Annotated in this window: 47 protein-coding genes; 24 read left to right on the forward strand and 23 right to left on the reverse strand. The window is 60.3% G+C overall.

Annotation, left to right across the window (positions count from 1 at the left end; all coding sequences use genetic code 11):
- Positions 1–71: hypothetical protein (locus ACW9JC_RS05515; protein WP_371915692.1), on the forward strand; the 71-nt coding region annotated here is incomplete at its 5' end.
- A 98-nt stretch (positions 72–169) separates the two neighbouring features.
- Here the strand turns inward: ACW9JC_RS05515 and ACW9JC_RS05520 are convergent.
- From ACW9JC_RS05520 to ACW9JC_RS05540, 5 genes are all read right to left on the reverse strand, one after another.
- The gene (locus ACW9JC_RS05520) at positions 170–1,162 is read right to left on the reverse strand and encodes a 3-hydroxybutyryl-CoA dehydrogenase (protein ID WP_457454051.1); all 993 of its coding nucleotides are present in this window, start codon (positions 1,160–1,162) and stop codon (positions 170–172) included.
- Positions 1,162–2,268, reverse strand: a complete 1,107-nt coding sequence (locus tag ACW9JC_RS05525) for an NAD/NADP octopine/nopaline dehydrogenase family protein (RefSeq protein ID WP_457454053.1) — start codon at positions 2,266–2,268, stop codon at positions 1,162–1,164. The genes ACW9JC_RS05520 and ACW9JC_RS05525 overlap by 1 nt, the downstream gene beginning before the upstream one ends.
- Before the next feature lie 95 nt (positions 2,269–2,363).
- Positions 2,364–3,338, reverse strand: a complete 975-nt coding sequence (locus ACW9JC_RS05530) for an AraC family transcriptional regulator (RefSeq protein ID WP_457454054.1) — start codon at positions 3,336–3,338, stop codon at positions 2,364–2,366.
- Between the two features lie 86 nt (positions 3,339–3,424).
- Positions 3,425–4,780, reverse strand: a complete 1,356-nt coding sequence (locus tag ACW9JC_RS05535) for a spinster family MFS transporter (RefSeq protein WP_416126768.1) — start codon at positions 4,778–4,780, stop codon at positions 3,425–3,427.
- Between the two features lie 160 nt (positions 4,781–4,940).
- A complete protein-coding gene (locus ACW9JC_RS05540; protein ID WP_338581386.1) occupies positions 4,941–6,191 on the reverse strand; it encodes an OprD family outer membrane porin in 1,251 nt (416 codons plus the stop codon).
- A gap of 622 nt (positions 6,192–6,813) precedes the next feature.
- Between ACW9JC_RS05540 and ACW9JC_RS05545 the strand changes: the two genes are divergently transcribed.
- The gene (locus ACW9JC_RS05545; protein ID WP_457454055.1) at positions 6,814–7,521 is read left to right on the forward strand and encodes an SDR family NAD(P)-dependent oxidoreductase; all 708 of its coding nucleotides are present in this window, start codon (positions 6,814–6,816) and stop codon (positions 7,519–7,521) included.
- A 92-nt stretch (positions 7,522–7,613) separates the two neighbouring features.
- Here ACW9JC_RS05545 and ACW9JC_RS05550 read toward each other — a convergent pair whose 3' ends face one another.
- From ACW9JC_RS05550 to ACW9JC_RS05565, 4 genes are all read right to left on the reverse strand, one after another.
- Positions 7,614–8,411, reverse strand: a complete 798-nt coding sequence (locus tag ACW9JC_RS05550) for a transporter substrate-binding domain-containing protein (RefSeq protein ID WP_338581387.1) — start codon at positions 8,409–8,411, stop codon at positions 7,614–7,616.
- A 72-nt stretch (positions 8,412–8,483) separates the two neighbouring features.
- The gene (locus ACW9JC_RS05555; protein WP_457454057.1) at positions 8,484–9,653 is read right to left on the reverse strand and encodes an NAD(P)/FAD-dependent oxidoreductase; all 1,170 of its coding nucleotides are present in this window, start codon (positions 9,651–9,653) and stop codon (positions 8,484–8,486) included.
- Between the two features lie 4 nt (positions 9,654–9,657).
- A complete protein-coding gene (locus tag ACW9JC_RS05560) occupies positions 9,658–11,304 on the reverse strand; it encodes an FAD-dependent oxidoreductase (RefSeq protein ID WP_457454059.1) in 1,647 nt (548 codons plus the stop codon).
- A gap of 35 nt (positions 11,305–11,339) precedes the next feature.
- A complete protein-coding gene (locus ACW9JC_RS05565) occupies positions 11,340–12,686 on the reverse strand; it encodes an NAD(P)/FAD-dependent oxidoreductase (protein ID WP_457454061.1) in 1,347 nt (448 codons plus the stop codon).
- Between the two features lie 126 nt (positions 12,687–12,812).
- On the opposite strand from ACW9JC_RS05565, the gene ACW9JC_RS05570 reads away from it, so the two are divergent.
- The gene (locus ACW9JC_RS05570; RefSeq protein WP_419710149.1) at positions 12,813–13,703 is read left to right on the forward strand and encodes a LysR substrate-binding domain-containing protein; all 891 of its coding nucleotides are present in this window, start codon (positions 12,813–12,815) and stop codon (positions 13,701–13,703) included.
- A gap of 12 nt (positions 13,704–13,715) precedes the next feature.
- On the opposite strand, the gene ACW9JC_RS05575 is transcribed toward ACW9JC_RS05570, so the two are convergent.
- On the reverse strand, positions 13,716–14,633 hold the full coding sequence (locus tag ACW9JC_RS05575; protein WP_457454062.1) for an alpha/beta hydrolase: 918 nt from the start codon (positions 14,631–14,633) through the stop codon (positions 13,716–13,718).
- A 103-nt stretch (positions 14,634–14,736) separates the two neighbouring features.
- Positions 14,737–15,819: an alkene reductase gene (locus tag ACW9JC_RS05580; RefSeq protein WP_457454063.1), complete on the reverse strand. Its 1,083-nt coding sequence runs from the start codon at positions 15,817–15,819 to the stop codon at positions 14,737–14,739.
- Positions 15,820–15,962: 143 nt separating this feature from the next.
- Here ACW9JC_RS05580 and ACW9JC_RS05585 point away from each other — a divergent pair, with 143 nt between their 5' ends.
- The 4 genes from ACW9JC_RS05585 (at position 15,963) to ACW9JC_RS05600 (ending at position 19,884) form a co-directional block, all read left to right on the forward strand.
- Positions 15,963–16,865, forward strand: coding sequence for a LysR family transcriptional regulator (locus ACW9JC_RS05585; protein ID WP_338581397.1), 903 nt, complete (start codon positions 15,963–15,965; stop codon positions 16,863–16,865).
- Positions 16,866–16,984: 119 nt separating this feature from the next.
- Complete coding sequence (locus ACW9JC_RS05590) at positions 16,985–17,836, forward strand: VOC family protein (RefSeq protein ID WP_457454065.1); 852 nt, start codon at positions 16,985–16,987, stop codon at positions 17,834–17,836.
- Between the two features lie 28 nt (positions 17,837–17,864).
- The gene (locus ACW9JC_RS05595; RefSeq protein WP_457454066.1) at positions 17,865–18,731 is read left to right on the forward strand and encodes a glycine betaine ABC transporter substrate-binding protein; all 867 of its coding nucleotides are present in this window, start codon (positions 17,865–17,867) and stop codon (positions 18,729–18,731) included.
- Positions 18,732–18,774: 43 nt separating this feature from the next.
- A complete protein-coding gene (locus tag ACW9JC_RS05600) occupies positions 18,775–19,884 on the forward strand; it encodes an L-dopachrome tautomerase-related protein (RefSeq protein ID WP_448108234.1) in 1,110 nt (369 codons plus the stop codon).
- On the opposite strand, the gene ACW9JC_RS05605 is transcribed toward ACW9JC_RS05600, so the two are convergent.
- From ACW9JC_RS05605 to ACW9JC_RS05625, 5 genes are all read right to left on the reverse strand, one after another.
- Entirely contained in the window at positions 19,869–22,664 is a 2,796-nt protein-coding gene (locus ACW9JC_RS05605) for a winged helix-turn-helix domain-containing protein (RefSeq protein ID WP_457454068.1), read from the reverse strand. The two genes, ACW9JC_RS05600 and ACW9JC_RS05605, sit on opposite strands and share 16 nt — an antisense overlap.
- A gap of 182 nt (positions 22,665–22,846) precedes the next feature.
- Positions 22,847–23,752: a LysR family transcriptional regulator gene (locus ACW9JC_RS05610; RefSeq protein WP_457454069.1), complete on the reverse strand. Its 906-nt coding sequence runs from the start codon at positions 23,750–23,752 to the stop codon at positions 22,847–22,849.
- Positions 23,753–23,840: 88 nt separating this feature from the next.
- On the reverse strand, positions 23,841–24,377 hold the full coding sequence (locus ACW9JC_RS05615; protein ID WP_457454070.1) for a 2,4'-dihydroxyacetophenone dioxygenase family protein: 537 nt from the start codon (positions 24,375–24,377) through the stop codon (positions 23,841–23,843).
- Between the two features lie 250 nt (positions 24,378–24,627).
- Positions 24,628–25,464, reverse strand: coding sequence for an alpha/beta fold hydrolase (locus tag ACW9JC_RS05620; protein ID WP_457454071.1), 837 nt, complete (start codon positions 25,462–25,464; stop codon positions 24,628–24,630).
- Between the two features lie 82 nt (positions 25,465–25,546).
- Positions 25,547–26,935 carry an MFS transporter gene (locus ACW9JC_RS05625; protein WP_457454072.1) on the reverse strand — a complete coding sequence of 463 codons (1,389 nt, stop codon included), beginning with the start codon at positions 26,933–26,935 and terminating at the stop codon, positions 25,547–25,549.
- Positions 26,936–27,226: 291 nt separating this feature from the next.
- Between ACW9JC_RS05625 and ACW9JC_RS05630 the strand changes: the two genes are divergently transcribed.
- The 5 genes from ACW9JC_RS05630 (at position 27,227) to ACW9JC_RS05650 (ending at position 34,399) form a co-directional block, all read left to right on the forward strand.
- Positions 27,227–28,399: a GGDEF domain-containing protein gene (locus ACW9JC_RS05630; protein ID WP_457454073.1), complete on the forward strand. Its 1,173-nt coding sequence runs from the start codon at positions 27,227–27,229 to the stop codon at positions 28,397–28,399.
- A gap of 358 nt (positions 28,400–28,757) precedes the next feature.
- Positions 28,758–30,131 (forward strand): glutamine synthetase family protein, encoded by a 1,374-nt coding sequence (locus ACW9JC_RS05635; RefSeq protein WP_338581408.1) that lies wholly within the window; start codon positions 28,758–28,760, stop codon positions 30,129–30,131.
- Between the two features lie 7 nt (positions 30,132–30,138).
- A complete protein-coding gene (locus ACW9JC_RS05640; protein WP_457454075.1) occupies positions 30,139–31,530 on the forward strand; it encodes an aldehyde dehydrogenase family protein in 1,392 nt (463 codons plus the stop codon).
- A gap of 3 nt (positions 31,531–31,533) precedes the next feature.
- Positions 31,534–32,694 (forward strand): iron-containing alcohol dehydrogenase, encoded by a 1,161-nt coding sequence (locus ACW9JC_RS05645; protein WP_457454077.1) that lies wholly within the window; start codon positions 31,534–31,536, stop codon positions 32,692–32,694.
- Positions 32,695–32,836: 142 nt separating this feature from the next.
- Complete coding sequence (locus ACW9JC_RS05650; protein WP_457454079.1) at positions 32,837–34,399, forward strand: amino acid permease; 1,563 nt, start codon at positions 32,837–32,839, stop codon at positions 34,397–34,399.
- A 45-nt stretch (positions 34,400–34,444) separates the two neighbouring features.
- On the opposite strand, the gene ACW9JC_RS05655 is transcribed toward ACW9JC_RS05650, so the two are convergent.
- The 3 genes from ACW9JC_RS05655 to ACW9JC_RS05665 are packed head-to-tail and all read right to left on the reverse strand — an operon-like array spanning position 34,445 to position 37,820.
- The gene (locus tag ACW9JC_RS05655) at positions 34,445–36,235 is read right to left on the reverse strand and encodes a SulP family inorganic anion transporter (RefSeq protein WP_457454081.1); all 1,791 of its coding nucleotides are present in this window, start codon (positions 36,233–36,235) and stop codon (positions 34,445–34,447) included.
- Positions 36,236–36,283: 48 nt separating this feature from the next.
- Entirely contained in the window at positions 36,284–37,105 is an 822-nt protein-coding gene (gene ppk2 / locus ACW9JC_RS05660) for a polyphosphate kinase 2 (RefSeq protein WP_457454082.1), read from the reverse strand.
- 55 nt (positions 37,106–37,160) lie between these two features.
- Positions 37,161–37,820: a hypothetical protein gene (locus ACW9JC_RS05665; protein ID WP_457454084.1), complete on the reverse strand. Its 660-nt coding sequence runs from the start codon at positions 37,818–37,820 to the stop codon at positions 37,161–37,163.
- Positions 37,821–38,049: 229 nt separating this feature from the next.
- Here ACW9JC_RS05665 and ACW9JC_RS05670 point away from each other — a divergent pair, with 229 nt between their 5' ends.
- Genes ACW9JC_RS05670 through phnE (ACW9JC_RS05685) form a run of 4 tightly spaced genes read left to right on the forward strand, consistent with a single transcriptional unit; the run spans position 38,050 to position 41,280 of the window.
- The gene (locus ACW9JC_RS05670) at positions 38,050–38,901 is read left to right on the forward strand and encodes a putative selenate ABC transporter substrate-binding protein (protein ID WP_457454086.1); all 852 of its coding nucleotides are present in this window, start codon (positions 38,050–38,052) and stop codon (positions 38,899–38,901) included.
- Positions 38,898–39,695, forward strand: a complete 798-nt coding sequence (locus tag ACW9JC_RS05675; protein ID WP_457454088.1) for a phosphonate ABC transporter ATP-binding protein — start codon at positions 38,898–38,900, stop codon at positions 39,693–39,695. The genes ACW9JC_RS05670 and ACW9JC_RS05675 overlap by 4 nt, the downstream gene beginning before the upstream one ends.
- Positions 39,689–40,516, forward strand: a complete 828-nt coding sequence (gene phnE, locus ACW9JC_RS05680) for a phosphonate ABC transporter, permease protein PhnE (protein ID WP_448108249.1) — start codon at positions 39,689–39,691, stop codon at positions 40,514–40,516. The genes ACW9JC_RS05675 and phnE (ACW9JC_RS05680) overlap by 7 nt, the downstream gene beginning before the upstream one ends.
- Positions 40,513–41,280: a phosphonate ABC transporter, permease protein PhnE gene (gene phnE, locus ACW9JC_RS05685; protein WP_419710137.1), complete on the forward strand. Its 768-nt coding sequence runs from the start codon at positions 40,513–40,515 to the stop codon at positions 41,278–41,280. The genes phnE (ACW9JC_RS05680) and phnE (ACW9JC_RS05685) overlap by 4 nt, the downstream gene beginning before the upstream one ends.
- 3 nt (positions 41,281–41,283) lie before the next feature.
- Here phnE (ACW9JC_RS05685) and ACW9JC_RS05690 read toward each other — a convergent pair whose 3' ends face one another.
- Together ACW9JC_RS05690 and ACW9JC_RS05695 are read right to left on the reverse strand one after the other, a co-directional pair.
- Positions 41,284–41,976 (reverse strand): RES family NAD+ phosphorylase, encoded by a 693-nt coding sequence (locus tag ACW9JC_RS05690; RefSeq protein WP_457454091.1) that lies wholly within the window; start codon positions 41,974–41,976, stop codon positions 41,284–41,286.
- Positions 41,970–42,374, reverse strand: coding sequence for an antitoxin Xre-like helix-turn-helix domain-containing protein (locus tag ACW9JC_RS05695; RefSeq protein WP_338581420.1), 405 nt, complete (start codon positions 42,372–42,374; stop codon positions 41,970–41,972). Before ACW9JC_RS05695 ends, ACW9JC_RS05690 begins: the two co-directional genes overlap by 7 nt.
- A 150-nt stretch (positions 42,375–42,524) precedes the next feature.
- On the opposite strand from ACW9JC_RS05695, the gene ACW9JC_RS05700 reads away from it, so the two are divergent.
- Entirely contained in the window at positions 42,525–43,793 is a 1,269-nt protein-coding gene (locus ACW9JC_RS05700; RefSeq protein ID WP_457454093.1) for an epoxide hydrolase family protein, read from the forward strand.
- A gap of 4 nt (positions 43,794–43,797) precedes the next feature.
- Here ACW9JC_RS05700 and ACW9JC_RS05705 read toward each other — a convergent pair whose 3' ends face one another.
- The gene (locus tag ACW9JC_RS05705; RefSeq protein ID WP_457454095.1) at positions 43,798–44,925 is read right to left on the reverse strand and encodes a diguanylate cyclase; all 1,128 of its coding nucleotides are present in this window, start codon (positions 44,923–44,925) and stop codon (positions 43,798–43,800) included.
- Positions 44,926–45,314: 389 nt separating this feature from the next.
- Between ACW9JC_RS05705 and katG the strand changes: the two genes are divergently transcribed.
- The 4 genes from katG to ACW9JC_RS05725 all read left to right on the forward strand — a co-directional run bounded on the left by katG (position 45,315) and on the right by ACW9JC_RS05725 (position 51,714).
- Positions 45,315–47,570: a catalase/peroxidase HPI gene (gene katG / locus ACW9JC_RS05710; protein WP_457454097.1), complete on the forward strand. Its 2,256-nt coding sequence runs from the start codon at positions 45,315–45,317 to the stop codon at positions 47,568–47,570.
- A 149-nt stretch (positions 47,571–47,719) separates the two neighbouring features.
- Positions 47,720–48,241, forward strand: a complete 522-nt coding sequence (locus ACW9JC_RS05715; protein WP_457454099.1) for a sigma-70 family RNA polymerase sigma factor — start codon at positions 47,720–47,722, stop codon at positions 48,239–48,241.
- Positions 48,238–49,206: a FecR domain-containing protein gene (locus tag ACW9JC_RS05720; protein ID WP_457454101.1), complete on the forward strand. Its 969-nt coding sequence runs from the start codon at positions 48,238–48,240 to the stop codon at positions 49,204–49,206. Before ACW9JC_RS05715 ends, ACW9JC_RS05720 begins: the two co-directional genes overlap by 4 nt.
- A 102-nt stretch (positions 49,207–49,308) precedes the next feature.
- On the forward strand, positions 49,309–51,714 hold the full coding sequence (locus ACW9JC_RS05725) for a TonB-dependent siderophore receptor (RefSeq protein ID WP_457454103.1): 2,406 nt from the start codon (positions 49,309–49,311) through the stop codon (positions 51,712–51,714).
- Positions 51,715–51,936: 222 nt separating this feature from the next.
- Here ACW9JC_RS05725 and gstA read toward each other — a convergent pair whose 3' ends face one another.
- Entirely contained in the window at positions 51,937–52,566 is a 630-nt protein-coding gene (gene gstA / locus ACW9JC_RS05730) for a glutathione transferase GstA (protein ID WP_457454104.1), read from the reverse strand.
- Positions 52,567–52,714: 148 nt separating this feature from the next.
- Here gstA and ACW9JC_RS05735 point away from each other — a divergent pair, with 148 nt between their 5' ends.
- The 3 genes from ACW9JC_RS05735 to ACW9JC_RS05745 all read left to right on the forward strand — a co-directional run bounded on the left by ACW9JC_RS05735 (position 52,715) and on the right by ACW9JC_RS05745 (position 54,500).
- Positions 52,715–53,068 (forward strand): winged helix-turn-helix transcriptional regulator, encoded by a 354-nt coding sequence (locus tag ACW9JC_RS05735; protein ID WP_338581428.1) that lies wholly within the window; start codon positions 52,715–52,717, stop codon positions 53,066–53,068.
- A gap of 228 nt (positions 53,069–53,296) precedes the next feature.
- Positions 53,297–53,701: a DUF6632 domain-containing protein gene (locus tag ACW9JC_RS05740; protein WP_457454106.1), complete on the forward strand. Its 405-nt coding sequence runs from the start codon at positions 53,297–53,299 to the stop codon at positions 53,699–53,701.
- Positions 53,702–53,825: 124 nt separating this feature from the next.
- Positions 53,826–54,500: an NADPH-dependent F420 reductase gene (locus ACW9JC_RS05745; RefSeq protein WP_457454108.1), complete on the forward strand. Its 675-nt coding sequence runs from the start codon at positions 53,826–53,828 to the stop codon at positions 54,498–54,500.
- The last annotated feature ends 346 nt before the right edge of the window (positions 54,501–54,846 follow it).

Here is a 54,846-nt window from a genome sequence, read left to right on the forward strand (position 1 = left end):
TGCTCGATCACTACCAGCAGACCAAAAACCTGCTGGTGAGCTACGACATCAATCCATTGGGGTTCTTCTAATACCTGGACTGTGGGCGACTAGTCGAAAGCCAGGACGTGCTCTTTATTTGGAAACCTCGCATAGTCAGGGCCCGGCATCCGGGCCCTGATGCTCAAGCCTATTTCAACGCACCATCAAACGCCGGCGTCAGCCCCGACAACTCCAGCTTGCGGACAAAGTCGCCGAGGCGTTGCTGCTTGTAGGCGTCCACGTCCAGATCGCGGTAATCGTAGAAACCCTGGCCATCGCGCAAGCCATTGCGGCCGTTTTGCATGTTGTCGGCAATCACCTGTGGCGACTCGAAACGCGGTGCCAGCGCGCCACTCAGGTAACGCGAGGCGTAGTAGAGAATGTCGCCGCCACCCCAATCGATGAACTCCAGCAAGCCCAGCACCGAAAAGCGCAAACCAAAGCCGACGCGTACTGCGGTGTCGATGTCTTCTGCGCTGGCCACGCCCTCTTCCACCATGCGTGCGGCTTCGTTCATCGCCAGTGCCTGGATGCGCGGCACGATGTAGCCGGCCACCGGATTGCACACCACCGGCACCTTGCCGATGCGCTTGAGCAATTGCAGCAGGCGCTCGACCACTTCCGGGCAGGTCGCGTCGCTACGGCTGACTTCCACCAGTGGCATCAGGTGGGCGGGATTGAGCCAGTGCGCGTTCACGAAGCGTTGCGGCTCACTGACCATTTCGCTCAATTCGGTGACCAGAAAAGTTGAGGTGGTCGAGGCGATGATGGTCGCCGCCGGGACGTGCTTGCTGATCCATGCAAAAGTCTCCTGCTTGACCTCGATGACTTCCGGCACGGCTTCGAACACCAGATCGCACAAGCGCATTGCCTCTGCGGACTGCGATCTGGATTGCAGGTTCAATCGGGATAGCGCGATGTCCGCCTGCTCCAGATTCAATACGCCGAGGCGCACCAGCATTTGCAATTCGCGGCGGATGTTGCTTCGCACACGTTCGAAGTAACCGTGCCGCTCATCTTCGGCGCGGTCCTTGATGTCGATGAGGGTCACCGGCAGACCGGCGTGGATGAACGCCAGGGCAATGCCCTCGCCCATCCGGCCGGCGCCGACCACGCTGACTTGGGGCAGCGCGACGTTCATCAGTTGTAACCCTTGGTCAGAAGCTCGGTCATCTGCGCCCGACTCAGTTTGGCCAGACCGAGGTTTTCCAGGGTACGGCCTTCGGCGTATAAATCCCGCTCAGCAACGACCGAAGCAATGCTCAGCAAACCCTGCGCAACCGGCGTCGGCACACCGGCCCAGCGGCCGACGGACACCAGGAAGGACAGCCCCAAGCGCGTGTCTTCGAGCATGTAGCGATGCTTTTGCAGGTCGATGTCTTCGCGCCAGTCGCCGCTGTCGGTCAACTTGCCATGGGCACCGCGACCATACATCCACTCCTCGCCTTCGATTGTGTTGTAGTGGTCGGCCAGGGGAAAGTGCGGTGCGCCGTAGGTCAGTGCTTCGCGCACGGCCATGCGCTCGGCATCGAGCTGGTTGGTCACACGACGGATCGACGGTTGGGTGCCTTCGTTATGAATGTCCCAGGATTCGAAATGCTCCAGGGGACCAGCGTTCATCATGATCAGCGGCGGGTGAATGATGGGGCCGGCGTTCATCAACGCACCGCTGAGGGCATCTTCAATCGGCTCGACACTTGGGTAGGCTTCGCGCAATACCGCGAAAGCGTGCTCGGACAGGTTGCTCGGGAACACGCCGGTCGGCAGGCGGGTGGCGTAGCAACTGATCACCAGGTCACTGGCGCCGCGCTTGCGCACCAGATACGGCAGCGTGCCGGTTTCAGCGAAGGCGACTTTGCTCTTGTTGCCCGCATCGGCCATGGCCTTGGCGAACACATAGCTGCCGAAAGTGCCCGGTGGCAGGAACACCACCTGACCGTCGTGCAGGTGCGGCGCAACCTGTTTGGCCAGGTCTTCGTGGGAGGTCGACGGCAGCGGGATGATCACCAATTGCGCGTCGGCCAGTGCTTCGGCCAGGTTGTCGGTGAACGATAGCTTGTCGCCCTGCTGACCGACGGACAACTGCCGTGTGCCTTGATAGTCCTTGATGGTCAGGCTACCGATCGCCAGCAGCTCCTTGAGCGCCGCGCCGTCGCGACGCCACAGGCGAGTTTGATGCCCCTTTTCAGCCATTTCCACAGCAGCGGCGTAACAGCCGTGTCCACCACCCAGCACTGTAATCTTCATGGAGCCACTCCTCTTGTAAGTGACTCGATGCTAGCGAGGCGTACCGCCGCAGGCTCATCCGATTGCGCAACCGTGTTACGGATTACGCAGAAGTCTTAGTGCTTCTGTCGCCGCAGGGTGTCCGACGGCAGGCAGCCATAGCGCTGCCGATAGGCGCTGGAAAAATGCCCGAAGCTGTTGATGCCGTGACGCAAAAGGATGTCGGTGACGGTTTCACCGGCCATGCCCTGCTTCAGCGACTCGTGGATCATCGCCAGACGACGGTCACGGATGTACTCGACCGGCGCCTGTTGGAGGAACTGCTTGAAGCCGTTCTGCAAGGTGCGCACCGAGACATCGCACAGTTCGCTCAGAGTGGTCAGGCTGATCGGTTGGTCGAGGTGTTCTTCGATGTAGTCACGGGCCTTCTTCACGTGGTGCGGCAGCGGCGCGCGCGCGTCGATCAACAGGTCCGCCGAGTAGTTATGCGGTAACTGCGTGAGCAGCAGTTGCATCAAGTATTCGGACAAGCCGCTGGCGAGGCGCGAACCGTCCACGCCACTGCCGTACAGCCGACAGATGTAGTCCAGGGTGTGATAGAGACTGACGACGCCTGCGCCCAAATGGTCGACGCTGACATCAAAGATCACCGACTGTCGCAGGCTGCGGCCGAGCAGGCGTTGCAGCTGCGTTTCCAGGGCATCCCGGTCGACGCGCAGGATCAGATTGCGACACTCGCCATCGGTGACGATGCGGCTTTGCGCGAACGGCGAGGAAACGCTCAGGCAGCCCGACTGCATCGCCGCGCTTCGTCGCCCGTGGGCCACTTCGCAGTGCCCCTGCAAGGTAATGCGAAACAGATACTGGTCGGCAATGTCGCCGATGGTGATTTCCACCGGCGCGCCATAGCGCAAGTCGAGCAGCGCCGAATCGCCGAAAAATACGCCGTTGAGCCGGGTGTGAATCGGCTCGTCACGCAGTACGTTGAAACTGTGCGGGCACAGGTAATGGCTGACCTTGTCCTGGATCTCACGGTAATCGGCCGAGCTGAGCAGGCTATGCCGTTCCAGCAGGTGTACGTCATTCAACATCGAGGGTTCTCCCGATCTGAAGCGGCTCAGCCCCGCTCCCTTAAAAAAGGAGCGAGGCCGAGGCGCCGATCATGAACTATGCCCCATCAAGCCCGGGTCGGGTACTCACGGGCATAACTTTCGCGGAAATGACGGCAACCGCGCCACAGCAGAAGTACGGTCAAGGCCGATGCGCCGGCGATCACCAGCGACATCGACGAACCCACCGCCGCCGGCGAGCCGAAGTAACGGTCGGTCAACAGCGCCACCAGCGTGGTGCCCAGGCCCAATCCCAGCAGATTGCTGATCAGCAGGAAAACCGCCGAGACCTGTGCGCGCACCTGATTCGGCGCGAGGATCTGCATGGCTGCCGTGGACGCCGGCATCGGGAACGAAGCGAAGAACATCGCCGGCACCAACAGTGTCACCGACAGCCACAGTTGATCGACTTGCGAGAACAGCACGGCCGGTACCGCCATGCCGAGGGCACCGATGACGCCAGTGCGCATGGCAGCGTCCTGATGACCTTTCTTGGCCAGATAGTCAGTGAGCCATCCACCGAACAGCACGCCGGCGGTGTTGGCCACCAACAGCACGGTGCCGAGCATGTAGCCCGCCTCCATCGGCGACAGGCCGAACTTGCGGATGTACAGCGCCGGGCTCCAGCTCATCAGGCAGAACAGGGCCATGGCATAGAACGAAAAGCCCAGGTAATGACAGGTGAAGGTGGCACGGTGGCGCCCCAGGAAGCGCAAGCCATCGCTCATCGCGACCTTCTTCGCCTTGCCCTGCGCATCGACTTGCAGGCCTTTGCGCGCCGGGTCACGCACGGTGAGCCAGATCAGCAGGCCGACGACGATACCGGGCAAACCGACAATGAAGAACGCCAGCTGCCAGGCCTTCATCGCACCGAGAAAGGCCACCTCGATGGTGTTCATGTCCTTGAGCATCGCGATCACATAGCCGCCCACCAGAAAGGCCAGGCCACCACCGACGAACGAACCGATTGAGTAGATGCCTACGGCGCGACCGAGTTTTTCCTTGGGGAACATGTCGCTGAACATCGAGTACGCCGAAGGCGACAGCGCCGCTTCACCGACGCCGACGCCAATGCGTGCGAGGAACATGTGCAGGAAGTTTTTGCTCAGGCCACAAGCGGCGGTCGCGAGACTCCAGAACACCACGCCGACGGCAATGATTTTCGGTCGGGAGAAGCGGTCCGCCAGATAGGCGATGGGCATGCCCATAAAGGCGTAGAACAACGAAAACGCCAAGCCGTGCAGCAAGCTGAACTGGGTGTCGCTGATCTGCAGGTCGGCTTTGATCGGCTCGATCATCAGCGCCAGGATCTGCCGATCCACGAATGAAAAGATGTAGGCGATCATGCACAGACCGACCACATACCACTCGTAGATGTAGGTTTTCTTCTTCTGCAGGACCGCTTCGTTGACCTGAATATTCACTAGGGTTTGCTCCTCTTGGAATCCGCTCATGCGCGCAGCGCGCCGGGTGACGGTGCACAACACACCGACTGGGAAGTTGCGGGGCAGATGTAAAGGACAAGGGGTTGGAACATGGTCAGGCCTCTTATTGTTATGGGGTCAATCGCCGGATGGACCGGGCTTACCAGAACTTCCAGGTGTAGGTCGTGGCGACACGGAATTCGTTGTAGTCGTAGCCGTACTTTTGTTTCACATCGATGTTGCGCACATCCAGCCCGAGGCCTTGCAGCGCCCCGCTCTGCACCACGTAGCTGAGCCCCAGAAAGCGTTCGCTTTCCTGGTTGTCGCTCAGGTTACCGCCACGGTTCCAGTTGGTCCCCTTGATGTAGCGGGTGTAGAGCTTCAGCCCCGGCATGCCCATCCCGGCAAAGTCATAGCTGTAGCGCGCGCCCCAGGACTTTTCACCCGGGCGGACAAACCCCAGGGACGACCAGTGCACCAGATAAGGCTGTGGGATGTAACCGTTCATGGTCGGGAACACGCTGTCACCGAGCATGCGCTGGTAACTGAGGCCAAACATGTGAGCGCCCTTGAGCAAGCTGAACAAGCCGCCATAGGAACGGTTGTCGATTTCACCATTTAGCGCATTGCCGTCTTCATTGTTATTGAAGTAGCGCAAGTCGGTTTTAAGTTTGTAGCCATTGCCCAGATCAGCCATATGCATCAGGCCGAAATAGTGTTGCTGGTAAATATCGTGCAGCACGCCATAGAAATAACTGGCTTGCAGGTTTTTGCTGATGTCGTATGTGACGCCACCGAAGTCCAGGCCATCGCTGTCGAGATTATCGGTGGAGCCGTATTTGTAGAGCTTCTCGTGGTTGGAAGACTCCCGTGTCACGGCCGACCAGAAACGGCCACCGGTCATCGTCAGCCCATCGATTTCCTTGGATTCGACCACGGCCCCTTGGTAGATGGTATCCAGTTGCCGACTGGTGTCATCGAACGCTACGGGCAATTGCGGGCGCAGATCACCGACCTTCAACTCGGTCTTGCTGTAGCGCATCTTGAAGGTTGCGCCGGCGCGGCTGTAGTCATCGGCCGTCTGCCGATCGCTGACGCTATACGGCAGCGAACCGTCGTTGCCCGACGAATCCAGGCGCACGGCGTATTGCGCGTCCACATCAAGGCCGATGGCCAGGGCTGTATCGGTGTAACCGGAAGTGAACTGCGCATCGAAACCCTGGGACCAACTATGCACTTCAGAATCGACTGCATTGGTATTGGTGTAGTTACGGTGCAAGTAGAAGTTACGCGTATCCACTTTGAAGTGGCTGTCATCAATTACATCGGCCTGCGCTGCCAAGGGTGAACACATCATTCCCAACGCGCCGGCAATACCGAGCCCACGGCAAGACTGTTTTACTTGAAACATCCGACATCTCCACATCTGTATGTGCTTGGGCACTGTATTTATAGGAGCAGGAGCAGAATCAAACTAAAAACAAAGGCGGATGGCCTGAGGGATATAAATGACGATGGGTTCGAGCATTGTCAGGCCTCTTATTGTTATGGGGTAAAACGCCTGACGAGCTCAATCGAGCAGTCCGTCAAGGCGACACGCCTCTTGTCCATGCAAGGTAAGTCAGTAGGCGCGCCGCGGGTATTAAGACGAACAGCATCCGCAGGGGGGAAAACTCCAACCCGGCTAAAGGTTTCCCTTAGATGATTCAGAAGCGGAGTGCGGCGAGAGGAATGGCGAGTCCATACACCCGAATCGCGAATTCCAGGAGCAATTTCGGGTTAACGTCTGCTTTGACAGCGCCGCATATACATGGGTACCAAGTCGCTCATACGTATGTATCTACAGCCTCTACCAACGCATGACAGACGCCAACGGCCGGTTCTTTAAACTTGCGACATGGCCAAGCTTCGTCAGTGGGTCTGTATCGCTTCGAGGTCGCCTGCGCGACAACTTGCAGTGCAACCGAGTGCTGCAGAGTCGTCGGCTTGATCGGCGTCAAAGCTAAACGAGTACATGTCTGGAGAAAAAAAACATGAGTGCACCGCAAAAGGTAGTCATCGTTACCGGCGCGTCACAAGGCATTGGGGCTGAAGTCGTGAAGGCGTTCCGAGGGCTCAACTACCGGATAGTCGCGACGTCCCGCAAGATCAAGCCGTCAGAAGACCCGGACATCCTGACGGTAGCGGGAGACATCGGTAATCCGGCGACTGCGCAGCGTGTCATCAACGAAGCTGTCGCGCGATTTGGCCGAATCGACACGCTGGTAAATAACGCTGGCATCTACATCGGCAAGCCTTTCACTGAGCACACGCTCGAAGACTACAACGCCGTCATGAATGTAAACATGTCTGGTTTTTTTCACATTACCCAACTGGCCATCGCCGAAATGCAAAAGCTTGGGAGCGGTCATGTGGTTACCGTTACCGGCAGCGTAGAAAACGGCATCAGCGGCGCGCATACGGCCTTGGCGGCGCTGACCAAGGGTGGCTTGAGCGCCGTGACCAGGTCGCTGGCGATTGAGTACGCGAAGCAAGGCATTCGCGTTAATGCCGTTGCACCAGGCGTCACCAAGACGCCTATGCATACAGAGGAATACTACGAAATGCTGGCTTCTCTCCATCCGCTGGGACGTATGGGCGAAGCGAGCGAGATCGCCAGCGCAATTGTGTTCCTGGATTCGGCAGCGTTCGTCACGGGAGAAATCCTGCACGTCGACGGTGGCCAAAGCGCCGGTCGATAACGGACGGGGCAGAATCCTTTGCGGCTATCGCGAAGGATTCTGCAGGACACACCCGGCTAATGAGAATGGACAATCCAACTGCCCCCCGACTTTCAACGTGGCCATAGATCCACTGGAAAGTACTTTTGCGAGATCTGCGTGTACTTGCCCGATTCATGCAATTGGGTGAGTGCCTGATCGATTCGCGCCTTGAGTGCGGTGTCGCTCTTGCGCAAGCCCGCCCCTACTCCCAGCCCATACTGCAATGGGTCCATTTTCACGCTGCCGGTGCCTTTCTCTTCGTAGTCAGCGCCGTCGGCGGAACTCAGGAAAGCGATGTCGCCGAGCTTGTCGAGGAACATGACGTCGATACGGCCGGACAGCAAATCGGCATTGCAGTCGTCCTGCGTGTTGTAGATCCGGATGTCGGAGGTTTTGCCGTACGCGGTACGGATGAATTCGGCGTTGGTGGTCGAGCCCTGAACACCTATGGATTTACCGGCCAGGCCTTCCGGTGTCAGTGTCAGGTTCGCGCCCTTCTGGGCGACGAAAATCCCGGTCGTCTCATAGTAAGGACGCGAGAAGGCTATGACTTTCTGACGTTCAGGACTGATGCCCATCGAGTTGAACAGCACGTCGAACTTGTTGGCGAGCAGGGCCGGAATGATGCCGTCCCACGACACTTCCTTGATCTCGCACTCGGCTTTCAACTGCTCGCAGAGCGCCCGGATCAGGTCAGGTTCGAAGCCGGTGAATTGCCCGGTCGGGGTCTTGACCAGGAACGGCGGATAAGGCTCCGCGGCAACACCAAAACGCAGCGTTTCCGCCGCGGCGTTGGCGGGCGCCGTGAAGGAACACAACGTCATGCCGATAGAGGCGAGCAACGTGAAATTGCGGAACATTCGTTTCATGGTCGATCCTTATTTTTATGAGGATGGTTGCACATAGAACGGTTCAATTGCGTACTGCGATTCAACAGGTTTTTACGCCGCAGGCGCGGGCAACGGCAGCCATCCCTGGATGGCTTGCCAATCAGACTCAAGAGCCGAAAAGCGAGAGAGCGAAAAGGTAGACAAATCGGCGAAACTGCACGCCCCGTCAACCACCAGATCGCGAATGGCATGACCGCTTGCCGGAGAGAGCCCGAAACCGACACCGGACATCGTTGCCACCGTGACGTTATCCAGCGTGGCGGGACGATCGATCACGGGGCGACCATCCGGCGTGTTTTCGATGAACCCTGCCCAACTGCGGATCACCCGTTTGTGAGCGACCTTGGGGAACAGTTCGGCGAGTCGTTTGGCGATGTTGCATTGCAGCGGGGTCGATTGCGGACGTGTACCGCGCAGATCGGCGAGATCGACCCATTCGTGCGGGCCGCCCCCATACGCCAGGTTGCCACGCAGGGTTTGCCGGCCATACAAACCATTGCCATCTACACCGCCGACTTCCAACAACGGAAGCGGCTCGGTCACGATCATCTCGGCGCGCGCAGTGACCAGCGGAATATCTACGCCGAGTTGGGCCGCCAATTCGCCGGTATGCGGACCCGCGGCAATCACAAGGTGATCGCAGGTGATCAGGCCTTTGGCCGTGCGCACGCCTGTCACGCGATCGCCCTGGCGCTCGATTTCGACGACGGGCGTGTTTTCGAGGACGCGACCGCCGAGGTTTTTCAGCGCCCACGCATAGGCTTGCAGGGTGCGGTGCGGATTGGCATGGCCGCCAAAATGGTAGTAGTAGCCCGCCAGCACGTTGTCACCGGCAAAGGGAACGAGTTCGCGCACCTGCTGAGGGTCCAGGAGGTCGACGCGCAACCCGTACCAGGCAGCTTCATCCACGACTTTCTGATCGAGGGAAATCTGGTGTTCGGTCAGGTCGATACTGATGCGATCCGGGCGGTACTCGGTCGGATAACCGAGCAGTTCGTCCATCATCGGCCACAGCCGCTGCTCTTCGACAAACAACGGACTGTGGTGATGCGAGCACCCGCCGCCGTTACGTCCCGATGCGCCCCAGCCAATCAGGCTTGCGTCAAGGACCAGCACATCGACGCCATCGCGCGCCAGCCACCACGCGGCGCTCAATCCTGTCACGCCGCCACCGATGATGACGACGGAGGCGCTGGTGGTTGATTTCGTAACTGCCTGCATGGTCTCAGCCCTCGTGATGCGACGGATTGATAGGTCGGGCGGCGTCCAGCGGATGCCTGGCGACAGTCTGTTGCCCGGTGCACAACCAGAAAGGGGTCCACTGCGATGGCATGTCAAACCAGGCATCCCATCGACTTTGCATCTGCGGCACCTCTTCGACCTGCCCGGCCTGTTGCAGCGACAATGGGCGCACCGGCGGACGAAACGAGGCGAGCGCGATGTCCTCGACACTCATACCGGCGCCGATGCCGATCAAGGTCGCCACCTGTTCGCGGCAACGACGACCCTGGCATGGGCCCATGCAGGCCCGGGTCAGACGCTTGGTCACATCCGGATTGGGCGAAGGGTTTGGCATGGCGTTTTTCAACGCTGCATCGGCGGGTGTCCAGTCGAGATAACGCGGCGGCTGTTGCCCGAGGATTTCGCTGGCCGTCACCTCTTCGCACAAGCACACGAAGGGTTGGTTCTGCGCGTGGAAAGTGGACGCACGCACCCAAGCCGCGCGATGGGTTGCGATGTCGAAAACAGGCAGGTCAGGAATCGGCGCCGTGTCGACCTCATTGATGTGGACACCGAGAGCGGCCAGTGCGGTTTGCGCGGCGACCCGACCTTCGCGCCGGGAAATGTTGTCGTCCAGGCTTTTTGAGGCCCATACGCCAGCGCAATCACCCGCCACCAGGACGAAGGGCAGCGACGTGCGCAGCAAAAGATCGGTGTCAGGTACGTGACCGCCACGGTCGCCCTGAAATGTCGTGCTGCACCCCGCCGCCTCGACCAGTTCAATCGCGGGAATGGCAGCCACGCCGAGCAGCACCGTGTCGCAGTCGATTTCATGCAGAGAACCGGCAACGGGACGTCCCTCCCTGTCGACGGCGATGGCGGCAATCCGCTGGACGCCGAACGCATCCCCGCTCGCCTCGCGAACCACATGCCCGGTTAACACCTGAGCGCCGTGCTCGACCAGCAAACCGAGCAGTGCCGCATCGCCGCTCACGTGTCCGGCCTGCTCAATGATTGCGACAATCCGCACGCCTTTGCTGGTCAGCGCATGGGCCGTCGCCAGCGCTTGTGTGTCGCTGCCGACCAGCACGGCGCGCTTGCAATCCAGCGCCTCGTAAACGGTCGCAAGCCGATGAGCCGCGCTGGCGCCCATGACGCCGGGGCGATGCCAGCCATCAAAGGCAAGGCCCATGTCGCGCCTGCCGGCCGCGATGATCACTTGTTTGAAGCGCAGCAGCCAGGCGTTTTCCTCATCGGCCAGACCGGCAACGGCGCCCTCGATCCACGCAGTGGTGGGTTGTTGCGGGAACAGTCCCCAGACCGCCGTGCCGAGACGCACATCGACCCCCGCGTCGAGCGCTTCGGCAATCTCCGGACGCGCATCGAGCAGGGTCTGCAGCACGCTGTTGCGGTTGGCCACCGCCGCGCCCATTCTGCCGCCGAAATGCAGCGGCACCTCTTCGCCCATGGTTTCGAGGGGGACCGGATTTTCATCCACCAGCGTAACGCGCAGGCCGTGCCCGGCGGCGGTCAATGCGGCGGCGAGCCCTGCTGGGCCGGCGCCGACGATGAGAATATCGGTTTCGTCGCTGATCGGCGGCGCTTTGCCTGCCACCGAGGCGGGATCGTAATAGATGTTTTGTTTGCTCACCGTATTTCTCCCGAGAAATGACGCATTGGCAACGACTAGAACAGCGACGACGGTGGCTTGACGTCGCCCTCGGCGAATCGCGACAGACGCAACTGGCGCATATCCAGTCCCGGGTCGCCGGAGTCGATCCAGCTGGCCAGGGTCTTGCCGACGATGGGGCCCATGGCAAAACCGTGGCCGCAGAATCCGGTGGCAACGGCCAGGCCACGCGGCGAGGTCTGCGCGTCGATGACGGGAATGCCGTCTGGCAACACATCAATCGCGCCCGCCCAGCGGTCGGCGATCTGCGTATTCAACTGCCCGGGGAACGCGGCCTTGAGCGCGCTCATGGCGGTGCCTAGGCCTTTTTCATTCGGTGGGATAAGCGGATTGCGGACGTGAATCCCCTCCCCTAGCCGCGCCGATTCCGACCACGGCATGCGCTGGTGCAGATCGGTCAGGCAGGCACCGTTGAGATTGAAGCGAAACGATTTGCGGTGCGCCCACAGCGAAGGCGCATACCAATGCAGAGCGCGCAGATGGCCGAGGGTCATGTCGACATCGACATGGGCGTCGTCGGCGATGTTGAAGCTGCCGTCGAGCCTTTGCCGGAAACCCACGCCGTTGGCGATCGTCGAGATGCCGCTCAGCGTCGGCCCGGACGTGGTTCGCGCCACGGTTCCCCTGACCAGTTGCTGTGGCAGTTCGATGCCGAGCATCTTCAGCAGGCGGAACGTCGTGACGCCCGCAGCGCACACCACCGTTTTCGCCTTCACGTAACCGCGCTCGGTCTCAACGCCCACCACCTGGCCGGCGGCAACGTCGATACCTTTGGCACCACAATGCTCAACGATGTGTGCGCCCAGTTCACGGGCACGCATCGCGAAGGCGCGGGCCACGAGCGTGGGCTCTGCCTGGCCGTCGCTGGCGGTGAACAAACCGCCCAGTTGCGGGACGGCGTAACCCGGCAGTTTCTTTTCCACCTCACGCGGCGACAGCATCACGGTGTCGACCGAGAAGCTGCGTGCGACCGACAGCCACGATTCATATCCATCACGCTCAGCTTCATTGCCCGCGACAAAAAGGCAGCCGTCGTTGCGCCATCCCAGGTCGGTCTGCAGTTCACGTTCCAGCGAACGCCAGATTTCGATGCTGGCCTGCATCAGCGGCACCTCGGCTTCGTCACGCGATTGCTGGCGAACAAAGCCCCAGGCGCGTGACGACTGCTGGCCCGCCAGCGTGCTTTTTTCAAGGAGAAGAACCTTGGCGCCCGCTTTGCTAAGGTAATACGCGCACGCACACCCCATCAGACCGGCGCCTATGATCGCCACGTCGACTTCACGAGGCAGGAGCTCACCCTGGGGCGTCGACACGCTGGCAAATGCTGCTTCTGGAATGTTCATAGGGGAACCGTCAGGTTGAAAATGACGCGTAGCGCCGCGTCGCTGTTTCGGCTAAGAATGTGCCCCGACCCGCTGAAATTACAGTGATGTATCCGCATTAATCCCATGCGAGGAGCGCATAGAACGATGAGCCGCCAACTTCCATCCATCGAGCTTTTGCAGGCCTTCCTGACGGTTGCGAAGACAGGCAATTTTGGCCAGGCCGGTGAACAGCTTCACCTGAGCCAGAGCGCGGTGAGTCGGCAGGTTGCGCAACTGGAGGCGCGCCTCGAGAGCCGCCTGTTCGAGCGGCACACGCGCAAGATCGTGCTCACCGCCGAAGGCCGCTCGCTGGTGCCGGTTGCGGAGCAGGTCATCGGCCTGCTGTCGGACGCATCGCACATGCTCGCCACGGTCGGTAAAAGTGTCAGCCTGCGCGCGCACCCGACCATGGCGGCGCGCTGGCTGATTCCACGGCTCACCGCGTTTTATCGCTTGCACCCGCAAGTGACCGTCAGTATCGACACGGTGTATCACCGCTTTCCCGATTTTGCGTTTGAATCGGTCGACGCGATGATCGCCTACGGAACCGCCACATGGCCGGACTTCGAAGCGCTGGATCTGTGGGAAGAGGAATTGATTCCGGTGTGCTCGCCGACATTGCTCGCCGGAACCACCGCCGAAGAGGTACTCAAGACCGCACGGCTCGTGGACTCCAGCATGGATCGCCTCGACTGGCGTCGCTGGGATGAGTACTACCCGGATTCAACCGGCGCCGATAACGCGCATCTGACCTTCGATACGCTGGAGTCGGCGATCGTCGCCGTGAAATGCGGTCAGGGCATCGCACTCGTCGACGCCGTGCTGACGCAAGATGAATTGCTCAACCAGCAACTGACGCGCGTGCATTCAGGCAGCATCGTTACGGGCGCGCGCTACACGCTGGTCTATCCGAAGCGGGTGAAACGGTCGAGCGGTTTTTCCGAGTTCATCGAGTGGCTTGAGCAAGATGTAATCGGGAGCGAAAGCGTCAAGTAACCTTGGCCGCGGTTATGCCTTCCACGCACCTTCGAGGAATGCAGCCGCGTTCTCCAGCGCATGCCTTCCCTCGGGCAAAATCGCGGCGAACAAGTGCCAGACATGGAACATGCCAGGCCAGACTTCCAGTGTCACCCGGACACGATTCTGAGCCAGGTGCGTGGCCAGGCGCATTGCGTCACTGAGCATGACTTCGCTTTCGCCGATATGGATGGCGATGGGTGGCAGACCGCGCACGTCCGCAAACACCGGAGAGGCGCCGGGGTCATTGCGCAAAGTGCCTTGCAGGAAGGTCTTGGCCATCAGGTTGAGGCCCACCGGATTGACAGTTGGGTCAATGCCGTCGCGGGTCATCATCGATGAACCACTGTGTTCCAGATTGGCCCACGGCGAGAGCGCTACGCCTGCCGCAGGGAGTGGCAGGCCGGCGTTTCGCGCAGCGACCATCACCGACACCACCATCGCGCCACCGGCGGAATCACCCGAGAAGACGATGGATCGAGCGGGTATTCCCTGATCCAGAAGCCACTTGTACGAGGCCAGCGTGTCGTCGATGGCGGCCGGAAAAGGATGCTCGGGCGCCAAGCGGTAGTCAGGCATGTAGACTTTTGCCTTCAACAGTTTCGCGTAGTTTCCCGCGATGCCGTGGTAACCCGAAGGGCTTCCTGCGACATAGCCGCCACCGTGTATGTAGAGCATGACCCGGCCGTCTTCGACCTGTTCGGGCGTGACTACGGTGGCGGGCACGCCGCCCATTTCGATCTCCTCGATCGTCACACCTTCGGGCGTGGGATGAACCGTCAGCGCCTCCAGATATTTCGCCCGAGCGTTTGGCCAGGATCCGGGCGTGCCCAGCATGAGCGGGCCAAAGTCGACCGTTGCTGCATTCCAGGCGTCGATACGATCCTGGACAAGGGGAGTAATAGGCATGTTGGAACCTCAAGACGTTCGCTCCAGATCACCGATCCACCGCTAAAGGCGGGGATCGGGCTGGTCGGGAATTAATGTTGTGTTGGCCGGCGTGGCCGCTGACTCAGGCGCGCGAGAATTGGGTGTAACCCTCGGCACCGCCGCCGAAGTAGGTTTCCATCGGTGCTTCGAACAACGGCGTTTGCGATTGCAGCCGCTCGACCAGGTCGGGGTTGCCAATGAACGGTTTGCCGAAGGCGATCATGTCCGCGTGGTTGGAGGCCGTAGCATCCACTGCCCGCTGGCGGTCGTAGCCGTTGTTGGCCATGTAGGCACCACCGAAGGCTTCGCGAAGCGCCTGCACGTCAAACAGCTCGGCGCCGTTGCCGCCGTGCAGCTGTCCTTCGACGACATGCAGATAGGCGAGTCCCATTGCACCGAGACGACGGACCAGATAGCTGTGCGTTTCCATGGTGTTGCTGTCCAGCGGCGTATCACCAATCGCGGTGGACAGTGGCGACAAGCGCAGGCCCACTCGATCTGCACCCCATATTTCGGCAACGGCTTCTACGACTTCCAATGGGAACCGCGCGCGGTTTTCGAGGGAACCGCCGTACTGGTCGTCACGATGATTGGTGCTGTCGCGCAGAAATTGCTCCAGCAGATAACCATTGGCTGCGTGGACTTCTACGCCATCGAACCCGGCCTCTTTCGCCAGACGTGCAGCATGGCGATAGTCTTCCAGGATGCCGGCGATTTCCTCGGTGGACAGCGCACGTGGCATCGAAGGAGGCATGTTGCCGGCTTCCGTGAAGACGTTGCCGCCAGCCTGTATCGCGGACGGCGCCACGGGTGCAACACCGTCTTCCTGCAAGCTGACGTGGGACATGCGGCCCACGTGCCAGAGCTGAACCACGATCCGACCACCAGCCGCATGAACCGCTTCGGTCACAGGTTTCCAGGCCTTCACATGAGCATCGGTGTAGATGCCCGGGGTGTACGCATAGCCTCGGCCCTGACGGGAAATGTTGGTGGCCTCGGTGATGATCAAGCCTGCCGAAGCGCGCTGTCCGTAGTAGTCGATTGCCAGGGGCGTCTGCACGCCGTCCATGTCGGCACGGGAACGCGTCAGCGGCGCCATGGCGATGCGGTTGCTTACTTCGATTGCACCAATTCGGGTTGGGGAAAAAAGAGTTTCAGTAGTCATGGCAGCTCCAGTTGCAGTGCAGATTCAGGGACGAGCCGGCAGCTCGTCAGTGAGGCCAAGGATGCGCGCCGCCATTCCATTCATGAAATTTATTTATTGAATTTAAACTATATGGCTAGCAGTATGACTGGATGAGATACGACATGAATCTGCTCCCGGTTTTCCTGGCCCTGATGGAAGAGCGCAACGTCACGCGCGCGGCGGAACGGCTGGGCATCACCCAGCCTTCCCTGTCCAATGCCTTGTCGCGGTTGCGCGACATGCTTCAGGACCCGTTGTTCATTCGTGAGCGATACGGGATGCAGCCGACCGAAAAGGCCGAAGCGCTGGCACCCGGTATCGCCGCCGCCGTTGCACATCTGGACGAATTGGTGCTTGGACAGCAGGGTTTCGACCCGGCGAAAGCGCAGCGTCAGTTCACACTGGCACCGACCAGTTACGTTGAGTTCGTGTTGATACCGCGCATCGTCGTACGCCTGCGTGAACAGGCGCCGGGCATCAGTCTGCGGCTGGTGCCGTTTGGTGCCGACCTGACAGAGACCGGCGTAACCTCCGGCGCAACGGCAATGGTGTTGGGACGGATCGTCGACCCACCTGACAACCTCGTGGTGCAGTCGCTGATGGAAGATGGCCTTGCCTGCGTCGTTCGCGCCGATCATCCGCAGATCAACAAACGGATTTCAAAACAACAATACGAACAACTGCGGCACGTCACCGTACTGCCGCCCGGCCGTTTGCGCGCGGGTCTGTTTCAGGCGCTCCAGCGTCAGGGCTTGCGGCGCGACGTGGCTGTTTCGGTAACGCACTTCCTGGCCATCCCGGAACTGATCGCGGCGACGGATTATTGCGCGACGCTGCCCAAGCTGATCTGTCAGCATCTGGCCCGCGACCCGCGCTTGAAAGTGCTGGCCACCCCGCTCGACCTGGGCACATTTCCAGTGGAAATGGCCTGGCATGTTCGCTACCGCCACGACCCTGCGCACCAGTGGTTGCGCGGGCTCGTCGAAGAAGTTGCTCGCGAAACCGTGCTTGGCCTGGCGATGTAAGGCTGCGGCTGCGGCGACCGAAATTTACGACAATTAACAACTCCTAACACCAGACCTCGCAAGGGTCGCTCTAACATGGAGGCTTACTCAAAACGCATTCACCGAATCGTGGAGCCGACATGAGAAACCATGAATTTGAGAAATCGAGCGAACCCGACGATCCCGCGCGGCGAGAGCTGATACGCGCCACCGGTGTTGTAGCGATCGGAGGCCTTGTGGGCTCTTCCCTCGGCCTGACCCTGCCATCCCAGGCCCAGGCTGCCAGCAGCCCGGACGCAAAAAACCTGGGCTCGCGTCTTCGTGGTGTGCAGCATTTCGGTATCACGGTGCAAAACATGGATCGTGCATTCCAGTTTTACACCGAGGTCCTGGGCGGCACGGAAGTGATGCGTGACGGCGACTTTTTCGGTGATCGCATCCAGAACACCCTGCTACTGAGTGAAGAGGTCCAGGCGGTGGAGGACGGCGTCAACCCGCTCACGCTCGGTGTGCCCGACCTTCGCAGCGGCGCACAACGTCTGGATGTCAGGTTCATTCAGTTCGACAACGTGGTGATTGAACTGCTGCAGTACCGCAACAAGGAGCAACCTGCCGGCGGCGCCGACAACTTCGCGCCGGCACGGGAACTCACCAGCCCTGCATTCCCCCGCTCGATGCATGTGTGCTTCTACATCCGCGACGACGTCGATTTCAACCAGTTCGTCCGCGACCTCGAAGCGGAGTCGGCCCGACGTGGCATGACCAATGTGAAGGCTAACCGGATCGTCAGGGCGACCACCAATGCACAGCGCCTTGGTGCACCCATCGACAGCAACACCAACGCTATCACCGAGGGACCTTCTGCCGGCTGGTCCTTGATCTACTGCAAGGGTCCGGAGGGCGAACAGCTGGAGTTTGTCCAGGTGCGCGGGCATGCGAAACAAGTGTTCGATGGGGCCTACGAGGCTCGGCGCAAGGCTCTCGGCAACTGACTTTCCCATTCTGCGACCGGGGACTTCGATGAAAATTTTCGCGTCGTCAGTTCTGCTTGCGCTTTCGCTGACGTGTATTTCGCCGAGTCATGCCGAACCCCAGACACTGGTGGTCGGGCAGATAAATCTCGGTTTCTACACGGCCAGTGCGGCGGTGGTGAAAGAGGTACTAGGTCGGCTCGGCCATCATCTGCAAGTAGTCGAGGGCAATCACCCCGATATGTACGGCCGCTTGGGACAAGGCGAAGTTGATCTGTTGATCGCCTCCTGGCTCCCTCATGCCCACGGCCAATTGCAGGCACCGATCGCCGATCGACTGGTGGAGGCTTCCACGCTCTACGAGGATGCGCGCCTGTACTGGGCGGTCCCGGTTCACGTGCCGGTCGAGACGGTGCGCTCGATCGATGACCTGAAAAAACCTGAAGTGCTCGCACGCATGGATCCGCTCATCGTCGGCGTGGGGCCGGGTTCAGGCTTGATGAATGGTTCCGAGCGGGTCATGCGCAGCTACAGCTTGCAAGCGGCGGGATACAACCTGAAGGTTGCGCCCGCCCCCGAGTGGTCGCAGCGGTTGGCCGACGCCTCTGCCAATGGCCGCTGGATGGTGATGCCCTTGTGGCAGCCGCAATACCTGAATGCGCTGTATCCGGTCCGGATACTGGAAGACCCGCAGCAGATCTTCGGAGTGGATCGAGCCGTGGTGGTGGTCCGCAAAGAGGTTTGGCAACAACTGCCCGAGCGCTCGCGGGTGGTGATCGCAAGGATTCATCTGGGGATTGCACTGGCCACCGAGCTGGAGCGCCAGATGATGGTCGACGGCACTCCCGCCGGGCAGGTAGCCCGCAACTGGATGGCCGCGAATCCAGCAACCGTCGAGGCCTGGTTCCAGGAGTGAGGATGGCGCTCGAATGTGCCCTGTTCAAGCAGGAGAAATTGCGATGAAAAAATTCAGCCCCAACGTCCTGGCCTCCACCCTGGCGGCTTTGATCTTCGTCACGATGGCCCATGCCGAGCAACCCAAGGTCGGTCAGGTGGAGGTGGTCGCGGAACTCGACATCACCCCTGGCAATGTCACCGCCTCGAAGGATGGACGCGTGTTCGCCAGCGTTCACGGGATGCGCCGTGGTCCGGTTCAGTTGGTGGAGATTACCGGACTCAACAGCTATGTGGCTTTTCCCAATGACAGCTGGAATGCCAAGCCGGGTAGCGGGCCGAATGTGATGAATACGCCCCACGGCGTCGTCATCGACAGCCGCGATCGTCTGTGGGTGATCGATCACGGCAATTGGCTGGATAAGCCGCAACCTCCCAAACTGGTGGCCTTCGACATCAACACCCGTGAACTGGTCAACCGTTACGACTTCAGTCCCCAGGTTGCGCCCAAAGGCCAGATCCTCCAGGACCTGGCCGTCGATGGCGAACGAGGATTCGTCTATATCGCGGACTGCGGCCCGGACCCGGCCATCGTCAGCGTTGATATCAACAAGGGCACTGCCCGTCGCTTCAGCGGCCATCCCTCACTGGCCGCAGAGGACGTTGAATTGGTGGTGGAAGGCAAGCCGCTGCTGTTCCCCGGTGAGGGTGGAAAAATGGCCCCCGCCCGCGTCGGGATAAACCCGATCACCCTGTCGGCCGATGGCGAGACTATTTACTTCGGATCAATGAATGGCACCAGTTGGTACGCCGTGCCGGCGCGGCTGTTCCGAGAAGGCGCTGCGGATGCGCAGATCGCCTCCGCCATCACCCGCGTGGGCTCGAAACCGATTTCCGATGGCGCCGCGACAGATGCCGAAGGCAACCATTTCATTACCAACCTGCCGGACAACGGAATCGACGTTCTGACCCGCACCGGCGAACTCAAGCCTCTGGTTCGGGACGAGCGTTTCTTGTGGCCCGACAATGCCCACTTTGGCCCGGACTCCTGGCTGTACGTCGCCGTCAACCAGCTCCATCGCAACCCGATCTTCACCGATGCGGCTGATGCCGGCAAACCGCCGTACCTGATCGTGCGAATCTGGACAGGGACAGAAGGTCAGCCTGGGCGCTGAGGGTGTTCGTCCATGACTTTCTCTTCGACGCTCGCTTGCGAAATGACGTGCGTAACCCTCAACTCCCATGTCAACGCGGACTGCTGTTTCGCGCACGCCAATGCGCGCAACAGCAGATCATCAACGTTCTTCTTGTCGATCGATGGCAGGCTCATCATCACCTCAGCCTTGGTTCTCATCAGATCCGGCAGATTGAAGTTACCACCCGTCGCTTCTGCCAGATCGATCGCCTCCTTGATGGAGGCTAAAGCGTCCATGCCCTCCCCGCATTTCAGTTGCGCCTGGGCAAGCGCCTGAAGCGCATCCGTCCTCACGACACTCATCTTGGGGGGCGGCAGCAGCGCCAGACATTGCTGGAGGTAGACGACTGCAACCTGATAGCGCCCCTGCTGAAGCATCAATAGACCATTAAGGAAAAAGATGACCTGCTTGCGTACCGCCACTTTGTAGTCTTGGGCGACATTCTCCATTTCCTGGATCAGCTCCGCGGCCCTGTCCAGCAGACCATTGCTGAGCAGTATCGGAAAACACAGCGTCGCGCAGAGATAGAACGAGTCGGGATTACGTCGGCTCTCGGCAATGGCACTGGTTGCAAGCTCAAGCGCCTGCACCGGCATCCCCCGAATCCACTTCACGCGCGCCTTGCCAAGCTTGGCTACCACTTGTTCCTTGGTTTCGAAGTAGTGCAATGGATGCACTTCGTGACGTGCGAAAAGCTCAAAACTGGCCGCATAGCTTTCGTCGGCTTCCATCTGCCGTCCCAGGAAATGCAGCGAAGAGCCCTCCATCCATCGCGCGAGAATGGCCTCGGTGCCGCCGCCTTGAGTCGTCGCGATGCTCGCGTACCGTTCACTCACGGACAGTGACTCCTTGAACCTGCCGTTCGCCATCATTGCCAGATGCAAACCCGCAAGAAAATGGAACATGGATCGGACATCGCCCATTTGCACCGAAAGCTCCAACCCACGTTCAACCACGGCTGTCATCGCGCCGTCATAGTCGCCGCCGGAGTAGTAAGTAATGGCTGTTGAGTCGAGCAATTCCAGTTCGGTCTTCGTCGCGCGCAAGTTCTCCGGCAACATTTTCAAAGCACGTTCGCAACAGCGCTTGCACTCCCTGAGCAATCCGAGTTCCAGCAAAAGGGGGGCGGCCATGCAACTGATTTCAACCGCCAGTGATAGGTCCCCGCCTTCGGAGAACGCCCATTCGATAGCCGCGCGTACGTTGCCCATTTCCAGTGGGCGCAGACGCTCGCTCACAACACCGGGCATGACATTCGCTTTGTGTTGCCTGAGTTCATCTGCGTAAAAGAGCGCATGCAGACGCGCGTAATCGTTGCGGTTTTCGAGCCTGGCGAAGCGGGAGGCGGCGTAGGCGCGGGTAGTCTCGAATAATATGAAATGAAGCTCTTCGGCGACTGGCGCGATGGCGACAAGCGATTTGTCCACCAGGTTGCTGACCGCCTCTGCAACCTGATGGGCCTCGATTTCAGCGTCCATCGCCACCGCTACCGCAGCGTCAAGCGGGAACCGCCCCCAGAATACGGAGAGCCGGTAAAGCACTTTTCGATCCTGCTCGCCAAGAAGATTGTGGCTCCAATCGATCATGGTTTCGACAGTCTGTTGGCGCAGGCAGACGTCACGGCGTCCTTGCCAATGCAAGGTGAACTGATGGGCGAGCATGTCGGCGATACCTTTTACGCCATAGGTTGCGACCCGGCTCGCAACCAGGCCAATGGCATGCGGATTTCCATCCAGTTGCCGACACAGGGCCGCTACGGTGGGCGCATCATCGTCACTTAACGCGTTCCTCGCGCCGCCCTCTCTTGCGCGCTCCATGAATAGCTGGATGGCCGGCCAGAGCAGAGCTTCTCTTGCGCTCAGATGTTTCGAGTCGGGAGGTGAAACCAGCGGTCGCAGGAGGTAAACGGACTCCGCGTTGATTCGAAGTGCTTCCCGACTGGTGTTCAAGAATGACACGCTCGTGGTCCCGTCGACGATTTGCTGGCAGAGAACCGAAACTCCGGCAATCAGATGCTCGCAATTATCGAAAATGATCAGCGCCTTTTGCGTCGAAAGAACGTCCAGAAGTCCAGGGAACAGTTCAGTACCCGAAGGGCTGTAGCCGATGGCGGCAGCCAACGCTTCAGCGGCCATTTCACCCTGCTCGAGAGTGCTAAGGTCGACGAAGTAGACCGCGTCATCGAATACCGCGAGAAGTTCATGGGCGACCAGCACGGCCAGGGTCGTCTTTCCTGCGCCGGCAGCCCCGACTACGCTGACCAGCCGCTTGTCCAGGACCACTTGGGACAGTTCGCTCACACACTCTTCCCGCCCCACTGCGGACATCAGGGGTGCCGGCAGATTCGGGAGCACGCGCGTTGCCGTAGCTACGCGCAATGGTTGCAGGATCGCTGAGTCCAGATTGTTCCCCGATATCACCGGCCGGGGCCGATCCAGGGATTCAATCCGCTCCACAGCAGAGACAAAGCAGTACCCACGTCTGGCGACGCTGGCGATGTATCGCGTGGAGTCCTGATCACATTCCAGGGCGCGACGGATGTTCGCGACCTGCACACGTACATTGGTGTCTTCAACAACCAACCCCGGCCAGGCGAGCGCCATCAGTTGCTGGTTTGTCAGCACCTTGCCGTCGCTTTCAACCAGAGCGGTGAGGATATCGAAGGCCCGACTACCCAAGGAAACTTCCACGCCACTTTTCTGCAGGACACGCCTGCCCGGGTAAAGGCAGAACGGTCCGAAAGAGAACGCATCGTTCATAGTCTGTGCTCCTCGGGACGGGAACGAGAAAATGCTTGCCAACGACCTGGCCAGACGGATGTTTCAGCTCCATGCCGGTTTACTGCAGTACCTCTGGCTGCACCAGCCAGTAGAAGTAACAGCATGTAAAAGGCCAGATGAAAAATGGCGGATTTACAGGCGATTCCAGACGAATATTTCTTTCAAGTTACCTTCCATGGGTGCTGACGCCACTTCTCCTGGAAGAACTCGATGAACACCCGAATCCGCGGGCTGAGGTGTTTTCGGTCCGAATACAACAGATAAACCGGCTCAATGATTCCGGATTTGAACTCTTCCAGCAGCGGCACCAGGGTTCCGGCCTTTACGTCCAGGCCGATGTGAAAATCGGCCAACTTGACCACACCGGCGCCGGACAGCGCCATGTCCCGTAGAAGATCACCCTGAGTGAATGACGCACTGGGCGTTACGGGCACGGAAACACCCTCGCCTTCCTGAACAAACGACCATTTGTTCCACGGGCTGACAAAGCTGAAATGGAAGCAACGGTGGTTCAGGAGGTCAGCCGGAACCGTGGGGACACCGTGCTCGGTCAAGTAGTCGGGCGAAGCCACGACCAGCCACTCACATTCCCCGATTCGCTTGGCAATACGTGAAGAACTGGGCAGCACGCCGCTGTGAATAGCGATATCGAGCCCCTGTTCAAAATGGTCGACAAACTGCGCGCCCAATTGCAGCTCCACATCCAGGGACGGATACAAGTCCAGGAATTCATGCAGCCAGGGCACGATCTGGTGCTTGGCAAACGTGGTCATGGTGTGGATTCGAAGGGTTCCACTGACCCTTGAAGGTAAAGCCTCAGCCAGCGAGTCAGCCTCATTCATGGCTTCAACGACTGCCTTGGCACTGCGCAGGTAGGCCGCGCCCTCCTCGGTCAGCGTGAGAACCCGCGAGCCTCTTTGAAAGAGCCGGACTTGCAGCCTGTTCTCCAGACGCGTGATCAGTTTGCTCACTGCCGAGGGCGTAATGTTGTGGACGCGAGCCGCCGCCGAGAAGCTTCCGCACTCGGTTGACCAGATAAATGCGAGCAGCTGTGTGTAGTTGTCCATTTCCGGTCCTGGCGTAAGGGGTTGAGTATCCCGCGTCCGGGTCGATTACAGGAAAACGCGCCGAAGCGCGTTTTCCTGATCGTGTCGGTTACCTGATGAACTGTTCAATATAGTCGTCCGGCAAGCCCAGAGACTTGTAATGCGCCCGGGCGCTTTCCAGTTTGGTGAAGACATCTTCATAGCCGACCGCTACTCCCTGAGGATCGACGTAGGTGTAGCCGCCCTGAACATGGAACCAGGTGATCATTTCCTCGACGTCTTCCGGCACGAACAGAGTGTGGGTCTCTCCCGGAGGCTCATACGCAAATGAGCCTTCCTCGGCAATCCAGTCATGCTCCAGATAGAACCAGCGCCCCTTGAGCACGATCGCATGCACGCCACCGGTGTGGCGGTGACGGGAAAGCACACCGGACTGCCGCACCCGCAAAAGATTGATGTAGTAGCCGCCCGAGGTATTGAGCAGCAGCGGCTTGAACGACACGGTTTTGGTGACCGGCACCCACAACTCATCATCTTCCAGCCATTGCGTCATGACACCGGGGTGAACCATATCCGGGGTCATGAACGGGACTTGCGGCAACTGGTAGGCAATCGCTAATTCATCAGGTTTGACGGGAGTATTCATGTGTAGGCCTCTCAGTTTTTTTATGCATTCACAGGGCGAGAACTGCGCCCGGACTTCGACTGAGAGAAAGGTTATGAGAGTGCTGATTCGATGAAAATAGCTACATTTGCACATCAGGTGTGACGCTGGGGCATAGCGAAAATCAGTGCCTGCCGGGGCGGTTACGGGGGCACGCCGACCAATGAAAATGCCCGCAAAAGCGGGCATTTTCGGCTGGGTTCTCGCGGCTACGCGGCCGCCAATCGGCTACTCACACACGAGGGTTGGAGTAGAAGCCGATGATCGCCGGCAGCACCAGCTCAGGCGCCTCCAATGTCGGGCTATGCCCTATCTTGCTCAGCCGCATCAGTTTCGAATTCGGCAGCTCTCGTTTCATCTCATCGGACCACGCGGGAGGTCGCGGCATGTCTTCCTCACCATTGATGATCAGCACCGGGATCTTGATCGATGACAGCAGTTCTACCGAGCTTTCACGATGCATGACGCCTTTCATCGCCGGGCGCAGCGATTTCGGCAACGCCTCGATCCGATCGCGCCAGTAAGCCACCAGTTCCTGTTTATCGGGGTTGTTGCGCGTGGTCTTGCCGAACATCACTTCCATGGTCATGTCGAGAATATCTCCGACGAAACCTCGCTCCCCCGCGTCGACTACCCATTGCGCGAATCGGGCGCCTTGCTCGGGCGGCTCACCGCACGCCGAAGAGCCCGCGACGACCAATGAACGGAAAAGCTCCTGGCGCCTGGCAATCAGCCGGAACGCAACATCGCCGCCCATGGACTGGGCCATGACGTTGATCGAATCGAGCTCCATTCTTTCGATCAACGCCTCGATGTCGTCGGCACACTTGTCCATGGTGATGATGTCGACATCATCCAGGGCGCTTTTGCCCTGCCCTCTGAAATCGGGCCGGATGACCCGAAACTTGCCGGCTGCGGCCTGGACCAGCCCCTCAAACATTGTCCCGTCGAGAAAACAGGAGTGCAGGCACAGAACGATTGGCAGATTGGCTTCACCCGTGTCTTCAACCCACAGTGTCGTGCCATTGACCTGAATGTGTTTACCGTGCGAATTGGCGACTTCTAGCATGTTGATTCTCCTGACATTGGACATCCCCGCGAGGGAATTTTTTATAGGTTGCAGGTGCGGCGTTCCAGCCGGATTGGCGACCTCAATGGGCCATGTTGCAGGACGCTTTGGACACCAGCGCCCGATCGTGTTTGAGGAACCACCCTGTGGTTTCGCGCGTAAAGAACGCCGTGACGAATGCAGCGACGATCATCAGGCCGGAAATGAAATACAGAGCGTAGTTGTAGCCAGCCACCTGATCGAAACCGCCGCCGGCACCAATGAACATGCCGATTACGAACGGCCCGAAACCGCCGGCGTAGATACCCACATTGACAATCGAACCAGCGATCCCGGAGGTGCCGGGCTTGGCCGAATCGAAAGCAATCGCGTACAGCAACGTGTAGGGCGCGTTCATCGCAAACCCGGCAAACAACTGGATGCAGACCAACCAGGTCAAACTCAATGAGGTGAACTGGAAGAGGTACATGCCAACCGCCAGCCAGGCGAAAACGATCATCAGGCAAAGCTTGCGACCCATCCGGTCGGAGATCCAACCCCAGACGATTTGCCCGATGCCACCGGTGATGGTGAACAGTACGGAGTAAGCCGCCGCCTCGGCGAAGTTGTAATGCGCGACGAAGGCCAGGTACTGGGGCAGCCAGAAACTGATGCCGAAGTAGCCAACGATGGCCAGCATCGAGACGAGTGCGATGGTGCTGATGTTCGGATTGCGCATCGCCGACCGAAAGGCGCCCTCAGGTGCAACCACCGTCCCGTGTGCCGCGCTCAACGCTGGAACGGTTTCGCCGACGTCACGCACATGCTCGACGAACGAGTCATATCTTTTCTTGGTGCAAAACCACCAGTAAATAGAAAAGATAATGATCATGGGCACCGGGAACAGCAGAAACGCCAGACGCCAGTTTTCCGGACCGTAGGCGTTCAACAAGGCACTGATCGCCAGACCGCCGATCAACGTGCCCCACGGATAGCCCGTGTGGTGCAGCCCCAACGCAAACCCGCGCCGCTCACGGGACCACCACTCGGATAATGACGTGACTTCGATCGCCTCCCCCGCACCGCCGAACGCATGGGAAATCACCTGCAATGCCACGAGCATGCCCAGTGAGGCGGTGAGGAAATTGAACCCTGTCAAAAAGGTAAACAGCGTGTAGGCGATGACGATCGGCAGATGGCGATACTTCCTCATCCAGCCTTGCCCGCCCTTGTCCGCCCAGATCATGCAAGGCACAGCGATCAACGACGTGGCAATCGTGATGAACGCCGCGAGCAAACCCGTCAGCTCCGCGCTGGTTTTGAATTCGCTGGTGATCGAGGGCAACACCATGAAGAACATCTGGCGTGAATTCGCGTCCATGGCGTAGACCAGCCACAGCAACGCCATGGCGCCCCACGAAGCGGTTCCGGCTCCCTTGGAAACCCGCGTGAACGAGGGAATAACACCAGCTTTATCTTGAGCGAGTCCCATAGGATCATCTCCCGCCGAGTTTTATTTTTATTTTCCCCGGCAGTTGAGCAACACAGAGTTGTTTCAACGTCGGGTTTGCGGGTGGCGCTTGATGCTGGAGGCCACCGTTTGAAGATTAAAAGCTCGACGGGATTTGATTGATATAGCTGGAAAATCACACCTGCTTTGCCTTTCAGGCACAGGAGAAATGGCATTCGGGATATGCCCGGCCATTAACGCCAGACGATGCTGTCGATCACTGAACCGCTTACAATCACGCCTTTCCACCGTATTCAGAAAGGCAACAAGGCTATGGCGCTCGACCCTCCCACGATGTTGACCCTCTCGATCGCCCTCGCAGCGGCGGCTGCGCTGTACCTGGCGATCGAGTGGCGCAGTATTCGTGAACCCTCGCTGCTGTTCTGGAGCGCGGGTTTTGCGACGATTACCGTGGGTTCGACGCTCGCCCTGTTGCGCGGGATCGGTCTGTTGCTGGTGGGTATCTGGTTCGCCAACGGCCTGCTGGTGTTGGCCCACTGGTTCTTCCTGCTGGGTGTCGCGCGTTTTACCCAGGCGCGCCTGTCCCGCGCCTGGTATCTGATCTTCGTCGCCTGGCTGGCATTGCTGTTGCTGCCGGACGAGCCTTCGTGGTCAAAGATCATGCTGCTGGCCAACTCGCTGCTGGTCGCCCTGTTGTCGCTGCGGGCCAGTTTCCTGCTGCGGCCCCACGGCAAGTCGCTGAGCGTGGGGGCGGTTCAGCTGCGTTACGTGCTGCTGGTCCATGGGCTTTTCTATCTCGCCAAATCGATAACGGCTGTGGTTCCAGGAACGCTGATCGACCTCGCGGCCTTTCGTGGCGAGATCATTCAGATCTCCCTGGTCGAAGGCGTGATGGCGATCATGCTGATCGCGCTGTCGATGACCGGGACCGAGCGCTATCGACGGGAGAAACAGATCGCCCGGCTGGCCGAACGCGATCCATTGACCGCCCTGTACAACCGCCGCGCCCTCGAAGTGCGGGCACCGCGGTTGTTACGTGACGTCTCGAGCACTCAACCGGGCGCGCTGCTGCTGATCGATATCGACAACTTCAAACCAGTCAACGACCTGTACGGCCATACCGCAGGCGACAGGTTGCTGGTGTCGCTGAGCGAGATGATCCGCTCGGTATTGCCCGAAGATGCGCTTGCCGCGCGGTTGGGCGGCGACGAGTTCGTCATCCTGCTGAGCAACGCGTCGAAGGAGCGAATCGTGCAAATGGGCGACGCATTGCGTGATCAGTTCCACAGCGCCGCCGCGCAGACATTCACCACGCCTGAAGCGGTAACCCTGAGCATCGGCGCCAACTTGTTCGACCATCCGCCGGCCAGCCTGGCGACATTGATCGAGCAAGGCGACGCCGCGCTCTATGAATCCAAGCGTGGCGGGCGAAACAGTATCCGTCTGGTCGACCGTACCGTGGCGAGCGGCGAGCCCGCACGCTAATTCAGGATGCTGCCCCTTCCCCCATCACATCCTCAGCCCAACTGATCGCCGCCACGACGGTGGGGAAACCGATCGTACTGGTGCTTGAGATTTTCGTAGGTCGAGTGCGTTCTCTTCTTTGCCATTTTCATTCCTCCTCGAACCGGATGTGGGCCGGCGCCGACGGGCGCATTCCCAGCGATGTTTACCCCGCTTCACAAGGCTTCGCTCCGTGAAAACTTGCGAAAACCGACAGTAGGCTAAGCTTAGTGCAGCTTATTGCCCACGATGCTCGCGGCGGCAGTTGTTGGATTTTTCTGGAGAGCGTCTGCAACAGCTATCTCAGACAGACCCAAACAATTTGCGCAGGATTGCCGTAATGACCGAGCCTTTTCTCAGTTTTGACCAACTCAAGCGTGCTGCCACCTCTGGCGAAATCGACACCGTGCTGGTGTGCATGGTCGACATGCAGGGACGGCTGGTGGGCAAGCGATTCCAGGTCGAGTTTTTCATCGACAGCGGTCATGAAGAAACCCACTGCTGCAATTACCTGCTGGCCGACGACATCGACATGGAGCCGGTGCCAGGTTACGCCGCGGCCAGTTGGAGCAAGGGCTACGGCGATTTTGTACTCAAGCCCGACATGAGCACCCTGCGCAAGGTGCCGTGGCTGGAATGCACGGCGCTGGTGCTGTGCGATGTGCTCGATCATCACCACCGGCAAGACTTGCCTCACAGCCCCCGGGCGATCCTGAAAAGACAGGTCGAGCGCCTGCGTCAGCGCGGCTACACCGGCATGTTCGCCTCGGAACTGGAATTCTACCTGTTCGACGAAAGCTACGAGGCCATCCACAGGCGCAACTACCACAAGCCGAAAACCGCCGGGCACTACATCGAGGATTACAACATCCTGCAGACCACCCGCGAAGAACCAGTGCTGCGGGCGATTCGCAAGCATCTGCAGGCCTGCGGGATTCCGGTGGAAAACTCCAAGGGCGAATGGGGGCCGGGGCAGGAAGAAATCAACATCCGCTACGCCGACGCCATGACCATGGCCGACCATCACGTCATCATCAAGCACGCCTGCAAAGAGATCGCGCAACTACAGGGCAAGGCGATCACGTTCATGGCCAAGTGGCGCTACGACGCCGCCGGGTCCAGCAGCCATATTCACAATTCGCTGTGGGACAAGAACGCCAAAAAGCCGCTGTTCTACGATGCCAAGGCCGAGTTCGGCATGTCCAAGCTGATGCGTGCCTGGGTCGCCGGACAGCTCAAATACGCCAACGACATCACCTGCTTTCTCGCGCCCTACATCAACTCCTACAAACGTTTTCAGGCCGGCACCTTCGCACCGACCCGTGCGGTGTGGAGCCGCGACAACCGCACAGCCGGTTTCCGTTTGTGCGCCGAGAGCAGCAAATCCATCCGCATCGAATGCCGCATAGGCGGTGCCGATCTCAACCCCTACCTGGCCTTCGCCGCGCTGATCGCGGCAGGGCTGGCCGGCGTCGACGAAAAACTCGAGCTCACCCCGCCCTTCGAAGGCGATGCCTATCTCGACGAGCAATTGCCGGAAGTCTCCAAGACCCTGCGCGATGCCAGTGCCGCGCTCCAGGGGTCGAGCATGTTGCGCGAGGCGTTCGGTGATGAAGTGATCGATCACTACGTGCACACCGCCGAGTGGGAACAGAAAGAGTACGACCGGCGGATCACTGACTGGGAATTGCAACGCGGCTTCGAGCGCTATTGAGGCGATCATGACAGCAACGATTCAACTCATCTCGCCGGTCGATGGCCGGATTTATGCCGAACGTCAGTGCGCCGATGCGGCACAAATCGAACAGGCTCTGACGGCATCCGCCACCGCCCAAGCGCAATGGAGGCGCCGGCCACTGAGCGAACGCGCGGCTTTTTGCAGCGCCGCCGTGGACGCGATGCTGGCCATGAAAGCTGAAATCGTCCCGGAACTGGCCTGGCAAATGGGCCGCCCGGTGCGCTATGGCGCGGGCGAGTTGCGCGGTTTCGAAGAGCGGGCGCGGTACATGATCGGTATTGCGCATGACGCGCTGACCGCACTTGAACCCACGCCCATCGCCGGCTTTCGACGGCAGATCAAACGTGAACCGCTGGGCACGGTGCTGGTAGTCGCGCCGTGGAATTACCCCTACCTGACCGCGGTCAACACGATCATCCCGGCGCTGATGGCCGGCAACAGCGTGATCCTCAAACATGCTTCGCAAACGCTGCTGGTGGGCGAGCGTTTCGCCGAAGCCATGCGCCGCGCCAATTTGCCCGAAGGGTTGTTCCAGAATCTGCTGCTCGACCATGTGTCGACCGGGGCGGTCATTGCCTCCGGGCGGGTGCAGCAAGTGAACTTCACCGGCTCCGTGGAGGCAGGCAAAGTCATGGAAAACGCTGCCAGCGCAAGATTTCTCGGCATGGGTCTGGAGCTTGGCGGCAAAGACCCGGCTTACGTGCGCGCAGATGCAAACCTTGAGCATGCGGTAGAGAATCTGGTGGACGGTAGTTTTTTCAATTCCGGCCAGAGCTGCTGCGCCGTCGAACGCATCTACGTCGACCGGAAAATCTATCCGGAGTTTGTCGAGCGTTTCGCCGAATTGACCCGCCAGTACGTGCTGGGCAATCCGCTGGACGACGCCACCACACTCGGTCCATTGGTGACGCCGGGCGCGGCGTTTTTCGTCCGTGCGCAGATCGCCGAAGCCGTGGCCCAAGGCGCGACGGCGCTGATCGATCCGCAGGCCTTTGCCGCCGACGTACCGGGCAGCGCCTATCTCGCGCCGCAGGTGTTGGTCGACGTCACCCATCAAATGTCGGTCATGCGCGATGAAAGCTTTGGTCCGGTGGTCGGCATCATGCCGGTGAACAGCGACGACGAAGCCATCGCCTTGATGAACGACAGTGAATTCGGGCTCAGCGCATCGATCTGGACCCACGATCTCGCCGCCGCCGAATACCTTGGCAACGAGATCGAAACCGGCACCGTGTTCATGAACCGATGCGATTACCTCGACCCGGCGCTGGCCTGGACCGGGGTGAAAAACAGCGGCCGCGGCGTCACGCTGTCGCGCCTGGGCTACGACAACCTGACCCGCGCCAAATCCTTTCATCTGCGCCACGAGATCTGAGCCATGAGCCTGACTGGAAACTGGAACTACCCCACCAGCATTCGCTTCGGTGTCGGCCGCATCAGCGAACTGGCCGAGGTCTGTCGCGACCAGGGTATCCAGCGACCGCTGCTGGTCACCGACAGTGGCCTGGGACGGGCGCCGATCACCACGGCAGCGCTGGACTCCTTACGCGACGCAGGTTTGGCCGCTGCGCTGTTTTGCGACCTCAAGCCCAACCCGGTCGAAGCCAACCTGGCCGGCGGGCTCGATGCCTGGCGCGCAGGCAACCACGATGGCGTGGTGGCCTTCGGCGGCGGCAGTGGCCTGGACATGGGCAAGCTGATTGCGTTCATGAGCGGCCAGAATCGCCCGGTCTGGGATTTCGAAGACATCGGTGATTACTGGACCCGCGCCGATGAAAGCCGCATCGCCCCGATCATCGCCGTGCCGACCACAGCGGGTACGGGCTCTGAAGTGGGCCGTGCGGCGGTGATCATCGACGATCGAACCCACACCAAACGGATTATTTTCCACCCGAAAATGATGCCGCGGGTGGTCATCAGCGACCCGGCCCTGACCGTCGGCATGCCCGCCAAAGTCACTGCCGGCACGGGCATGGATGCGTTGTCGCACTGCCTGGAATCGTATTGTGCCCCCGGCTTCCACCCCATGGCCGATGGTATCGCGGTGGAAGGCATGCGCCTGGTGAGTAGTGCCTTGGTGCGCGCCGTGCACACGCCTTCGGACCTCGACGCACGCGGGCAAATGCTCGCGGCGGCGGCGATGGGCGCCACCGCTTTTCAGAAAGGCCTGGGCGGCATGCATGCCCTCGCGCATCCGATCGGCGCGCTGTATGACACCCATCACGGCATGACCAACGCGACCCTGATGCCCTACGTCCTGAAATTCAATCGCCCGGCCATCGAAGAACGCATCACGCGCCTGGCGGCCTACTTGCACCTGCCCTCCCCGGGCTTCGACAGTTTCATGGCCTTCGTCCTCAAATTGCGCAAGGACGTCGCCGTGCCGCACACGCTGTTCGAGCTGGGCGTGGACGACAAACAAGCCGACCTGATTGCGGACATGGCGGTTGTCGACCCCTCGGCGGGTGGCAATCCGTTGCCGTTGACCAAGGCTGGCGTGGCGGAAATTTTCGACGCGGCTTTCCACGGCCGGCTCTAGAGCAGTCGACGGTCCATGGTCGAAACAGCAAGCATGGACGTGTTTTACCGGTGGCAAACGGAGCAGTACGACAAGGGGTTGAAGGCCAGCCCATCCGGAGATCCGGATGGATGCGTATCAAAACCTGAAGGGGCACACAACAATGAACCCAGCAAGCCAGCCCGGCACCGACGCGCCGCATGACGATGACGTCAAGGTGCTGCACAGCATGGGCTATGCCCAGCAGCTCTCGCGACGAATGGGCGTTTTCTCCAACTTTGCGATTTCCTTTTCGATCATCTGCATCCTTTCCGGTGGCATCAACTCACTGGCCCAGGGCACTTCGGGTGCAGGCGGTGCCGCGATCGGCATCGGCTGGCCGATCGGTTGCCTGATTTCTGGGGTGTTCGCCCTGGCCATGGCGCAGATTTCGTCGGCCTATCCCACCGCTGGCGGTCTGTATCACTGGGGCTCGATTCTCGGCAACCGCTTCACTGGTTGGCTCACGGCCTGGTTCAACCTGCTGGGGCTGGTGACAGTGCTCGGTGCGATCAACGTCGGCACCTATTACTTTTTCTTCGGCGCTTTCGGTCCGGCACTGGGCATGGAGGACACCACCACGACCCGGGTGATTTTCCTGGCCATCCTCACCGGGCTCCAGGCCTTGTGTAATCACCTGGGCATCGGCCTGACCGCCAAACTCACCGACTTCTCCGGCTACCTGATTTTCGCCACCGCACTGGCGCTGACCGTCGTCTGTCTGATCTCGGCACCCAGTTATGAGTTCTCGCGGCTGGTGACCTTCGGCAACTATTCCGGCGAAGCTGGCGGCAGCGTCTGGCCACAGGTGTCCAACGGCTGGATCTTCATGCTTGGCCTGCTGCTGCCGATCTACACCATCACCGGCTACGACGCCTCCGCGCACACCTCCGAAGAAACCCGCAACGCGGCGATGTCGGTACCCCGGGGTATGGTGATGTCGGTGATCTGGTCGTTGCTGTTCGGCTGGGTGATGCTCAGTGCCTTCGTGCTGATGCTGCCGAGCATGGACGAGGCGGCCACCCATGGCTGGAGTGTATTTTTCTGGGCCATGGATACGCAGGTGAACCCGACGCTCAAACTCGCGCTTTACGTGGCGATCTTCATCTCGCAAGTGCTCTGCGGACTGGCCACGGTGACTTCGGTGTCCCGCATGATCTTCGCATTCTCCCGCGATGGCGGCCTGCCGTGCTCCAAGGCACTGGCCTCGGTTTCGCCGACCTTTCGCAGCCCGGTGGCGGCCATCTGGACCGGTGCCACGCTAGCGGTGCTGTTCGTCTGGGGATCGTCGGTGATCTCGATCGGCGAGACGCCGGTCTACACCATCGTGGTCTCCTGCACGGTGATCTTCCTGTTCTTCTCCTTCGTCATTCCCATCGTGCTGGGCCTGTTTGCCTACGGCACCTCGAAGTGGCCGACCATGGGCCCATGGAACATGGGACGCTTCTGGTACACGGTGTTCGCCCTGCTCTCGGTACTGTCGATGGTGATCATCTTCATCATCGGCATCCAGCCGCCGAACGATTGGGCGCTGTACATCACCATCGGTTTCCTGGTGCTGACGGCCATCGTCTGGTTCGGTTTTGAAGCGCGACGCTTCCAGGGGCCGCCGGTGGGCGACATGATCGTCAAGCGTCAGGCTGCCATTGCGGCGGCTGAAGCGGCCTTGAACAAACCCGGAAATTGACCCGGACAACCTTGAAGGTCGATCACTGAGCCTGTGCGACACGGCTCAGTGATCGACGTCCTCCGAGTCAGCCCAATCCACCGGATGCAACGTGAGGTAGCTGCTGACCGCCGCGCCCAGTGTCGGAAAAAAAGCGCCCTCGCCCAATCGCGTGAACAGCCCGAATCGCTTCAGCTTGTCCTTGACCGGGTCTTTCATCTCGGCCAGGCACAATTCGATACCCGCCGCCTGCAAGGTTTCATCCAGCTCGGCCAACATGTCGGCAGATGTCACGTCCACACTGGTGATGGGTTCTGCCGCAACCACCAGCCAGCGCACGGGCGTTGGTGATGCCGCCACGGCGTCCAGCACGCGGTCATGGAACAGTTCGGCGTTGGCAAAAAACAGCGAAGCATCCCAGCGAAACAGAACCAGGCCCGGGATAAGACGCGCATCGGGATAACGCTGGATGTCATGGTAGCCCTGCACACCCGCGGCACGCCCCAAGACCGCCGAGTAAGGCCGCCAGCCATCCCAGAGGAATTCGATGACCGCAATCAGGATGGCCAGGCCGATACCCTCGATCGCGCCAAACACGGCCACCCCGACGGTGCAGACAATCGACAGCCAGAACTCCCAGCGCTGAATGCGATAAATGCGTCGTAGGTCACTGATCTCAATCAGGCCGATGGCGGAGGCGATCACCACCGCCGCCAGGGCGCTGTTGGGCAGGTCCTGCAGCAAGTCCGGCGCCACCAACAACAGCAAGGCGACGGCAATCGCGCCGACGATGCCGGTCAATTGGGTTTTGGCGCCTGCCGCCTCGGCCACGGGGGTGCGTGATGAGCTGCTGCTGATGGGAAACCCCTGAAAAAAACCGGCCGCGAGGTTTGCTACGCCGAGCCCGACCATTTCCTGGTTCGGGTCGACATAAGTGCGGGTTCGCGCGGCATAGACACGCGACAGCACGCTGGTGTCGGCAAACGACACCAGTGCGACGGCACAACCGCCGATGACTACCGGAACGATATCGGCCGTGGTGATCCAGGGAATGTCGAGCGCAGGCAAACCTTGAGGCAGCGAGCCAAGCACCTTCACCCCGGCGCGCGCCGCCAGATCCAGCAGCCCCACGGCGACCGTCGCACCCGCCACGGCGATCAGGATGCCCGGTATGCGTTTGTGGGGTTTGAGCAACAGAATCACGACCAACGTGGCGGCGCCGACCATGAACGCCGTCCAGTTGGTTTTGCCTTCCATCACCGCCGTGGCGATGGCCCACAGGTTTCTCAGCGGCCCCTCGGACTCGATGGAAAAACCGAAGAATTTCGGCAACTGGCTGATCAATACCGTCAGCGCAATGCCGTTCATATAGCCATAGCGGATCGGTTTTGACAGCAGTTCGGTGATAAAGCCCAGCCGCGCAATGCCGGCCAAAATGCACACCGCTCCCGAGACAATCGCCATCATGCCCGCGAGGGCGACGGCGCGTTGCGGATCGCCACCCGAGAGTGGCAGGACGACTGCGAGAATCACCGCTGCCAGCGAGGAATCCGGCCCCAACACCAGAATCCGGCTGGGCCCGAATAACGCATAGGCGAGTAGCGGCACGATGGTCGCGTAGAGGCCATAGATGCCGGGCACACCCGATGCCACCGCATAGGCAATACCGACCGGCACCAGCATGGTGGTCAGCACCAGCCCGGCCACGAGGTCGTGTCGCAACCAGGCGATCTGGTACTCGCGCAGCGTGCGCAGCCCCGGCAGCCAGCGGCTCCAGCGCTTGCGATCCTCGCCGCTATCGCGACGTGCAATCCGCCCCGGCTCCGGGACGGGAGGCGAAGCATCCGACTGGCTCATAGGACCATGACCCTTTGCTGTGCAGGGCAGCTGCGCGTGAGCGTGCCGTCAGAATTTTTCCGGAATGCGCCTGAGCGGATAATCCGGCTCGCGATAGCCGCCGGGCTTCTGCCGCTTGGGCAGCACTACCTTTTCACGCGGCACATCTTTGTACGGAATGCGGCTGAGCAAATCGGAAATGATGTTGAGACGGGCCCGTCGTTTATCGTTGGAGTTGGCCACCAGCCACGGTCCGTGATCGGTGTCGGTCGCCTCGAACATGTCGTCGCGGGCGCGGGAATAGTCGTACCAGCGGCTGTATGACTTGAGGTCCATGGGCGTCAGCTTCCAGATTTTGCGTCCATCCTTGATCCGCGCCTCCAGTCGACGAGTCTGCTCATCAGGGCTGACTTCCAGCCAGTACTTGAGCAGGATCACGCCCGAGTCAACGATTGCGCGCTCCACATGGGGCACAGACTTGAGGAACGTGACCACCTGCTCTTTGCTGCAGAACCCCATCACGCGCTCGACACCGGCGCGGTTGTACCAACTGCGGTCGAAGATCACCACTTCGCCGGCGGCAGGCAAGTGCGGCAGGTAACGCTGCACGTACATCTGGCTCTTCTCGCGTTCAGTCGGTGCTGGCAACGCCACTACCCGAAACACACGCGGGCTGACGCGTTCGGTGATCGCCTTGATCGTCCCGCCCTTGCCGGCGCCATCGCGACCCTCGAAGACGATACAGATCTTGATGCCTTCCTTTTTCACCCACTCCTGCAACTTGACCAGCTCGACGTGCAGTCGGCGCAACTGTTCAAGGTAGTCTTTGTTCGACAGCTTCAAGCTGCCAGCGGGATTAACTTTGGAGGCGCTCTTTTTATCCTTTGCCATGGCCCATTCCTCACCGATTGGCACCGACGATTAACTGGATGAGTCTAGTCCATCCTTACCCGCCAAGAGCGATGATCGCGGTGATCAATACCGCACCGGTCACCGCCAGCGCGACCCCGCCTTGCCACGGTTTTCCGCCGGCGTAGCGCGCCAATATCCAGCCGGAAATGAACAACACCCCAAGCCCGACCAGGTTCGACAGACGCACGGCCAACCCTGTGTCGTCGAGCAACAGGAATGGCACCACGAGCGGGAATGTCGAGAGCACGACCAACAGGAAAACCCCGAGCGCGCCGATGAAATCGTCCCAACCCAGGCGCGGCTGTACCGAAGTGCCGGCAAACGCGACCAGGCGTCGACGCAGCGCCTCCAGTTCCTCGGCACCGGCGGCTGCCGAGAGGCGCGGCGGCAGTGCCTCGGCAATCAGCGCCTGCCCCGCCGCGTCCGTCCCGCTGCGCAAACTGGCCAGCAATGAGCGATTGCGCGTGCGCTCGATCAGGGTTCGCAACAAATACATCACCGCATCGGCGAGCCCCCAGGCGAGGTTGCAGCCGAGCGCGGCGTACATCATCGTGCGTTCCGCTTCCTGACCTCCCGTGGCGACGCTGATGGTGCCGGTGAACGTCATCGCCATGAGCAGACCGAAGATCACTTCCGTCACCCGATCGACAGGATCGAGCACACGTGCGCGCTTTTGCAGTTCAGTGCCTTGCATGCGTCCCACCTCGCGGTTCCGTACTCGCGTGATACCCGGTTTTTTCAGCTGCACTTCATTGTAGATTCAAAAAAACCCGACGCTGGTGTGGTGGGCTGCGAGTTAATCAGCAGGCGATTGGAAGAGCCCCTATAATCGCGCCAATTCGTCTACCCTCACAGAGCGCCGGGCAGCATTGAGCTTGCACGCGCGCATCGACAATCTTGCGCAAACGAAACGGAGAACTTCCATGCTCAAGCGTACCCTGGCACTCGCCATCGGCTTGACCCTGTCCGCCTGCACCTTGCTCGCACAGGCCGCCGACACCCTGAAAGTCAGCGCCATTCCCGATGAGGCGCCGACCGAACTGCTGCGCAAGTTCAAGCCGCTGGGCGCCTACCTTGAGCAGCAATTGGGCATGAAGGTCGAGTTCGTGCCGGTGAGCGACTACCCGGCCGTGGTCGAGGCGCTGGCCACCGACCGCATTGATATGGCCTGGCTCGGCGGTTTCACTTTCGTGCAGGCACGCCTTAAAACCGGCAATGCGATTCCGCTGGTACAGCGTGAGCAGGATGCGCAGTTCACCAGCAAATTCATCACCGCCGACCCGAACGTCAAATCCCTCGCCGACCTCAAGGGCAAGACCTTTGCCTTCGGTTCTGTGTCCTCGACGTCGGGCAGCCTGATGCCGCGTTATTTCATGCTCAAGGACGGCATCAAGCCGGAAACCTGGTTCAGCCGCGTCGGTTACTCCGGCGCCCACGACGCCACCGTCGCCTGGGTCCAAGCCGGCAAGGTCGATGCCGGTGTACTGAACGCCAGCGTCTGGGAAAAACTGGTCGCCGCCGGCAAGGTCGATACCAATAAGGTCAAGGTGTTCGCCACCACCCCGGCCTACTTCGACTACAACTGGACCGTGCGTGGAACGCTCGACCCGGCGCTGGCCAACAAGATCAAGGCCGCCTTCCTCGCGCTCGATCCGGCGAAGCCTTCGGACAAGGAGATTCTGGATCTGCAAGCCGCCAGCCGCTTCATCGAAACCAAGCCTGAAAACTACAAGGGCATCGAGGAAGCCGCGCGCGCTGCCGACCTGCTCAAATGACATTGCAACTGAACCGGGTCAGCATCACTCACGCCAATGGCGTGCACGCGTTGCGTGATGTTGACCTGCACATAGCTGCTGGCGAACGGGTCGCCATCATCGGTCCGTCCGGTGCGGGCAAGTCGAGTTTGCTCAATGTGCTGGTCACTGCGTTGCGCCCGAGCAGCGGCGACCTGCAATTGCTCGGCGAAAAAGCCTGGCAGCTGTCTGCCCGCCAGCGTCAACGCCTGCGCGCGCGGATCGGTCTGGTGCATCAGTCGCCGCCGCTGCCGCCACGCCAGCGTGTGATCACGGCGGTGCTGGCCGGCAAGCTTGGCCAGTGGAGTCTGGGCCGGAGCCTGCTGAACCTGCTGCATCCGGTGGACATTCCCGGTGCGCGGGCGGCACTGGCCCGGCTGGATCTGGGCGATAAATTGTTCGCGCAATGCCAGCAACTGTCTGGCGGTCAGCTTCAGCGCGTTGGCGTGGCCCGCGTGCTGTATCAGGCACCCGAGGTGTTGCTGGCCGATGAACCGGTGTCAGCGATGGACCCGGTGCTGGCCGAGCACACGCTGGCGGTCCTGAGCCGTCATGCCCAGGAACATAACGTCACGCTGGTGGCCAGCCTGCATGCGGTGGACCTGGCGCTGGTGCATTTTCCGCGCATCATCGGCCTGCGTGACGGGCAGATCCTGTTCGACCTGCCGGCCGGCGAAGTCGACCGCGAACTGCTCGACAAGCTCTACGCCAACGAGCAATTGCAGTCTCCACCCGTGCCTTCGCCGCCCTTGGTTGTGCAGATCCCCCGATGCTGACGCGCGACTCCCGAGACCCGGCCACCCGTCCGCGTCTGCTGCTCAGCTTGTTGGCCATTGCCCTGTTGTGGCCAGGCATCCACTTCAGTGAACTGGACCTTGGCGTGCTGCTGGCGAGCGACAGTCAAAGCGAAATCGGCCGTTTCGTGGCGACCTTCTGGCCGCCCGCCTATGGCGAAGAATTCCTCCCGCTGCTGTGGCAAGCCACCTTGCAAACCCTGGCCATCGCCACTGCGGGCATGACCCTGGCGCTGTTGTTGGCAGTGCCCGCCAGTTTGCTGGCCAGTCGTGCGCTGTCGCTGTCTGCCGCTTCCCGTGCCGGTCGCCCCGGCTACTGGGGCCGACTATTGCGCTGGCCGGTGCGCGGCTTATTGATATTCCTGCGCAGCGTGCCGGAAATCGTCTGGGCCCTGCTGTTCGTGCGCGCCGTGGGCCTCGGTCCGACGGCCGGGGTACTGGCGATTGCCATTACCTACAGCGGCATGCTCGGCAAGGTTTACGCAGAGATTTTCGAGTCGGTCGACCAACGTCCGGCCCACGCGCTGATGCAAGCCGGTAGCGGTCGGCTCGCGGCGTTTTGCTATGGAATCCTGCCCAATGTCGCAGCCGAATTGCTGTCGTACACGGTGTATCGCTGGGAATGCGCGATCCGCGCTTCGGTGGTGATGGGCTTTGTCGGCGCGGGCGGACTGGGCCAGCAAATGGATCTGTCGCTGCGCATGTTTGCCGGCGGCGAAGTGGCCAGTCTGTTGCTGACGTTCCTGGTGCTGGTGCTGTTCGCCGATCAACTCAGTCGCCTGCTGCGCTGGAGGCTGGCATGAATCGCCTGATCAATCTGGCGCTGCTGCTGTGCATCGGCGCTGCGGTGGTCGCGTCGTTCAGCTATCTGGGCATCGACCTCGGCGCACTGGGCGATAGCAATAACCTGAAGCAGATGGGCGCTTATGCGCAGCGCTTTCTCAGCCCGGACCTGAGCGCGGGCCATTTGCAGGCCATCGCCCATGGTGCGGTGGAGACCATTGCCATGTCTGCCCTGGGCACCCTGCTCGCAGCGGTGTTCGGTCTGATATTGGCGCTGCCGGCGGCGGGTCGATTCGGCTGGCCGTTCAAAAGTGCCTCGCGCCTGATACTCAATGCCCTGCGCGCGATTCCGGAACTGGTGTGGGCGGCGCTGATGGTGCTGGCCGCCGGGCTCGGCCCGAATGCCGGCACCCTGGCGTTGGCCCTGCACACCACCGGCGTGCTCGGCCGACTGTTCGCCGAAGCACTGGAAAACACCCCGCCCGAACCTGCCGAAGCCATCCGCCTGCAAGGCGGCAATGCCGTGTGGGCGTTCTGTTACGGCACCCTGCCCAACCTGCTACCACAACTGCTGGCCTACATTCTGTACCGCTGGGAAAACAATATCCGCATGGCCAGCGTGCTCGGTTTCGTCGGTGCCGGCGGTTTGGGGCAGATGCTGTATGTCAGCCTCAGCCTGTTCCAGGAAGCCCAAGCCAGTACGGTGATCCTGGCCATGCTGGTGCTGGTGTTCGCCGTCGATTCGCTGAGCAGCTGGAGCCGTCAACGCTGGGTCAAGGCCTGACCATCAGGCTTCGCTGATCTGGTTGACGCTGGTGATCTGCCGGTTCCAGATCATCTCGTAATGGGCGGTCTGGATAATCGACAGCACAGGTTTTGGGGTCATCAATGCCCAGCAATGACTGCCCTGCCGGCGCACGGAGTGATAGCGCAGACCGGGGCACCGCGCTTTTCTGATGGCCGTGCCGAAACGATGGGAATCGGCGTAATCGTCGGGGTCGTAGATCGGATCGGTGATGGCAATGGTCGTCGCATCTTTCATCGCCTTATCCACGAAAGAACAGGACAGCCCACGGAAGACAAAGCGCTCATAGTTGAGGTTGTGCACCTTCGACCAATACAGCGTTTGATGATGCTGCACCTCGGCCAACGCCGTTTCCAGGGTGTCGGCCAGGTACAACACGCCAAAACTGCCATCGCTGAAGCGCGAGCCCGCCGGATTGACGTGGGTGAACGGCGCGGTCGCGTAAGAGCAACCGGGAATGCCGAACGGGATCTCGCTGCGGGCGATCAATTCAAGATGCCCTAGTTCGTTCTTCAAGCGCGGATTGGTCAGCGCCTGGATCTCGTACAACACCTCGAACTCGTCCGCATCGGCCACGTCATCAAACATCGCGATCGGCGGAAACTTGGAATTGACCAAGCGGTAAGCCTGCAACGGCTCACCGGCAAACACCGGCAGCTGATTGACCTTCACCATTGCGCGCCCCGCAGCGCATCGATCCGCCGAAACGTCTCATACAAAGCGATCATGTCACCCTGAGACATGATCTCCAGCGGAGTCCGTCCATTGAAAAACTCGTTGTCGTTGGCCATCGACGGGAAGCCGTAGACGTTTTCCGGGTTATCGAAAATCAGGCGCAACGTGGCATGGATGTTCAGCACGAAGCTGATGCGCTGCATCTGATCGGCATCCAGCGCCACCGCCCACTCGGGATCGCGTTGGCGGGCGCGGGTGTAGGTGCTGCGGGAAATGCGCAGGATGCGACAGGCCTGCTCGCTGGACGCCGCCCATTTCTCAAGGATGCCGACGGCTGCGCGCAGGCCGGTGACGCACTGGTTCTTGGTGAATGTTTGCGCCTGTAGGGCGAGTGACATGTCCTTTACCCCGTTATGAATCTATAGATTCAAACATAGCCATGGTGAATCTATAGATCAAGTTGACTGCGACCAGTGGCGCAGGCCCGTTTCCTGACTACATGCCATGCTGATTACGGGTGATTTCGTCGCCCTCACTCAGCAGAGGTCATGAAGATGAAGCTCATGTTTGCGGTCGTCTTCAGCCTCCTGTTTTACGTATCCATCCCGGCAAATACAGCGTCCGCCGACGACAGCATCCGCCCCTTCAAGATCGCGGTGGCGCAACAGGATCTGCTCGACCTGCGCCAACGCATCTCGGCCACCCGCTGGCCCGACAAGGAAACCGTCGGCGACACCTCCCAAGGCGCGCAACTGGCACAGATGCAGGCGTTGATGCGCTACTGGGCCACGGACTACGACTGGCGCAAGGCCGAGACGCAGCTCAACGCATGGCCGCAGTTCGTGACGACCATTGACGGCGTCGACATCCATTTCATCTGGGTGCGCTCCCCTGCTCCCAAAGCCCTGCCGATGATCATGACCCACGGCTGGCCGGGTTCGGTGTTCGAGTTCGTTCAGGTCATCGGCCCACTGTCCGATCCGGTCGCCCATGGCGGCAAGGCTGAAGATGCCTTCGACCTGGTGATTCCGTCCATTCCCGGCTACGGCTTTTCCGGCAAACCGAGTGGCACCGGTTGGGATCCGGATCGCGTTGCGCAGGTCTGGGCGCAGTTGATGCAGCGTCTCGGCTACCAGCAATACGTCGCGCAAGGAGGCGACTGGGGCGGCCCCATCACCGGCGCGATGGCGCGGCAAGCGCCGCCGGGGTTGCGCGGCATTCATCTCAATTTGCCGGCGACGATCCCGCCCGAAGCAGGCGCCGCGCTGGCCGTCGCAGGCCCCGCACCGGCGGATTTCACCCCGCAGGAACGCGCGACTTACGATGCCGTTGCCAAACTGATCAAGCAGGGAAACCTGGCCTACAGCGCGATGATGGCTGCCCGACCACAAACGATTGGCTACGGCGTGACGGATTCCCCGGTCGCCCTCGCCGCGTTCCTGTTGGTGCATCCGGGTTTTTCCCTATGGACCTACGGCGCAGACCCGCAACAGTTGCCGACCCGCGATCAAGTGCTGGACGACATCACCCTGTACTGGCTGACCAACAGCGGCGCTTCGTCCGGCCGCTTGTACTGGGAAAACAAAGGGCGTAGCCCGCTGTCATCCACTGCCCAGAAGACCAGCGAGATCTCACTGCCGGTGGCGATTACCGTATTTCCACAAGACGTCTACTGCCCGCCGGAGAGCTGGGCCCGGCGCGCCTACCGCAATCTGGTCTACTTCCGCCAAGCAGAGATAGGTGGCCATTTTGCAGCCTGGGAACAGCCGCAACTGTTCACCGAAGAATTGCGCACGGCGTTTCGTTCGATGCGTTGAAGGCTTACTCGGACACCGCGACTTGATTACGCCCGCGGGCCTTGGCGCGATACAGCGCCTTGTCGGCGTTGCTCATCAAACTGTGCAAATCCTTTTCACTGGATTCCATGGACGCCACCCCGATGCTGGCGGTTATGCAGTGCACAGGCCCGGTCATCAGGCCGGAAATGGAGTGGACGAGTTCTTCGGCGATGTTTTGCGCGGCTTCAAGCGAGGTGTCCGGCAGCAACACGGCAAACTCCTCGCCACCCAGTCGACCGTAGACGTCGGTTTCGCGAAATGACCGGCAGATGACCACGCCCATCTGACGCAGCACTTGATCACCGACCTGATGCCCGTAGGTGTCGTTGATGTGTTTGAAATGATCCATGTCCAGCATCACCGCACACAGCGGCAATTGATAGTTCTGGCAATGGTTGTAGAGGCGCTGGGCTTGCTCGAAAAACGCCCGGCGATTCTTCAGGCCGGTCAGTTCGTCAGTCTGTGCGGCGCGTGTGGAAATGCTGTGGGCCAGTTCCATTTCACGGGTCAGGCGGAAGGCCGTTTCCAGCGCATCGGAGAGTTTGCGGGTGGCGCTGCACACGAATGAGGCGAACACCAGAACGGCCATGGCCATGCCGACTTGCAGGGTCGACGACTGGAACAACAGCCAGAAGGTACAGGGCAACAACACCAGCGCGATGGACACCACGGTCATGTAGCGATAAGCCGAATAGCACGACACCGCGCTCACGGACATGCCTACGGTAAACAGCATCACCAGCGCCTGGGCCAGCAGATCGTCGGCCGGCATGACCGCCAGCGCGCCACCACCCCAAATGGCGGCGGACAGCACCAGCGTGCCGAAATAGATGCGTTCCCAGCGTTGCGGTGTGCGCGCCTCGTCCGGGCTGTGGAAATAGGCCACGAACATCAGGATGCGCAACAACGTCGAGCCCGTCAGCAGGGCGACCCACCAGGCAATGACAACATGGTCAAAACGCTCCCAGCACAGCCAGCACAGCATGACCAACGCCAGGAAACTGCCAAAAACCGCAGAAACCGATTGCCGAAACAGTTGATGCAACCGGTCGGTGCGCACCTGCTGGGCGATGAAGCTTTCCTGCTCGAGCCGAAATCCGGGGCCATCCATTGAGTTCGCCTGATAATGCTGAGGTGAATGGAGGTATTGTGGCACATTGCTCATGGCCACGTGCTCCGCTGAGAGATTGCGCCTATCAGCAACTAATACTCCGACTATTAGCTGACTTCCCAATAGGGGTCTAGCCTTATCTAGCGCCGGCGCTTTCTGGCCGGTTCAGACCTGATGAGGAGATAAGAATGAGTCAGAAACTGACAGGGCGTACCGTGAGTCCCTGTGTTGGCAATTCCCTTGCCACTCTCGAGAATACCCACGCGACCACAACGATCAATTGATCGACCTGCCGGTCCCGCAGCCTGTGTCATGGATCTCACTCACCGTTGTCCCGAGCCCGTACCGGGCCGAACCGCTGAATGAACTCGACCAAAGGTAGCTCACACATGGCAACTGAATCGAAATGCCCGTTCCACCAGGCCGCCGGTGGTGGCACAACAAACCGCGACTGGTGGCCAAACCAGCTTAATCTGAAAATCCTGCACCAGCACTCGTCCCTGTCCGACCCCATGGACGAGGGCTTCAACTATGCCGAAGCGTTCAAGGCCCTGGATTTTGCAGCGGTCAAACGCGACCTGACGGCACTGATGACCGACTCCCAAGACTGGTGGCCCGCCGACTTCGGCCACTATGGCCCGCTCTTCGTGCGCATGGCCTGGCACGCCGCCGGCACCTACCGTACCGGTGACGGTCGAGGTGGCGCAGGTTCCGGGCAGCAACGCTTCGCTCCGCTCAACAGTTGGCCGGACAACGTCAGCCTCGACAAGGCTCGGCGGCTGCTGTGGCCGATCAAGCAAAAATACGGCCGCAACATTTCCTGGGCCGACCTGATCGTGCTCACCGGTAACGTCGCGCTGGAGTCCATGGGCTTCAAGACCTTTGGCTACTCCGGTGGTCGTCCGGACGTCTGGGAACCGGACGAGGACGTGTACTGGGGCTCGGAAAGCAAATGGCTCGCCGGTGACACCCGCTACGGCAAAAACGATGAACCGATGCAGAAACCTGGCGAAGGTCCGCTCGTTGCCGAGCCTGGGGAAAACGAAGACACCCGCGTCGAGCCTGGCCGCAATCTGGAAAACCCGCTGGCCGCCGTGCAAATGGGCCTGATCTATGTGAACCCGGAAGGCCCGGAAGCCAATCCGGACCCGGTCGCTGCCGGCCTGGACATTCGCGAAACCTTCGGCCGCATGGCCATGAACGACGAAGAAACCGTGGCACTGATCGCCGGTGGTCACGCCTTCGGCAAGACCCACGGCGCAGGCCCTGCGGACAATGTCGGGGCCGAGCCCGAAGCGGCCGGTCTTGAAGAACAGGGTCTTGGCTGGAGAAACAAATTCGGCACCGGTAAAGGCGCCGACACCATCACCAGCGGCCTGGAAGTCACCTGGACCACGACGCCGACCAAATGGAGCAACAACTTCCTGGAGAACGTGTTCGGTTTCGAGTGGGAGCTGACCAAGAGCCCGGCGGGCGCCCACCAATGGAAGCCAAAAAACGGTGCCGGCGCAGGTATCATCCCCGATGCCCACGATCCGTCGAAACGTCGTGATCCAACCATGCTGACCACCGACCTGGCGTTGCGCTTCGACCCGATCTACGAGCCGATTTCGCGGCGCTTCCTGGAAAACCCGGAGCAACTGGCCGACGCCTTTGCGCGCGCCTGGTACAAGCTGATCCACCGTGACATGGGCCCGCTCTCGCGCTACCTCGGCCCGGAAATGCCCAACGAAGTGCTGCTGTGGCAAGACCCTATTCCAGCGGTCGATCATGCGCTGATCAACGACAGTGATGTCGCCGCGCTGAAAAGCAAATTGCTGGCTTCCGGCCTGTCGGTTTCGCAGCTTGTTTCCACAGCGTGGGCGGCGGCTTCGACTTTCCGTGGTTCCGACAAACGCGGCGGTGCAAACGGTGGTCGTCTGCGTCTGGCCCCACAGAAATTCTGGCAATCCAACCAGCCAGAGCAACTGGGCAACGTGCTGACCAAACTCGAAGGCATTCAGAAGGAGTTCAATGCCGGCGGCAAGAAAGTCTCGCTGGCCGACCTGATCGTGCTGGCCGGTTGTGCCGGTGTCGAACAGGCCGCGAAGAACGCCGGGCAAACCGTCACGGTGCCTTTCACGCCAGGGCGGATGGACGCCAGTCAGGAACAAACGGACGTCGAATCTTTCGGTTTCCTTGAACCCATCGCTGACGGCTTCCGCAACTACCTCAAGGGCCGCTATACCGTTCCGGCCGAAAGGTTGTTGATCGACAAGGCGCAGCTGCTGACGCTCACCGCACCGGAAATGACCGCGCTCATCGGTGGTCTGCGCGTGCTCAACACCAACGTCGGCAAAACCGCCCACGGCGTCTTCACCAGCCGGCCGGAAGCGCTGACCAACGACTTCTTCACCAACCTGCTGGACATGGGCGTCGAATGGAAACCCGTGTCCGAGGCCAATGAAGAATTCACCGGTCGCGACCGCAAAACCGGCCAGCAGAAGTGGACCGCGACGCGCGTCGACCTGGTCTTCGGCTCCAACTCGCAGCTGCGGGCATTGGCGGAAGTCTATGCAAGCGCCGGCGGGCAGGAGAAGTTGGTGAAGGACTTCGTGGCGGCGTGGACCAAGGTCATGAACCTGGACCGTTTTGACCTGAAGTGAGATAGCGACGTGTAGGTTGGCCACTTCGGCGATGAACGCGCCGGAGTGGCCATTTTTTTGGACACGGGCAACGCAATGTTGCCCTTGCCGCTTCGATTGTCGCTCATTTACAATTGCTAATAATTCTCACTAGCAAAAATTATGATGCGATGAGCAACTTTCTGTCCGCCACTGACCAGCAGCATGTGCAATGCGTCGAAGCCCTGTATGTCGGCCACCAAGGCTGGTTGTACGCCTGGTTGCAGCGAAAACTGGGTAATCGGGTGGATGCGGCGGATCTGCTGCACGACACTTTCACGCGCATTCTGGCGGCCAAACCGCTCCCGAACATTGCCGAGCCACGGGCCTATCTGACCTGTGTCGCCAAAGGCATCCTGGTGAACTGGTATCAGCGTCAGGCGCTGGAACGCGCCTATCTATCGGCTCTGGCGCAAATGCCGGAGTCCCTGGCGCCCTCCCCTGAGTTGCGTTTTCTGATTCTGGAAACCCTGCACGAGGTCGACGCCCTGCTCGATACCCTGCCGCCACTGGTCAAGCGTGCGTTCCTGCTGTCGCAGATCGGCGCGATGAAATACCAGGACATCGCCGAGCAACTCGACATCTCGCTCATTACCGTCAAACGCTACATGAAACAGGCCTTTTTGCAGTGCCTGACGTTGATGCCCGAATGAGCCGCCCTTCAATGGTCAGCCCGGCCGTGCTGGACGAGGCCGCCGAGTGGCTGATGCGCCTGACTGAAGGCTCACTCAGCGAACAAGAACGCGCGCAATGGCAAGCCTGGCGAGCCAGCAGCGCCGAATGTGAATACGCCTGGCAGCGGGCCGAAAGTTTGCTGGGCAAACTCGGCGGCCTCCCCCCGGAATTGGCGATGCCGACGCTGGATCGCCCGGCCAACCCACAACGCCGGGCTATGCTCGCCCGTCTGGCAGCGTTGTTGGCAATCGCGCCGGCCACCTGGCTCGGCTGGCAAGTGAACCAGCGTCAGGGCTGGACCGCCGACTATCACTCGCCGATTGGCGAACGCCGTCAACTGACGCTCGCCGATGGCAGTCAACTGACCCTCAACACCGACACTGCCATCGATGTGATGTTCGATCAGACGCAGCGCCTGATCCGGGTGCGCAAAGGCGAAATCCTGGTGCAGACCGCGCCGGACATTCAGGTGCCTTCCCGACCGTTCCGGGTGTCGACCGAGCAAGGCATCATGCAGGCGTTGGGCACGCGTTTCAGCGTTCGTGAAGACGCCGACACCACGCGCTTGGCGGTGCTCGACGGCCGTGTGCAAATCGAGCTTTACCATCGGCAGCAGGCCACGCCAGTGATCCTGATTGCCGGCCAACAAACCGAATTTTCAGCCTCCGCGATCGGGCCGGTGACCCACGCCGACAGCGCCTTGACTGCCTGGACCCAAGGCATGCTGGTGGCGGACGGTATGTCGCTTGGTGAATTTGCAAAGGAACTGGCGCGCTACCGCCATGGCCTCGTGCGCTGCGATCCAGCCGTTGCCCGAATCCGGATTTCCGGGGCTTTCCCACTGGACGACAGCCGTCGTGCGCTGAGCATGCTGGCCCTGACGTACCCGGTAAAAGTGACGACGCACTTCGGTGGGTATTGGGTGACCCTGTCACCGGCCTGACCTGCTCGAAAAAAATATTTGCAAAGAGGTGATACTTTTTTCGCGCTGGGCTGGCAAGGGAAGACACACCCCGTTTCTCTTGCCGACAGGATCACTTCTCACATGCCCGTTGAACGCGCCTTACGCCTCACGCCGCCCTTTCGCCATGCGATCTTCAGCTTGATGATCGGCGGTGCCTGCACCCAGGTGTGGGCAGCACAACCCTCATCCATTACCGATACACGCAGCTATCAGATTCCGGCAGGCCCGTTGGGGCAGACACTATCGCGCTTCGCCGCCGACAGCCGCATCGCCTTGTCATTTGATCCGGCCCTCACCGATGGCCTGCAAAGCCCCGGTTTGTCCGGCAGCTATTCGGCGCTTGACGCACTGACCCGGCTGTTGAACGGCACCGGCCTGGAAATGACCCAGCGCGCCGACGCCAGCTACACCCTCGTGCGCTCGGCCAACACTGGCGCCTTGCAACTCGGCGCTACCTCAATCACTAGCCAGCTATTGGGCGTCACCACCGAAGACACCCATTCCTACACCACCAACGAAGTCAGCATCGGCAAGGGCAACATCAAGCTCAAGGACATCCCGCAGTCGGTGTCGGTGGTCACGCGCCAGCGCATGGACGACCAGAACATGAACAGCCTGCAAGACGCCATGCGCCAGGTCACCGGGGTCACGATCAAGACCTACAACTCGGGTTCCAGCCTCAATGACGTCTATATGCGCGGCTTCCTCGTGGATCAGGTGCAGGTCGACGGCGTCTCGCAACCCACCGGCCAGGGCGACATGGCCACCGCGTTCGATCTGGCGATGTACGATCGGGTCGAAGTGTTGCGCGGTCCATCGGGCCTGTATCAAGGGGCCGGCGAACCCGGCGGTACGATCAACGTGGTGCGCAAGCGCGCCCTCAATACCTTCGCCCTCGGCGGCGAACTGGCCGCCGGTTCGTATGACCACTACCGCTCCTCGGTGGACGTCACCGGGCCGCTGAATGATGCGGGCACCGTGCGCGGGCGTTTCATCACCGCGTACGAGAACAACAAATCCTTTGTCGACTACGCCCAGAACGAGCGCCCGATGGTCTACGGTCGCCTGGAATTCGACCTCGATCCGTCCACCACCCTGTCGGTCGGCGGCGCTTACCAGCAAAACCATTCCACCCCGGCCTTCGGTTTGCCGGCCTACGCCAACGGCAAGTTGCTGGACGTGCCGCGCTCGACCTTCGTCGATGCCAAGTGGAACGAACTGAACGAAAAAGTCTGGGAAACCTTCGCCGAAGTCGACCACGCCCTCGACAACGGCGGCCAGTTCAAGACCACCCTGACCTACCGCGATGCCGAGACGCCCAAGCGTAACTTCACCTGGGCCGACGGCGCGGTCGACCCCGACACCGGCGACAGCTGGGCCGTGGCCTACAACTACTACACGCACATCAAAACCATCGGCGCCGACAGCTTCGTCACCACACCGTTCGAAGCCCTTGGTCGCAGCCATGAATTCACCGTGGGCTCCGAATACCAGCACCTAGACAAAGACTTCACCTACGGCGGCGGCGACTATTTCCCGATCAACGTCTTCGATCCGGGCAGCATCGACATCCCGAAACAGGATTACGTGAAGAACAACGGCAACTGGTCCAAGTCCGATCAGTACGGCCTCTATACCCGCGCCAAGCTCAACGTCACCGACTGGCTCGACGTGATCGGCGGCAGCCGCGTGACCTGGTACGAAAGCGACGCGAAAAACGCCAACGCCTTCTTCAACAACTTCGGCAGCGCCCACACCAGCATCAACCGCAAGGTCGTTCCGTACGGCGCGATCATCGGCAAGCTGACCCCGGAACTGTCGGCCTACGCCAGCTACACCGGCGTGTTCAAACCACAAAGCGAACTGGGTTCCGACAACACGCCCATCGGCCCGCGCGAAGGCGAGCAGTATGAAATCGGCCTCAAGCGCGAATTCTTCGACGGGCGCCTGAACGCCAGCGTCGCGGTGTTCCGCATCTACGATGAAAACCGCGCCGAATACGACAACGCCACCGCCGCCTACAAGGCACAGGGCAAGGCCCGCAGCCAGGGCTGGGAAACCGAGTTGAGCGGCAACCTGACCGACAACTGGAGCATCGTCACCGGCTACGCCTTCACCTCCACCGAGTACCTGAAGTCCGACGATGGCAATGAAGGCAAAACCTTCAGCACCATCACGCCCAAGCACAACTTCAACCTGTGGACCAAGTACGAATTCACCGACGGCCCGCTCAAGGACTTCAGCGTTGGTGGCGGCGTGCGCGTGGTCAGCGAGACTTACTACCAGCGTGAAGTCAAATTCGAACAGAGCGGCTACGGCATCGCCACGGCCCAGGTCGGTTACAAGATAAACGACAACCTGTCGACGACCCTGACCGCCAACAACCTGTTCGATCGCAAGTATTACGACCGCGTCGATGCATCGTGGGGCACCAATTTCTACGGCGACCCGCGCACGCTGACGCTGGCGCTGCGGGCGCAGTATTGATTGGGGTTTGAGCGGTTTCTACTCAGGCGGATCGATCTGATCCAGCACCCGGTTCGCCGTTGTACGGGGATGCTGGATCGGTGTCCGGCGGGTTTGGCGTAACTTTGAACATAGTGAAACTCCTGGCTGGAATGAAGGAGCCAACAAGCAGCGTCCGACAATGTTTAAAACCCGCTAAACGCTCCAGCTGTTGGAGCGAGCCTGCTCGCGAAAATCGCAACGTCACGCCAACCCTTCTGCCAGTAGCGCCTTTTGCACCGACGGCCGCTGAAGCACCCGGCTGTACCACGCCTGAAGGTTTTTCAGCCCGTCGAAATGAATGCCTGCTTTGTAGTAAGACGTCAGCCAATCCGCTTGGCCCCAACCCGTAAGGGCAAACAGATATGCATCGGCGACAGTGAAGGTGTCGCCGAGCAAAAAATGGCGGCCTTCGAGTTGTTTATCCACCCACGCATAGCGCGCTTCCAGTTTCGGTTTGGCCGTGTCCAGGTACTTGCCGGCCAGCCCCGCATAGAGCAGTGGAATAAACCCTTTGTGAATCTCCGACGTCAAAAAACTCAGCCACTCATGCAACCGATAGCGGTCCAGCGTGCCATTGGGCGGAGCCAATCCCGACTCGGGCTTCTGGTCAGCCAGGTACTGCACAATCGCAGGGCCTTCCCGAAAGCGGGTGCCATCGTCCAGTTCAAGAATTGGCACGTAACCCAGGGGATTCACATCGTAAAAATCAATGGTGCCGTCCACCGTGTGTGCGCGGTGATCGACCTTGAGCAACGCGACATCAAGCCCCAGTTCATTGATCACGATATGAGGGGAAAGGGAACAACTGCCAGGGATGTAGTAAAGCTTCACGCGCGATCTCCTAATGGGGTCTGCTGCATCACTTCCGTCCGGAAAGTGCTGAAGGACCATCTTAGGGACGTGGTATATAAATGGAAGAAGGCACTTTTTTATCATCTAGGTACATAAAATATACCTGCCATGCCCTGAGGAAAGTTTCATGAAAAAGAACGTGACGGGCTGTTCCGTGGAAGAAGCCATGCGTCTGCTCGGTGGTCGATGGCGTCTGCTGCTGGTGTCGTATCTCCTCGACGGCCCCAAGCGTTTCAACGAACTGCGCCGCGACGTCCCGGGCATCTCGCAACGAATGTTGACACTCGACCTGCGCGCACTTGAGGAAGTCGGTTTGGTGAAACGCACGGTTTACCCGACAGTTCCGGTCAAAGTGGAGTATGAGCTGACCGACGAAGGTGACCGATTGAGACCTGTCGTCAGCGTGATGCGGGACTTTGGGTTGTGGCTCAAGCAAAGCGGAAAGCTCCAGATGCCGCTGGAAGAAGTGAGTCAGGCTTGAGCAGTGTTGAACGTCATTTACAGCCCGGAAAAAAGTGCCACCGGTTGCGTCAGGCAACAATCGGCCAGAAGCAACCAGTGGACGGAGGGATAGCAAATGAGTAGCTATGCTTGATCTACTGCTGGAGCTGATTGAGCAGATCAGGCTTTCCGTCGATTATGTATCACCCCCTCAAGTGGTCATCCCACTGGGGATCAATTCAGAGTTATGCCCAAAGAGGAGTTCGCCATGACCGTAGTCGATCGCCTCAGGTATTTGCGCGTCGTACTGGTATTGGCTGGCCTCGCGTGCCTTGCTCTCTACCCACTTATGTTGTTCTGGCCGTCCGGCTGGGCCTGGCACGTCAGTCACTCGGACTACCCGATGATGATCGTTGGCATCTACGCCACACTTGGCGTGTTCTTGATCCTGGCCGCACGTGATCCATTAGCCAACCTGAGCCTAATCTGGTTCACCGTGTGGTCCAGCGCCGTACACGCAGCAATCATGGCCGTCCAGGCGGTCACCCAGCCGGGGCAAATGGGACACTGGGCAGGTGACGTGCCGGCGCTCTTCATCGTGGCGGTTGCCTTGGCGATCTTGACGCCCCGCTCGCAATTGGCCGTTCGGCCCCGGACACAAAATGGGGCCTAAGCGCAGGTTTGACTGTCACTACTGACCGGTTTGGGTCGATAGCGACCTGTCGGGATAACTTGATAGCCCGCCAGGCCCTACTACCGTGGATACAAGTTTGCTTTCCAACGCAGGAGCGCAACGTATGTCCAGAATCCTTTTTTTGATGGTCGCCAGCCTGGTCCTGTGCACCAGCCAAGCGATGGCGGACACCCTCAAGATCAGCGTGATCGGCGCCGGCAACGTCGGCGGAACGCTTGGCATGCTGTGGGTAAAGGCTGGGCATTCGGTGATGTTTTCTTCGCGCCACCCTGAGGAGCTGACGGATCTGGTCAAGACCGCCGGCCCCAACGCCCAGGCGGGCTCCGTCGCTGATGCCGCCGCATGGGGCGATGTGATCGTGTTGAGTGTTCCTTACGGCGCGATGCCGGTACTGTCCGAACAACTGAAGGGCAAGCTGGACGGCAAAGTGGTGTTCAGCACCAGCAACCCATTCAGCGGACGAGACGCAGACGTCGGGCGCAAAGCGCTGGATCTGGGAGTCGCCCTGGCAGACCAGCAATATCTGCCAGGGGTGCACCTGGCGCGAGCGTTCAACGCCATCGGCTATGCCGCCATGAAAGACCAGTCTGGCAAAGACAAGGCGATTCCCCTTTTCGCCGACGACGCCCAGGCCCGGGAAATGGGTGCCCGGTTGGTGCGCGACGCTGGATTTACTCCGGTGGTGTTCCCGCTGGCACGAGCCAATGAAGGCTTGCCGGGCGGCCCTCTCAGCGGCGTTTGGACCGAGGCTGAACTTAAGCGGAAGGTGGGCCTTTAGGGCAAATAGTGAGACTCAGACAGGTATGGGATATCTTGCCGACCTGTGCTGAAAAGATGGCTGCGGATGTCATTCATGCGTTGCCACACGTATCGCAATAGCTCGAAACCTTTACGATCGAGGCACGACTCTCAACGCGCTTTAGCGATGTCCATATTGGGTCCAGGCTGTGTGAAAACGCGCTAAATACCTCAAAAACTGAGAGTCGCGAGGGTTGCCTATGGAATCACGCGGGCGGAAGCGTGAATTGCCCTCGTCAACTACATAGGCATTCGTAATGCCGTTTGGGCAGCGTCAGCGGCCAAAACGGCTACTAACTGGCGAGACAAGCGGCTGGATTCACGCC

This window comes from Pseudomonas sp. SDO5591_S426, assembly GCF_054070755.1.

Bases quoted from the DNA above. Each gene is read 5' to 3' on its own strand.
- ACW9JC_RS05520 (WP_457454051.1), bottom strand. From the start codon at position 1,162: ATGAACGTCGCGCTGCCCCAAGTCAGCGTGGTCGGCGCCGGCCGGATG.
- ACW9JC_RS05525 (WP_457454053.1), bottom strand. From the start codon at position 2,268: ATGAAGATTACAGTGCTGGGTGGTGGACACGGCTGTTACGCCGCTGCT.
- ACW9JC_RS05530 (WP_457454054.1), bottom strand. From the start codon at position 3,338: ATGTTGAATGACGTACACCTGCTGGAACGGCATAGCCTGCTCAGCTCG.
- ACW9JC_RS05540 (WP_338581386.1), bottom strand. From the start codon at position 6,191: ATGTTTCAAGTAAAACAGTCTTGCCGTGGGCTCGGTATTGCCGGCGCG.
- ACW9JC_RS05545 (WP_457454055.1), top strand. From the start codon at position 6,814: ATGAGTGCACCGCAAAAGGTAGTCATCGTTACCGGCGCGTCACAAGGC.
- ACW9JC_RS05550 (WP_338581387.1), bottom strand. From the start codon at position 8,411: ATGAAACGAATGTTCCGCAATTTCACGTTGCTCGCCTCTATCGGCATG.
- ACW9JC_RS05555 (WP_457454057.1), bottom strand. From the start codon at position 9,653: ATGCAGGCAGTTACGAAATCAACCACCAGCGCCTCCGTCGTCATCATC.
- ACW9JC_RS05565 (WP_457454061.1), bottom strand. From the start codon at position 12,686: ATGAACATTCCAGAAGCAGCATTTGCCAGCGTGTCGACGCCCCAGGGT.
- ACW9JC_RS05570 (WP_419710149.1), top strand. From the start codon at position 12,813: ATGAGCCGCCAACTTCCATCCATCGAGCTTTTGCAGGCCTTCCTGACG.
- ACW9JC_RS05575 (WP_457454062.1), bottom strand. From the start codon at position 14,633: ATGCCTATTACTCCCCTTGTCCAGGATCGTATCGACGCCTGGAATGCA.
- ACW9JC_RS05580 (WP_457454063.1), bottom strand. From the start codon at position 15,819: ATGACTACTGAAACTCTTTTTTCCCCAACCCGAATTGGTGCAATCGAA.
- ACW9JC_RS05585 (WP_338581397.1), top strand. From the start codon at position 15,963: ATGAATCTGCTCCCGGTTTTCCTGGCCCTGATGGAAGAGCGCAACGTC.
- ACW9JC_RS05590 (WP_457454065.1), top strand. From the start codon at position 16,985: ATGAGAAACCATGAATTTGAGAAATCGAGCGAACCCGACGATCCCGCG.
- ACW9JC_RS05595 (WP_457454066.1), top strand. From the start codon at position 17,865: ATGAAAATTTTCGCGTCGTCAGTTCTGCTTGCGCTTTCGCTGACGTGT.
- ACW9JC_RS05600 (WP_448108234.1), top strand. From the start codon at position 18,775: ATGAAAAAATTCAGCCCCAACGTCCTGGCCTCCACCCTGGCGGCTTTG.
- ACW9JC_RS05605 (WP_457454068.1), bottom strand. From the start codon at position 22,664: ATGAACGATGCGTTCTCTTTCGGACCGTTCTGCCTTTACCCGGGCAGG.
- ACW9JC_RS05610 (WP_457454069.1), bottom strand. From the start codon at position 23,752: ATGGACAACTACACACAGCTGCTCGCATTTATCTGGTCAACCGAGTGC.
- ACW9JC_RS05615 (WP_457454070.1), bottom strand. From the start codon at position 24,377: ATGAATACTCCCGTCAAACCTGATGAATTAGCGATTGCCTACCAGTTG.
- ACW9JC_RS05620 (WP_457454071.1), bottom strand. From the start codon at position 25,464: ATGCTAGAAGTCGCCAATTCGCACGGTAAACACATTCAGGTCAATGGC.
- ACW9JC_RS05625 (WP_457454072.1), bottom strand. From the start codon at position 26,935: ATGGGACTCGCTCAAGATAAAGCTGGTGTTATTCCCTCGTTCACGCGG.
- ACW9JC_RS05630 (WP_457454073.1), top strand. From the start codon at position 27,227: ATGGCGCTCGACCCTCCCACGATGTTGACCCTCTCGATCGCCCTCGCA.
- ACW9JC_RS05635 (WP_338581408.1), top strand. From the start codon at position 28,758: ATGACCGAGCCTTTTCTCAGTTTTGACCAACTCAAGCGTGCTGCCACC.
- ACW9JC_RS05640 (WP_457454075.1), top strand. From the start codon at position 30,139: ATGACAGCAACGATTCAACTCATCTCGCCGGTCGATGGCCGGATTTAT.
- ACW9JC_RS05645 (WP_457454077.1), top strand. From the start codon at position 31,534: ATGAGCCTGACTGGAAACTGGAACTACCCCACCAGCATTCGCTTCGGT.
- ACW9JC_RS05650 (WP_457454079.1), top strand. From the start codon at position 32,837: ATGAACCCAGCAAGCCAGCCCGGCACCGACGCGCCGCATGACGATGAC.
- ACW9JC_RS05655 (WP_457454081.1), bottom strand. From the start codon at position 36,235: ATGAGCCAGTCGGATGCTTCGCCTCCCGTCCCGGAGCCGGGGCGGATT.
- ppk2 (WP_457454082.1), bottom strand. From the start codon at position 37,105: ATGGCAAAGGATAAAAAGAGCGCCTCCAAAGTTAATCCCGCTGGCAGC.
- ACW9JC_RS05665 (WP_457454084.1), bottom strand. From the start codon at position 37,820: ATGCAAGGCACTGAACTGCAAAAGCGCGCACGTGTGCTCGATCCTGTC.
- ACW9JC_RS05670 (WP_457454086.1), top strand. From the start codon at position 38,050: ATGCTCAAGCGTACCCTGGCACTCGCCATCGGCTTGACCCTGTCCGCC.
- ACW9JC_RS05675 (WP_457454088.1), top strand. From the start codon at position 38,898: ATGACATTGCAACTGAACCGGGTCAGCATCACTCACGCCAATGGCGTG.
- phnE (WP_448108249.1), top strand. From the start codon at position 39,689: ATGCTGACGCGCGACTCCCGAGACCCGGCCACCCGTCCGCGTCTGCTG.
- phnE (WP_419710137.1), top strand. From the start codon at position 40,513: ATGAATCGCCTGATCAATCTGGCGCTGCTGCTGTGCATCGGCGCTGCG.
- ACW9JC_RS05690 (WP_457454091.1), bottom strand. From the start codon at position 41,976: ATGGTGAAGGTCAATCAGCTGCCGGTGTTTGCCGGTGAGCCGTTGCAG.
- ACW9JC_RS05695 (WP_338581420.1), bottom strand. From the start codon at position 42,374: ATGTCACTCGCCCTACAGGCGCAAACATTCACCAAGAACCAGTGCGTC.
- ACW9JC_RS05700 (WP_457454093.1), top strand. From the start codon at position 42,525: ATGAAGATGAAGCTCATGTTTGCGGTCGTCTTCAGCCTCCTGTTTTAC.
- ACW9JC_RS05705 (WP_457454095.1), bottom strand. From the start codon at position 44,925: ATGGATGGCCCCGGATTTCGGCTCGAGCAGGAAAGCTTCATCGCCCAG.
- katG (WP_457454097.1), top strand. From the start codon at position 45,315: ATGGCAACTGAATCGAAATGCCCGTTCCACCAGGCCGCCGGTGGTGGC.
- ACW9JC_RS05715 (WP_457454099.1), top strand. From the start codon at position 47,720: ATGAGCAACTTTCTGTCCGCCACTGACCAGCAGCATGTGCAATGCGTC.
- ACW9JC_RS05720 (WP_457454101.1), top strand. From the start codon at position 48,238: ATGAGCCGCCCTTCAATGGTCAGCCCGGCCGTGCTGGACGAGGCCGCC.
- ACW9JC_RS05725 (WP_457454103.1), top strand. From the start codon at position 49,309: ATGCCCGTTGAACGCGCCTTACGCCTCACGCCGCCCTTTCGCCATGCG.
- ACW9JC_RS05735 (WP_338581428.1), top strand. From the start codon at position 52,715: ATGAAAAAGAACGTGACGGGCTGTTCCGTGGAAGAAGCCATGCGTCTG.
- ACW9JC_RS05740 (WP_457454106.1), top strand. From the start codon at position 53,297: ATGACCGTAGTCGATCGCCTCAGGTATTTGCGCGTCGTACTGGTATTG.
- ACW9JC_RS05745 (WP_457454108.1), top strand. From the start codon at position 53,826: ATGTCCAGAATCCTTTTTTTGATGGTCGCCAGCCTGGTCCTGTGCACC.